The 55,882-nt window shown below is 55.7% G+C and carries 51 protein-coding genes, 4 tRNA genes and 7 pseudogenes (1 of these 62 cut by a window edge); 28 read left to right on the top strand and 34 right to left on the bottom strand.

Annotated elements, in window-relative coordinates:
• Positions 1-538: 538 nt before the first annotated feature.
• The 4 genes from copD to FIV38_RS24205 form a co-directional block, all read right to left on the bottom strand.
• Positions 539-1,483, bottom strand: coding sequence for a copper homeostasis membrane protein CopD (copD, locus tag FIV38_RS24190; RefSeq protein ID WP_092239353.1), 945 nt, complete (start codon positions 1,481-1,483; stop codon positions 539-541).
• Positions 1,484-1,486: 3 nt separating this feature from the next.
• Positions 1,487-1,870, bottom strand: coding sequence for a copper homeostasis periplasmic binding protein CopC (gene copC / locus FIV38_RS24195; RefSeq protein WP_048388142.1), 384 nt, complete (start codon positions 1,868-1,870; stop codon positions 1,487-1,489).
• A gap of 360 nt (positions 1,871-2,230) precedes the next feature.
• On the bottom strand, positions 2,231-3,619 hold the full coding sequence (locus tag FIV38_RS24200; RefSeq protein ID WP_092239351.1) for a heavy metal sensor histidine kinase: 1,389 nt from the start codon (positions 3,617-3,619) through the stop codon (positions 2,231-2,233).
• Positions 3,616-4,305, bottom strand: a complete 690-nt coding sequence (locus tag FIV38_RS24205) for a heavy metal response regulator transcription factor (protein ID WP_092239349.1) — start codon at positions 4,303-4,305, stop codon at positions 3,616-3,618. The genes FIV38_RS24200 and FIV38_RS24205 overlap by 4 nt, the downstream gene beginning before the upstream one ends.
• Positions 4,306-4,514: 209 nt before the next feature.
• Between FIV38_RS24205 and FIV38_RS24210 the strand changes: the two genes are divergently transcribed.
• From FIV38_RS24210 to FIV38_RS24235, 6 genes are all read left to right on the top strand, one after another.
• A complete protein-coding gene (locus tag FIV38_RS24210; protein ID WP_092239348.1) occupies positions 4,515-4,868 on the top strand; it encodes a co-regulatory protein PtrA N-terminal domain-containing protein in 354 nt (117 codons plus the stop codon).
• A gap of 169 nt (positions 4,869-5,037) precedes the next feature.
• Entirely contained in the window at positions 5,038-5,574 is a 537-nt protein-coding gene (locus FIV38_RS24215) for a cupredoxin domain-containing protein (RefSeq protein ID WP_092239346.1), read from the top strand.
• 97 nt (positions 5,575-5,671) lie between these two features.
• Positions 5,672-5,926 (top strand): DUF2933 domain-containing protein, encoded by a 255-nt coding sequence (locus tag FIV38_RS24220; protein ID WP_092239429.1) that lies wholly within the window; start codon positions 5,672-5,674, stop codon positions 5,924-5,926.
• A gap of 2 nt (positions 5,927-5,928) precedes the next feature.
• On the top strand, positions 5,929-8,265 hold the full coding sequence (locus FIV38_RS24225) for a heavy metal translocating P-type ATPase (protein WP_092239344.1): 2,337 nt from the start codon (positions 5,929-5,931) through the stop codon (positions 8,263-8,265).
• 156 nt (positions 8,266-8,421) lie between these two features.
• Positions 8,422-9,465 (top strand): YVTN family beta-propeller repeat protein, encoded by a 1,044-nt coding sequence (locus FIV38_RS24230; protein ID WP_092239342.1) that lies wholly within the window; start codon positions 8,422-8,424, stop codon positions 9,463-9,465.
• A 144-nt stretch (positions 9,466-9,609) separates the two neighbouring features.
• Positions 9,610-10,092 (top strand): ATP-binding protein, encoded by a 483-nt coding sequence (locus FIV38_RS24235; RefSeq protein WP_159439636.1) that lies wholly within the window; start codon positions 9,610-9,612, stop codon positions 10,090-10,092.
• Positions 10,093-10,238: 146 nt separating this feature from the next.
• Here FIV38_RS24235 and FIV38_RS24245 read toward each other — a convergent pair.
• The 10 genes and pseudogenes from FIV38_RS24245 to FIV38_RS24295 all read right to left on the bottom strand — a co-directional run.
• A pseudogene (locus FIV38_RS24245) lies at positions 10,239-10,460 on the bottom strand (transposase domain-containing protein); the annotation flags it as partial.
• A gap of 104 nt (positions 10,461-10,564) precedes the next feature.
• Positions 10,565-12,226: a group II intron reverse transcriptase/maturase gene (gene ltrA / locus FIV38_RS24250; protein WP_024073359.1), complete on the bottom strand. Its 1,662-nt coding sequence runs from the start codon at positions 12,224-12,226 to the stop codon at positions 10,565-10,567.
• 578 nt (positions 12,227-12,804) lie between these two features.
• Positions 12,805-14,154 (bottom strand): annotated as a pseudogene (gene tnpC / locus FIV38_RS24255) (IS66 family transposase); the annotation flags it as partial.
• Positions 14,155-14,216: 62 nt separating this feature from the next.
• Complete coding sequence (gene tnpB, locus FIV38_RS30530; protein WP_034139925.1) at positions 14,217-14,552, bottom strand: IS66 family insertion sequence element accessory protein TnpB; 336 nt, start codon at positions 14,550-14,552, stop codon at positions 14,217-14,219.
• Positions 14,549-14,872, bottom strand: a complete 324-nt coding sequence (tnpA, locus tag FIV38_RS24265) for an IS66-like element accessory protein TnpA (protein WP_186352298.1) — start codon at positions 14,870-14,872, stop codon at positions 14,549-14,551. Before tnpA ends, tnpB begins: the two co-directional genes overlap by 4 nt.
• Positions 14,873-15,473: 601 nt before the next feature.
• Positions 15,474-15,656 carry a DUF1289 domain-containing protein gene (locus tag FIV38_RS24275; RefSeq protein ID WP_092239337.1) on the bottom strand — a complete coding sequence of 61 codons (183 nt, stop codon included), beginning with the start codon at positions 15,654-15,656 and terminating at the stop codon, positions 15,474-15,476.
• A gap of 2 nt (positions 15,657-15,658) precedes the next feature.
• Positions 15,659-16,033, bottom strand: a complete 375-nt coding sequence (locus FIV38_RS24280) for a hypothetical protein (protein ID WP_092239335.1) — start codon at positions 16,031-16,033, stop codon at positions 15,659-15,661.
• Between the two features lie 113 nt (positions 16,034-16,146).
• A complete protein-coding gene (gene dmeF, locus FIV38_RS24285) occupies positions 16,147-17,055 on the bottom strand; it encodes a CDF family Co(II)/Ni(II) efflux transporter DmeF (protein WP_092239333.1) in 909 nt (302 codons plus the stop codon).
• 19 nt (positions 17,056-17,074) lie between these two features.
• Complete coding sequence (locus FIV38_RS24290; RefSeq protein ID WP_092239330.1) at positions 17,075-17,350, bottom strand: metal/formaldehyde-sensitive transcriptional repressor; 276 nt, start codon at positions 17,348-17,350, stop codon at positions 17,075-17,077.
• Between the two features lie 410 nt (positions 17,351-17,760).
• Positions 17,761-18,000, bottom strand: coding sequence for a hypothetical protein (locus FIV38_RS24295; protein ID WP_092237208.1), 240 nt, complete (start codon positions 17,998-18,000; stop codon positions 17,761-17,763).
• 627 nt (positions 18,001-18,627) lie between these two features.
• Here FIV38_RS24295 and FIV38_RS24300 point away from each other — a divergent pair.
• On the top strand, positions 18,628-18,828 hold the full coding sequence (locus FIV38_RS24300; protein WP_034114911.1) for a heavy-metal-associated domain-containing protein: 201 nt from the start codon (positions 18,628-18,630) through the stop codon (positions 18,826-18,828).
• 269 nt (positions 18,829-19,097) lie between these two features.
• Here FIV38_RS24300 and flgB read toward each other — a convergent pair whose 3' ends face one another.
• Positions 19,098-19,511: a flagellar basal body rod protein FlgB gene (gene flgB / locus FIV38_RS24305; protein WP_092237211.1), complete on the bottom strand. Its 414-nt coding sequence runs from the start codon at positions 19,509-19,511 to the stop codon at positions 19,098-19,100.
• Positions 19,512-19,910: 399 nt separating this feature from the next.
• On the opposite strand from flgB, the gene FIV38_RS24310 reads away from it, so the two are divergent.
• The 6 genes from FIV38_RS24310 (at position 19,911) to FIV38_RS24335 (ending at position 24,828) form a co-directional block, all read left to right on the top strand.
• The gene (locus FIV38_RS24310) at positions 19,911-20,120 is read left to right on the top strand and encodes a co-regulatory protein PtrA N-terminal domain-containing protein (RefSeq protein WP_092237493.1); all 210 of its coding nucleotides are present in this window, start codon (positions 19,911-19,913) and stop codon (positions 20,118-20,120) included.
• Between the two features lie 218 nt (positions 20,121-20,338).
• Positions 20,339-22,210 carry a copper resistance system multicopper oxidase gene (locus tag FIV38_RS24315; RefSeq protein WP_092239328.1) on the top strand — a complete coding sequence of 624 codons (1,872 nt, stop codon included), beginning with the start codon at positions 20,339-20,341 and terminating at the stop codon, positions 22,208-22,210.
• 12 nt (positions 22,211-22,222) lie between these two features.
• Positions 22,223-22,495, top strand: a complete 273-nt coding sequence (locus FIV38_RS24320) for a hypothetical protein (RefSeq protein ID WP_139273583.1) — start codon at positions 22,223-22,225, stop codon at positions 22,493-22,495.
• On the top strand, positions 22,467-23,567 hold the full coding sequence (locus FIV38_RS24325; protein WP_169850847.1) for a copper resistance protein B: 1,101 nt from the start codon (positions 22,467-22,469) through the stop codon (positions 23,565-23,567). The genes FIV38_RS24320 and FIV38_RS24325 overlap by 29 nt, the downstream gene beginning before the upstream one ends.
• 9 nt (positions 23,568-23,576) lie before the next feature.
• A complete protein-coding gene (locus FIV38_RS24330) occupies positions 23,577-24,371 on the top strand; it encodes a c-type cytochrome (RefSeq protein WP_092239326.1) in 795 nt (264 codons plus the stop codon).
• Complete coding sequence (locus tag FIV38_RS24335; RefSeq protein ID WP_069553036.1) at positions 24,361-24,828, top strand: DUF411 domain-containing protein; 468 nt, start codon at positions 24,361-24,363, stop codon at positions 24,826-24,828. The genes FIV38_RS24330 and FIV38_RS24335 overlap by 11 nt, the downstream gene beginning before the upstream one ends.
• Positions 24,829-24,857: 29 nt before the next feature.
• Here the strand turns inward: FIV38_RS24335 and FIV38_RS24340 are convergent.
• A pseudogene (locus tag FIV38_RS24340) lies at positions 24,858-25,994 on the bottom strand (MFS transporter).
• 350 nt (positions 25,995-26,344) lie between these two features.
• Here FIV38_RS24340 and FIV38_RS30535 point away from each other — a divergent pair.
• From FIV38_RS30535 to FIV38_RS24365, 5 genes and pseudogenes are all read left to right on the top strand, one after another.
• Positions 26,345-26,686 (top strand): hypothetical protein, encoded by a 342-nt coding sequence (locus FIV38_RS30535; RefSeq protein ID WP_080758782.1) that lies wholly within the window; start codon positions 26,345-26,347, stop codon positions 26,684-26,686.
• 100 nt (positions 26,687-26,786) lie between these two features.
• Positions 26,787-28,043, top strand: a complete 1,257-nt coding sequence (locus tag FIV38_RS24350; RefSeq protein WP_034114905.1) for a TolC family protein — start codon at positions 26,787-26,789, stop codon at positions 28,041-28,043.
• A complete protein-coding gene (locus tag FIV38_RS24355) occupies positions 28,040-29,515 on the top strand; it encodes an efflux RND transporter periplasmic adaptor subunit (RefSeq protein WP_034114904.1) in 1,476 nt (491 codons plus the stop codon). Before FIV38_RS24350 ends, FIV38_RS24355 begins: the two co-directional genes overlap by 4 nt.
• Positions 29,512-32,670: an efflux RND transporter permease subunit gene (locus FIV38_RS24360; RefSeq protein ID WP_069553010.1), complete on the top strand. Its 3,159-nt coding sequence runs from the start codon at positions 29,512-29,514 to the stop codon at positions 32,668-32,670. The genes FIV38_RS24355 and FIV38_RS24360 overlap by 4 nt, the downstream gene beginning before the upstream one ends.
• Before the next feature lie 212 nt (positions 32,671-32,882).
• Positions 32,883-33,236 (top strand): annotated as a pseudogene (locus FIV38_RS24365) (ATP-binding protein); the annotation flags it as partial.
• Between the two features lie 595 nt (positions 33,237-33,831).
• Here FIV38_RS24365 and FIV38_RS24370 read toward each other — a convergent pair.
• Both FIV38_RS24370 and FIV38_RS24375 read right to left on the bottom strand, forming a co-directional pair.
• Entirely contained in the window at positions 33,832-35,160 is a 1,329-nt protein-coding gene (locus FIV38_RS24370; protein WP_034114902.1) for an OprD family porin, read from the bottom strand.
• A gap of 215 nt (positions 35,161-35,375) precedes the next feature.
• On the bottom strand, positions 35,376-35,714 hold the full coding sequence (locus FIV38_RS24375) for a DUF2790 domain-containing protein (RefSeq protein WP_034114901.1): 339 nt from the start codon (positions 35,712-35,714) through the stop codon (positions 35,376-35,378).
• Positions 35,715-36,191: 477 nt separating this feature from the next.
• Between FIV38_RS24375 and FIV38_RS31115 the strand changes: the two genes are divergently transcribed.
• The 4 genes from FIV38_RS31115 (at position 36,192) to FIV38_RS24400 (ending at position 40,228) form a co-directional block, all read left to right on the top strand.
• On the top strand, positions 36,192-36,557 hold the full coding sequence (locus FIV38_RS31115; RefSeq protein WP_477749778.1) for a four-helix bundle copper-binding protein: 366 nt from the start codon (positions 36,192-36,194) through the stop codon (positions 36,555-36,557).
• 92 nt (positions 36,558-36,649) lie between these two features.
• Positions 36,650-37,039, top strand: a complete 390-nt coding sequence (locus FIV38_RS24385; RefSeq protein WP_226926058.1) for a DUF305 domain-containing protein — start codon at positions 36,650-36,652, stop codon at positions 37,037-37,039.
• Positions 37,040-37,878: 839 nt separating this feature from the next.
• Positions 37,879-38,802, top strand: a complete 924-nt coding sequence (locus tag FIV38_RS24390) for an NAD(P)/FAD-dependent oxidoreductase (protein WP_092230476.1) — start codon at positions 37,879-37,881, stop codon at positions 38,800-38,802.
• A 445-nt stretch (positions 38,803-39,247) separates the two neighbouring features.
• Complete coding sequence (locus FIV38_RS24400) at positions 39,248-40,228, top strand: hypothetical protein (protein ID WP_139273513.1); 981 nt, start codon at positions 39,248-39,250, stop codon at positions 40,226-40,228.
• Here FIV38_RS24400 and FIV38_RS24405 read toward each other — a convergent pair.
• Positions 40,227-40,358, bottom strand: a pseudogene (locus FIV38_RS24405) (OprD family outer membrane porin); the annotation flags it as partial. The gene FIV38_RS24400 and the pseudogene FIV38_RS24405 sit on opposite strands and share 2 nt — an antisense overlap.
• A 264-nt stretch (positions 40,359-40,622) precedes the next feature.
• Complete coding sequence (locus FIV38_RS24410; RefSeq protein WP_092230483.1) at positions 40,623-40,955, bottom strand: DUF2790 domain-containing protein; 333 nt, start codon at positions 40,953-40,955, stop codon at positions 40,623-40,625.
• Positions 40,956-41,134: 179 nt separating this feature from the next.
• Here FIV38_RS24410 and FIV38_RS24415 point away from each other — a divergent pair.
• The 3 genes and pseudogenes from FIV38_RS24415 to FIV38_RS24425 form a co-directional block, all read left to right on the top strand.
• Positions 41,135-41,759, top strand: a pseudogene (locus FIV38_RS24415) (IS5 family transposase); the annotation flags it as partial.
• A 472-nt stretch (positions 41,760-42,231) separates the two neighbouring features.
• A pseudogene (locus tag FIV38_RS24420) lies at positions 42,232-42,483 on the top strand (conjugal transfer nickase/helicase domain-containing protein); the annotation flags it as partial.
• Positions 42,480-43,799, top strand: coding sequence for a site-specific integrase (locus FIV38_RS24425; protein ID WP_092230485.1), 1,320 nt, complete (start codon positions 42,480-42,482; stop codon positions 43,797-43,799). The pseudogene FIV38_RS24420 and the gene FIV38_RS24425, both read left to right, overlap by 4 nt.
• Positions 43,800-43,967: 168 nt before the next feature.
• On the opposite strand, the gene FIV38_RS24430 is transcribed toward FIV38_RS24425, so the two are convergent.
• The 7 genes from FIV38_RS24430 to rluD all read right to left on the bottom strand — a co-directional run bounded on the left by FIV38_RS24430 (position 43,968) and on the right by rluD (position 49,182).
• A tRNA-Pro gene (locus FIV38_RS24430) sits at positions 43,968-44,044 on the bottom strand.
• A 188-nt stretch (positions 44,045-44,232) separates the two neighbouring features.
• A tRNA-Lys gene (locus tag FIV38_RS24435) sits at positions 44,233-44,308 on the bottom strand.
• 5 nt (positions 44,309-44,313) lie between these two features.
• Positions 44,314-44,390, bottom strand: a tRNA-Pro gene (locus FIV38_RS24440).
• Between the two features lie 9 nt (positions 44,391-44,399).
• Positions 44,400-44,475: transfer RNA gene (locus FIV38_RS24445), tRNA-Asn, on the bottom strand.
• Positions 44,476-44,778: 303 nt separating this feature from the next.
• On the bottom strand, positions 44,779-47,343 hold the full coding sequence (gene clpB, locus FIV38_RS24450; RefSeq protein ID WP_092230488.1) for an ATP-dependent chaperone ClpB: 2,565 nt from the start codon (positions 47,341-47,343) through the stop codon (positions 44,779-44,781).
• Positions 47,344-47,497: 154 nt separating this feature from the next.
• Positions 47,498-48,223: a peptidoglycan editing factor PgeF gene (gene pgeF / locus FIV38_RS24455; protein ID WP_029292012.1), complete on the bottom strand. Its 726-nt coding sequence runs from the start codon at positions 48,221-48,223 to the stop codon at positions 47,498-47,500.
• Positions 48,220-49,182: a 23S rRNA pseudouridine(1911/1915/1917) synthase RluD gene (gene rluD, locus FIV38_RS24460; protein WP_029292014.1), complete on the bottom strand. Its 963-nt coding sequence runs from the start codon at positions 49,180-49,182 to the stop codon at positions 48,220-48,222. The genes pgeF and rluD overlap by 4 nt, the downstream gene beginning before the upstream one ends.
• Before the next feature lie 149 nt (positions 49,183-49,331).
• On the opposite strand from rluD, the gene FIV38_RS24465 reads away from it, so the two are divergent.
• Together FIV38_RS24465 and FIV38_RS24470 are read left to right on the top strand one after the other, a co-directional pair.
• Positions 49,332-50,357 carry an outer membrane protein assembly factor BamD gene (locus FIV38_RS24465; RefSeq protein ID WP_029292017.1) on the top strand — a complete coding sequence of 342 codons (1,026 nt, stop codon included), beginning with the start codon at positions 49,332-49,334 and terminating at the stop codon, positions 50,355-50,357.
• A gap of 127 nt (positions 50,358-50,484) precedes the next feature.
• The gene (locus FIV38_RS24470) at positions 50,485-50,718 is read left to right on the top strand and encodes a PP0621 family protein (protein ID WP_029292019.1); all 234 of its coding nucleotides are present in this window, start codon (positions 50,485-50,487) and stop codon (positions 50,716-50,718) included.
• Between the two features lie 50 nt (positions 50,719-50,768).
• On the opposite strand, the gene thiO is transcribed toward FIV38_RS24470, so the two are convergent.
• Genes thiO through pilV form a run of 5 tightly spaced genes read right to left on the bottom strand, consistent with a single transcriptional unit; the run spans position 50,769 to position 54,055 of the window.
• Complete coding sequence (gene thiO / locus FIV38_RS24475; protein WP_070994137.1) at positions 50,769-51,869, bottom strand: glycine oxidase ThiO; 1,101 nt, start codon at positions 51,867-51,869, stop codon at positions 50,769-50,771.
• A 59-nt stretch (positions 51,870-51,928) separates the two neighbouring features.
• Entirely contained in the window at positions 51,929-52,327 is a 399-nt protein-coding gene (locus tag FIV38_RS24480) for a type IV pilin protein (protein WP_070994138.1), read from the bottom strand.
• A gap of 12 nt (positions 52,328-52,339) precedes the next feature.
• Positions 52,340-52,831, bottom strand: coding sequence for a pilus assembly PilX family protein (locus tag FIV38_RS24485; protein ID WP_092230491.1), 492 nt, complete (start codon positions 52,829-52,831; stop codon positions 52,340-52,342).
• Between the two features lie 34 nt (positions 52,832-52,865).
• Positions 52,866-53,573, bottom strand: a complete 708-nt coding sequence (locus FIV38_RS24490) for a PilW family protein (protein WP_092230494.1) — start codon at positions 53,571-53,573, stop codon at positions 52,866-52,868.
• Complete coding sequence (pilV, locus tag FIV38_RS24495; protein ID WP_371923835.1) at positions 53,570-54,055, bottom strand: type IV pilus modification protein PilV; 486 nt, start codon at positions 54,053-54,055, stop codon at positions 53,570-53,572. The genes FIV38_RS24490 and pilV overlap by 4 nt, the downstream gene beginning before the upstream one ends.
• A 203-nt stretch (positions 54,056-54,258) precedes the next feature.
• Here pilV and FIV38_RS24500 point away from each other — a divergent pair, with 203 nt between their 5' ends.
• A complete protein-coding gene (locus FIV38_RS24500; RefSeq protein WP_029292030.1) occupies positions 54,259-54,840 on the top strand; it encodes a GspH/FimT family pseudopilin in 582 nt (193 codons plus the stop codon).
• Here FIV38_RS24500 and ispH read toward each other — a convergent pair.
• Together ispH and fkpB are read right to left on the bottom strand one after the other, a co-directional pair.
• Positions 54,794-55,741, bottom strand: a complete 948-nt coding sequence (ispH, locus tag FIV38_RS24505) for a 4-hydroxy-3-methylbut-2-enyl diphosphate reductase (RefSeq protein WP_029292032.1) — start codon at positions 55,739-55,741, stop codon at positions 54,794-54,796. The genes FIV38_RS24500 and ispH overlap by 47 nt on opposite strands.
• Positions 55,742-55,880: 139 nt before the next feature.
• A protein-coding gene (gene fkpB, locus FIV38_RS24510; protein ID WP_169851210.1) for an FKBP-type peptidyl-prolyl cis-trans isomerase crosses the window boundary here: on the bottom strand, positions 55,881-55,882 show a 2-nt sliver of it. Its footprint extends 436 nt past the window's final position; just 2 of its 438 coding nucleotides fall inside the window; its start codon lies off the right edge, out of view; the stop codon is cut by the window's right edge — 2 of its three bases fall inside, at positions 55,881-55,882.

Raw genomic sequence — 55,882 nt, forward strand, 5'->3', positions numbered from 1 at the left:
GTAGGAGCGGCGTTGTGGCTGCATGAAAAGACCCGCTTAAAAGGCTAGAAAGGGTGTCCACTTAAATTAGGTGGACACCATCGCCTTTGGCGCCGGGGACAGGAAGGGGGGTTGGCCGGACGCATACGACCGGCTAGATGCCTGTCTTGCTGAAATTGGTGGGATCGGCTGCATTAGGGACGACTTTTTACATCTACATGCCATGGCCATGACGATATTGGAAGGCTCCCCTCTCGCCGTAGCTACCGCTGATGTTGACAGTATTTGGGAGAAGGCGATCGCCCTTCAAGGGGATATTTCTGCTTATGTTCTTGATTGCAAACAGGCTCTAAACACTTGGCTCCTTTGGTAGCACTTGCTCCTGACTATTAGCGGCAAGGGTGCGGATTTTACCCCCCCGGAGTCAACATGCTGGTGACAAACGAGTTGTGGCTTGAGAACCGTAGCGTTACGACAACATGGACGTTTGGCTCAACGCTCGCAAAATTTGCGTTTGGAGCGTAGGTGCTCCAGGTAGCTGTGGACATTATGCGGATTATTAATGCTGCACCGTGCTCATATCCATCCCCGGGCTCAGGGTTCCTAGCCAAGCGACAAGGCATACTATGACTACTGCAACGGAGAATTCAAGGATCATACTACGTCGTAAAGCATTGACGGCGACGGCATGGTCCCCTTCCTTGATTGAGCGTACTAACAGTGGACTCAAATGGAATCGATTTAGCGTCGCTAATATCATCATCCCTGCGAAGAGCATGACTTTCAAAAATAGCAGAGTGCCATAAGTAGTCATCATCACTTCGTCCAGGGTTGGCCCCACGATAAAGAGATAATTCACTACGCCAGTAATGCTTAAAGTCACAACAATTAGCGCGCCAGCTGATTCAAACCCAGTCAGGACTCGAGAGAGAACCCGTATTTCTTGTCCGCCGTTTAGTCTTTTCGCACGCAGCAGTAAAGCGAATGCGGCCAGAGCTCCCATCCAACCGCCGGCTGCCAGAAGGTGAAGAATATCGCTAATGAAATGTATATAACGACGATTGCCTTCGTCCATTGCGCCATGCCCTGTCCACGCTAGGGTAGCGAGAGCAATAGCACCGAAGACGGTAACCGCCCAAAGACTGAGGGTTGGGAGGCGCTTGTTAAGTGTGATGGCGATACCTGCGAGCACCAGGGCTGCTATTCGGACCATCCAGGTGAGCCCGACGTCGGTACCAGTTAGAACCATTTCGAAGATGTGATGGTGAAGCTCCATAAATTCTGAAACGCCGCTCATTGCTTTCGCAAGTAACAACATAGCGGCAAGAGACAGAAGTACACCAACAACTGCGGTGCCGAAAAGGAGCGACTCAAAGTTTAAGACAGCGCCGGACACTCGCTCTTTCCCCCGTAGGCTATACAAACCAAAAATGGCCAATCCAAACAGCAGCATGAGGTCCATATAAAGAGCGAAACGAACGGCGATGTTGATTGAGTCGCTCATGGATCATTTCACTTTAAAAGAAAAATTGCCGGTAATGGGATGAGTGTCGGAAGAGACTGCCCGCCATTCGACCTTATAAGTACCTGTGGTTAGCGGAGCGGCGGGCGTGATAACCATCATTTTCGGATCGTCGCCGCCGGCGACACCAGCCTTAACACCCATAGGTGAATTCGGCATACCCGGCATGTCAGTCATGATCAGTTTCGCTCCCGAGAACTGAGTCGTGAGGTTCTCCGAGAAGTGCAGCTCGATCTTGGAAGGTGCCGCAGACGTCGAGCCTTCCACTGGGGTAGAAGACACCAGTTTTGGATGCGCCTGGGCGATAGCGCTCACGAGCAAACCGACGGTAAGTGCAACAGCTACGGTAGTAGTTTTAAAGAATGACATGCAAGACTCCTCACAGCATAAGCTGTTGGTTCGAGGTTGGGTTGGGGAGATCTAGTTTTTACTTCTCAATTCCGATTAAAACCACAGGCAAATACCAAGCGTATGCCGCGTACTTAACCCAGGTTCTGGATCAGAATGATCCGCGTTATAGAGCTAGGACACGATGCCACATGACTGCCGACCATTCGATTACATTTCAGTAAGCTTTACGCATGCCCTCTGGTCCATAATTGAGGGTTGTCGTCGTGGCTTTTTATTTTCCCGATGTGCACTACATTGGCTTTCTCTCTGAAGCCTGTCGGTCAATCCGTCTTGGAGCAAAGGCCGCGCCCCTTGCTCCAAGACGGCGCCTCAGCGAGGCTAGGCCCGTTTCGATCCGGCATTAGGAAATTCCATATGGAAGGCTGTTTTTCGATTGGATGAGGTACACCAGATCTTGCCTTCATGGGCTTCTACGATCGACCGCGTAATTGAGAGCCCCAGTCCAGCATTGCTGGGGCTCCCTTCACGCCGTGCCGGATCCGCGCGATAAAATCGATCGAAGAGCTTTTCAAGGTGCTCGGGTGCAATGGTTTCTCCTGGATTTTCCACGACCACAAATGTCGAGGTATTTCTCTGTTGGATATCGACATTGATGGTCCTCCCCTCCGGGGTGTACCGCAGCGCATTAGAAAGCAGATTCGAGACAGCTCTGTGCAGCATTAGTACGTCGCCCCGAACACTCCCTCCCCCTGAAACCGTCAGGTTGATGCCGCGCTCATCTGCCAGCAGGCGGTAGTATTCGAGCAGTTTCTCCACGACCTCCAATAGGTCTATCGGTTTGTTCTCATGGGGGATCAGGCCGTTGTCAGATTTAGCCAGAAAGAGCATGTCGTCGATCATCCGAGACATACGCTTCAAGTCATCCAGATTCGAATACAGATTGTCTTCGTAGTCCTCAATATCCCTTTTTCTAGAGAGCACCACTTCGGTATGGATCATCAGATTACTGACCGGTGTGCGCAGTTCGTGAGCAATGTCCGCAGAGAAATTTGATAACCGGACAAAAGCATCATCCAGACGTGACAACATCGCGTTGAACGACGACACCATCTGTTGAAGCTCTTTTGGAACAGACGCTAATGGAATGCGCTCTTTAAGTGATTTGGCCGACATCGACGCAGCGACCATGGTCACCTGCCGAATCGGACGCATGCCACTGCGGGCAACCAACCAACCCAGCCCCACACTGACGAGCGCGCTGATCACCAGCCCTATCCAGAACCATCGCTGGAGCGTCTCGAAGAAAAACATGTGCTTAGTAACATCAAAAACCAAGATCACGGTCAGCGGCTTGTCCCGACCGGTCACCATCGCTTGAGCAGTCAAACCACGGAACATCTGCTCTTGGTTCTGCCATTCCCAAAAATTATTGTTGGTGGTCGTGAGGAACTCCTCCGGAACATTGACTGGCCCTGGGTCAGCGAAAAGTAGCCTCCCGTCATCGCCTAGGATGACGGCTGTCAAATTACGGTGAGCCCCGAGCAGAGCCTGTAACTCGGGCTTTAACTCGCCGAATTGATCGGTGCTCTTCAGCTCCCCCAGGATTCTCTGGGTCGAGTGGAGTTTTTCGTTTAGAGCCTCTTGATCCAACATTTTGAAATGATGCTGGCTGAGGTGGTTAAAGCTGACTCCGGCGACGGTGAGCACAGCTGTTACCGCAAGCATGAACATCAGACTCATGCGTGTAGTCAGGGACAGACGGTTCATTTTGACTCCGAATCCGGTGCATCAAGCATGTAGCCCATACCACGTGCGGTGTGGATCAGCTTGACCTCAAAGCTGTCATCAATCTTCGCCCTGAGCCTGCGCACCGCAACCTCGATTACGTTGGTATCGCTGTCGAAATTCATGTCCCAAACTTGCGAGGCGATGAGCGACTTCGGCAGCACTTCGCCCCGGCGACGGAGCAGCAACTCCAGCAGCGCAAACTCTTTGGCCGTCAGGCCTATGCGTTCCCCCCCCCGAATGGCCCTGCGTTTGAGCAGGTCAACCTCTAGGTCGGCCAGTTTCAAATTGGTTGGCGAGGGTGCGCCATTACCGCGACGCAGCAGTGTTCTGACGCGGGCCAGCAATTCAGAAAATGCGAAGGGCTTGATCAGGTAATCATCCGCTCCGAGCTCAAGCCCCTTAACGCGATCTTCAACACGGTCTCGCGCAGTCAGAAATAACACCGGTACATCTTTCCCTGCCAAACGCACCTTCTGAAGCACTTCCCACCCATCCAGACCGGGCATCATGACGTCCAGAATCAGCAGGTCATACGCTTCGCTCAAGGCGTGTTGCAGGGCCTCAGTACCATTGGTGAAACGATCAACGTTGAACCCAGCCTCAGTAAGGCCCTGTTGCAAGTAGATACCTATTTTCGGTTCGTCTTCCGCAACCAACAGTCTCATGGGAGTGGCTCTCAAAGTGATGATGGGGCTGAGTTTGCAACGAATTAGCTCAGCCAACCAGAAACTGACAGAAATGTAATTCTGGCTTCAGGTTGATGTCAGCAAGCGTTGTCTAGGGTTTGCCCATGAACACCGTCAAGTGCTCATCCGACTCTCCAGAGAGAAAAACCCTCAGGAGTCGGACACCATTCCTATCAAGGAGCTGCCCCATGAGCTATCTCAAAACCGTGTTTCTGGCTGGCTCGATCCTGCTCTCGGCCTCGGCATGGGCTGAGGGCGGCGGAGACCGAGTGATGGAGCGCATGGAAAGTATGCGTAATAAAGCGGAAACCGTTCTGATTCAAGCCGAAAAAGCCCCTGCAGGCCAACGCCATGTGCACATGGCAGAGCACATGAAAATGCTTGGCGAGATCATGAGCCAACTCCATCAAGACCATCCCGATGCATCAATGTCGCCCCAACAGCATCTCGCCTGGATGGAGAAGCACGACAAAATCGTCGATGACGTTTTGAACCAAATGCAACGCGAACACAAACTAATGCTTTCAGAAAACCATCAGTAAATATCCTGCTTTCAAGGCTTTTCGCAATTAATTGCGATTACAAACGACGTCGCTTAGACGCCGTTGTTTATTTTAAAAACTGACAGAAATGTAGTGCTCAGGTCAGTTAACTGGTAGCTCAGTCACTTTAATATAGCGAGTGTTTTTCTCGCTCATCCTTGAGGTCACTATGAACGCTAAATTTTTTACCCCTGTTATCGCGACAATGGCTCTATTTTTCGGTGCTACAGCCATGGCTAGTGTGGGGCATGGCAAAGATGACATTGGTCAACCTGGAACCGCTGCCGAGGTTACCCGCACCGTTGAGGTGAAAATGGGCGACATTTTCTTCGCGTCCAAAAACATCAATGTCAAACCCGGAGAGACGGTTCGATTCGTCCTGCGCAACGAAGGTTCGCTGCTGCATGAATTCAATATTGGTAACGCAGCTGCACATGCTGCTCACCAAAAAGAGATGGCAGCCATGTTCCAGAACGGCACGCTCACGCCTATTGGGTCCGGGCAAGCCATGAGCAATATGGGGCATAGCATGGGGGAAATGAAGATGGTCGGGATGGAGCACAACGATCCGAACAGCGTCTTGATCGAACCTGGCGCAACCAAAGAGCTCATCTGGACGTTCGCCAAGAGCACGGGGCTGGAGTTTGCCTGCAACGTACCTGGTCATTACCAATCAGGAATGGTTGGTCAGTTTGAAGTGAAGTAAACGTGGCTTGATCGATATCACCGCCTCAAAGCGAGCGTTGACTACTCTCAGTCGCAGACGTCACCGCAACTTTTGCGAGGACAGTGGGGACTACATCATGACTAACCATCATCATTCGGTTGAAAACGCTCCTTCGTCTTTCTGGAGGAGCAAAACGGGCGTTGTACTGATCATGCTGGTTGCGATTGGTGTCTTTTACCTGGTTCGGGAGCACTTCAGCCATGTTTCGCCTTATTTACCCTATCTGATCCTGTTGATCTGTCCTTTGATGCATTTTTTTGGACATGGCCATGGAGGGCATGGTCGAAATGCTGATCAGGCAGAAACCAACAAGAATGAGGACGGAAAATAATCATGGCCACCAACACGAGCCACCACGACCATAGTCACTCCCATCCATTAAACCCCCAAGGTGAAGGTCTACGTGATCTGGTGTGCGGCATGACCGTCACGGAGCAGTCTGTTCACAAGTTAACGCACGAGGGCCGGCCTTATTACTTCTGCAGCGCCAAGTGTCAGGGCAAGTTTGCGGCAAATCCGCTGCAATACCTCACGCCGGCACCACCGGCGGAGACCGCGCCAGCGGCCGTCGGCACCATCTACACCTGCCCGATGCACCCCGAGATACGTCAGGACCATCCGGGCAACTGCCCCAAATGCGGCATGTCGCTGGAGCCCTTGCTGCCGGAACTCGACGACGATGAGAACCCCGAATTGCGCGATTTTCAGCGCCGCTTCTGGTGGACCTTGCCGCTGACAGGCATGGTCTTTGTTCTCGCCATGTTCGGCCACCGTTTCCAGTGGATGGACATGACCGTGCAGAGCTGGGTCGAACTGGTGCTGTCGATCCCCATCGTCCTATGGGCCGGATGGCCGTTCTTTACGCGCGGGTGGCAGTCCGTGGAGAACCTCAGTCCGAACATGTGGACCTTGATTAGTCTGGGCACCGGTGCGGCTTTCGTCTATAGCGTGGTCGCCACGGTCACGCCGCAGGTGTTCCCGGCCTCGTTCATCTCCATGGGCCGCGTCGCTGTGTACTTTGAAGCGGCCGCCGTGATCATCTCGCTCACGTTGCTGGGCCAGGTGCTCGAACTCAAGGCCCGGTCGCAGACCTCGGCGGCCATCAAGTCGCTGCTGGGCCTGGCGCCCAAGACCGCCCGCCGCATCCGGGAGGACGGCACCGAAGAGGATATCCCGCTGAACCATGTACATGTGGGCGACTTACTGCGCGTTCGCCCTGGGGAGAAGGTGCCAGTGGACGGCGTGGTGACTGAAGGCGGCAGCTCGGTCGATGAATCCATGCTCACGGGCGAGCCGATACCGGTCACCAAGCGCGTGGGCGACAAAGTGATCGGCGCCACGCTCAACACCAGCGGCGCACTGGTGATGCGCTCTGAACATGTAGGCGCGACCACAATGCTGGCCCAGATCGTGCAAATGGTGGCGCAGGCCCAGCGTTCCCGTGCGCCGATGCAGCGCATGGCCGACGCCGTGGCGGGCTACTTTGTCGTCACCGTGATGGGGATCGCCCTGCTGGCCTTCCTCGGCTGGGGCCTGTTCGGTCCCGAGCCGCGCTGGGTGTTCGGCCTGATCAACGCGGTGTCGGTGCTGATCATTGCCTGCCCCTGCGCGCTGGGCCTGGCCACGCCGATGTCCATCATGGTCGCCACCGGTCGCGGTGCAACGCACGGCGTGCTGTTCCGTGATGCTGCAGCGATCGAAAACATGCGCAAAATCGACACCCTCATCATCGACAAGACCGGCACCCTGACCGAGGGGCGTCCGACGTTCGAGCGCGCCGTGCCTGCGCCCGGCTTTGATGCCGACGAGGTGCTGCGCCTGGCCGCCAGCCTGGACCAGGGCAGCGAGCACCCGCTGGCCGAAACCATCGTGCGCGCCGCCCGCGAGCGCGGCATGCTGTTCGACAAGCCCGAGAATTTCGAGTCCGGCTCGGGCATCGGCGTGCGTGGGCAGGTGGCAGGGCGTCAACTGGCGCTGGGCAACACCACGCTGATGGAGCAGATCGGCGTCTCGGTCGCTGCCCTGGTGCCGCAGGCCGAGGCCTTGCGTGCAGAAGGCGCCAGTGTGATGCACCTGGCAGTCGATGGCCAACTTATGGGCCTGCTGGCCGTGTCCGACCCGATCAAAGCCAGCACGCCGGAAGCCTTGGCGACGCTCAAGGCTTCGGGGCTGCGCATCGTGATGGCGACCGGCGACGGCCTGACCACGGCCAAGGCTGTTGCAGCCCGCCTGGGCATCGACGAGGTGCATGGCGAGGTCAAGCCGGCCGACAAGCTGCTGCTGGTGGAAAGGTTGCAAAAGGAAGGCCGCGTGGTGGCCATGGCGGGCGATGGCATCAACGACGCGCCGGCGCTGGCCAAGGCCGATGTCGGCGTGGCCATGGGCACCGGAACCGACGTGGCGATGAACAGCGCCCAGATCACGCTGGTCAAGGGCGATCTACGCGGGATTGCGATTGCGCGCGCATTGTCGGAAGCCACGGTGGGCAACATGAAGCAAAACCTGATGTTTGCCTTTTTGTACAACGCGCTGGGCATCCCGATTGCGGCCGGCGTGCTGTATCCGCTGACCGGCTGGCTGCTGTCGCCGCTGATTGCCGCGCTGGCCATGAGCTTGAGTTCGGTGTCGGTGATCGGCAACGCTTTGCGGCTGCGAAACAGACGCGTATGACTCCGCTGTTTTGGTGGTATCGACGGCGGCGGCTGTCACGGTTAAGGAGGTGAATCACAAGATTCGAGGCGACGTGGCCGGTAATGGCATCCAAGACGGGCCGCCGCAGGCTGAGGCCTGACGATAGAAGTTTTATTTTCTCAATAAGGATTAATCATGATGACAAGTAAAGGTAAGTGGTTTTTAACGGCAATACAGGTCGGGCTGCTGGCCTGGTCCGGCACTACATGGGCCGCTGACAAGGTGTATGTGGCCAATGAGGGCGCTGACACGGTCAGCGTGCTCGATGCCGCGTCGTTCAAGACACTGGCAAGCGTGCGCGTCGGCAAGACACCGCACAACGTGCAGGTATCGCCTGACGGAAAGGTCGTATGGGTGACCAATAACGGCGAGCCTGATCAGGCGGCTGGCTCTGCGCATAAGGAAATGGCCAAAGGTGAACACAGCACGATGGCGACGGTAGGAGCCGTTTGGGCCATTGATACCAGTAGTGACGCGGTAATCGCCAAGGTGCCGGTCGGCATGCACCCGGCCCATGTGGTGGTGTCGCCAGATGGCCGCCTTGCCTACGTCACCAACGGCGGCGACGACATGGTGAGTGTGATTGACACATCGGAGCAGCGTGTTGTCGCCACGATTCCTGTCGGTAAGTTCCCCCACGGTCTTCGCATCAGTCCGGACGGCAAGCAGGCCTACGTCGCCAACCTCAAGGGCGGCACGGTGTCGGTCATTGATACCGCCAGCCAAAAGGAGATCGCGCAGGTGCAGGTAGGCAAGGGTCCGGCTCAAGTCGGCTTCACGCCGGACGGTCGTCTTGTCTTGGTGTCGCTGTCGGAAGAAAACGCCGTCGCCGTGATAGACCCGGCCACGCGCCAGGTGATTCGCAAGGTTGCCGTCGGAACGGTGCCTATCCAGCTGTACGTCACGCCGGATTCGCGCACGCTGCTGGTGGCCAACCAGGGCACGCCGAAGAAGCCTGGCAAAACCGTCAGCCTGATCGACCTGGAGAGTTTCAAGGTCGCCAAGACAGTCGTGACTGGCGCCGGTGCTCATGGCGTGGTCGTCGACCGTGACGGACGGTACGCATACGTTACCAACACCTACGCCAACTCGGTCTCCGTGCTCGACGTGAAGGACCGCAAGGTCACGAAGACCGTACCGGTCGGCAAGGCCCCCAACGGCATCAGCGTGACGCCTTGACGGTTTGACCGTCGCGTGCAGCCCAGGGAGCGAGACCCAAGCCCTGGAAAAAATCCGCGAAGCCTGCAACGACGCCTGCGAGCAGGCGTTTAGCCTGCTGTTTCAGAACCTCGTCATGTTCGACACATAGCGATCGCTCACGAAGTGAATCGGGTAACTGACTATTTATCTCTGATCGCTGAAGGCAAGGGCATCGTTTGGGAAGTGACCGGAGATGCAAAAATCTTGGGAGGTCGTTTGCTGGTGCAGCGTGCAATCACCAATCTGGTGTCTAACGCTGTCCGTCATGCCGCTTTCAATTCAACGGTCACCTTAGCCATCGCTGCAGAAGGCCCAAACGTTACCTTGGCGGTGACCAACTTGGGTGAGTCGCCCCGGCCCATCTGGAGCGGGTCCTTGATCGCTTTTACCGCGTTGATTCCGGCCGTGCGCGCTCCGGTGGGCGGTACCGAGCTCGGCGTGGCCATTGTGTGTTTCATCATGTTGTCCCATGGCGGACAAGTCCGGATGTGCAGCCAAAAGGATGGCGAAACGCCTTTCACATTGGTATTTCCGGCTTTAAAGCAGTCCGGCAAGCCTCGACCAGGAAAAGTTAGAGCAGCTGGGAAATCTCCATTAACGGTTTGATACTGGGGCCGAATCGCCCAATCGTTTCCCTATGCTCTTTAAGTTGGTTGTAGGGAAGATATCGGATGCCCAGCTCGGATACTCGCGAGAAAACGGGTCTCTTGAGTTGCTGTGCAGTATGCGTCCGGGCAACACGTCTTGCGTGATTAAACCGGCTGCCACTTATGCGGAAGCAGCTGCTCGATTTCACTCGCCCGCTGCGTCGGTAGACGCGTGAGAACATCCTTTAGATAGGCGTACGGATCATGGCCATTCAGCCGCGCAGACTGGATCAAGCTCATGATCGCCGCCGCCCTTTTTCCGCTGCGTAACGACCCGGCGAAGAGCCAGTTCTTGCGTCCAAGGGCCCATGGTCGGATCTGGTTGTCGGGTAGTCAGACGCGGTTGCCCGCGTCCAACCCCCTAAGAACCGTGCATGCGAGTTTCCCAGCACACGGCTCAAGTCTCTGCTAAGGCGCCATTGGGCACCCGGTTATACATCGTCGACATTGGCAAATTGCACATCTCGTGGGCAACGCAGGTGGTAAATCTCAAGATTAGCCGCAGCGTCCGTCCCGCCATGACCTAGCTTCACAATATGGCGACTGTGCCACGGTGTGTCTTTGGTCACCGGCTTGAAGCAGGCGCAGCACCTGCCGCCCTGTTGCACCCATACCCGATACAGCTTGGCTCGACCTTTAACGGAAGTGAGCATCTTCTTGCCCCAGCGGGACTCGAAGTACTCATCCCATGCAGGGTCGTGAGGGTTGGCAGCAGCCTTAATCTTGATATGTCGCACAATCGGTGTGTCTGAGGCGTCTACTAGCGTGTACTGACGCTTCCGACCATCGGCGGATTTTTCAGTACACGAGAACACCCAACGGCGCGCCCCTTGTACTTTGAAATACCGATCCTTCACCCATCGGCGTGTCTTGCGAGGGTGGCGACGTACCGCCCATCGCCAGAGCATTTCCCACACTGCGCTGTCCACCTGGTTGAAGACCTTCTTGGCGACGACATGACTGTGATAGTTCGCCCAGCCCCGTAGAACCGGGTTGAGCAAACCTATCAAGTTAGCCTGTCGTATCGTTTTGTTGGTCTTGATCAACTCTCGCAGCTTGGCAAGTAGAGCCCCGATGTTCGCCTTGGACGGCTTGATCAGGAGCTTGCCGTTGTACTTGCGCAGGTTCCATCCGAGGAAGTCGAACCCGTCCCCTATGTGCGTTATCTTGGTTTTTTCCGGAGAGAGGACAAGTCCACGCTCTGCCAGAAATTCAACCACGGCGGGCCTGACTTCATTCTCCAGCCATTCTTTCGAACAACCAGTGATGATGAAATCATCTGCATAACGCACCACGCGCATTTTTCGGGCTGTCCACTTCGCGTTGGGAAATCTCTTCGCCAGCATCGCTTCCAACCCATCCAGCGTCATGTTCGCCAACCCCGGGGATATGATGCCTCCCTGCGGGGTTCCGGCGTGGCTGGGGAATAGCTGCTTTTGGTAGACATAACCAGCCCGGAGCCATTTCTGCAAAATCGCCTTGTCCATGGGAATGTTGGCGATCAACCAGTCATGGCTGATATTGTCGAAACAGCCTTGAATGTCGCCCTCTAACACCCATTCCGCGTTTGCTTTTCGTGACAGCACACCAAAGCACTGTGCGACGGCATCCGCAGTTGAGCGTTCCGGCCTGAACCCATAAGAGTTCGGGTCGCCGGTAGTTTCCGCTATCGGTTCCAGAGCCAGCAGATGAAGCGCCTGCATGGCCCGGCATTTCATCGCGGGAATTCCAAGAGGTCTCGTTTTGCCGTTTTTCTTCGGAATAAGCACTCTCCGAAGCGGGAGCGGCGAGTAACCTCGCCGCGTCAACGACTCTATCGCGCCGAGCTTGGCCCTAGGCGTATTCCAAGTAACCTTGTCCACGCCGGGGGTATTTTTGCCTTTGTTTTCAGACACCCGTTTCACAGCAAATGCCTTGCCACTGAACGAGTGAGTCAGCAGCCATTGCAGGGCTTTCACCTTGTTATGTCTGCCATCTTGTACAGCCTTCACAATACGCGCTTGCAGCCCTCTGACACGACGTTGTACGGCGATCCAATCGATGCTGTCCCACGACGTGCCGGAAGGTGCACACGCCAATGCTGCTGCGTTCATTTGCTCTCCTTCCGTTGAAAGGGTTCTACCTACTCTCGTGTGAAGAGAGACCATGAGGACGTCTGCCCGCTTTCGCGTGAAGTGATGTTTCAACCTCTATCCAACCCATTACAGGACGGCGTTCGCTTTTTCCTCGTTCCTTCGCCCGCACCGCCATGGGCAATTTTTACAAACGGCTTTCCCTGACGGGAGCGATACGGGATTTCCACGTTCCGCTTACTGAAGTGCGTCGGGTTAGGTGCCTGCTATCGACCGGGAGGCATGTGGGTCACGAATGCGTAGTAGAAAGACGCAGTTCCCACCTCCATTACCATTTTGGTTCGAGCGTGTAAGCCATTTCCGCTCGCTTAATTTAACGATCGTTGCGCAGATTCACGTGTGTTCACCATACCAACTATCTAGCACTTGTCCGGCCATGGCTGCCAGAAGGGTACGCCTCTCACGATTGGTACCCCGCACCTTGCGGCGCCTCGTAACATTGTCGAAGGCGCTCTTGATTCAGCCTTCTAGATTCACCCGGTGACACGGGTGGTTCCCACCAAGGGGGAACAACTTCATTAAGCGACTTCGTGTCGCACTTCCGCCCAATTATTATCAATAGGTACGGCCCCGTCATTGAGGTAGCGCGACAGCGCTGCCCAGCGTTTGAGGCTGTAATCAAATGCTCTGCTGATGGCTGAACCTTCGGGCACAAGATCACGCTGGGCGATCATCCAGGCATGCAGCCTATCCATCACTGGCGCGGCTTTTTCTTGCCGTATTCGGCGCCGTAATTCCGACTCCAGGTCACGCACTTCGCTCTCGATTTCGTACAACAACTGGATGTAACGCAGGGCCTGCTCGGCGAGCTGGCTCTTGTTGGTGGCATGCAATTCGAAAAACTTGCGCCGGGCGTGGGCCATGCAGCCGATCTCGGTCACGCCGAGTTCGAAGCTGGCCTTGTAACCGCCAAAATCATCGCAGACCAACTTGCCTTTCCAGCCTTGCAGGAAGTTGCGAGCATGCTCACCGGCGCGGCTGGGGCTGAAGTCGTAGACGACAGCGGCTGTTTCGCAGAACTGGCTGGTGGCGTAAGCCCAAACATAAGAGCGGTGGGTTTTCTTCGTGCCCGGAGCGAGCATCTGTACGGGTGTTTCATCCGCGTGCACGACCTGCTGCCCGATCACTACGTCACGCAGGGCATCGACCAGTGGCTGCAACTGCACGCCCGTAACGCCGACCCATTGAGCCAAAGTGGAGCGTGGAATCGACAAGCCAGCTCGACCAAAAATCGATTCCTGACGGTAAAGCGGAAGATGATCAGCGAACTTCGCGATCATGACGTGGGCAAGTAATCCGGCAGTCGGGATGCCCTTGTCGATAACTTGCGCAGGTACCGGCGCCTGGATCAGCGTTTCACAGTCATCACAAATCCACTTGCCACGAACATGGCGCTCAACGGTAAACACGCCCGGCGTGTAGTCCAGCTTTTCGCTGACATCTTCACCGATGCGTTTAAGCGCACAGCCGCATGGGCAGTGAGTGTTGTCCGGTTCGTGATGGATCAAGGTGCGTGGGAATTCTGCCGGCAACGCAGTGCGCTTGGGCTTTTGCTTTTTCTCAGTTGTCGCTGGCGCGATTTGCAAGGCCTGAAGCTCGGCCTCAATCGCCGCGATATCGGTATCGATCAGGTCATCCAGCAGGCTGGCCTGCTGAGGATTCATCTGCTCGCTACGCTTGGCAAACTTCAAACGCTTGAGCTGTGCGATCTCGTGGGTCAGCTTTTCGATCACCGTTTGATCGCGGTTGATCTTCTTGCCCATGGTTTCGACCGTTCTGCCCATGGTCTCTACCGTCTTGCCCATGGTCTCCACTTGCGACAGCAACTGCGCAGCGAATGCACGCAGTTGGTCGGGAGTCATTTGATCGAGATTGGGCGAGGAAGTCATGCCGTGGATTTTACCAAAGCAGACCGCCTGCGACAGCAAACCAAGACGCTAATTAAAGTTTTTTAAAGCAGTGTAATTACACCGCCGACGCCAACACGTTGCCAAGGTAGGCCGAGCACCAAGGCCTGAAGTTGCTCAGTATCCAACTGCATTTCGCTGCCTTGTCGAAGGCCTGGCCAGTGAAACTTGCCTTGGTTCAAGCGACGTGCAGCCAGCCAAACGCCGATCCCATCATGTACCAACACTTTCATCCGAGTCGCGCGGCGATTGGCAAACAGATAAGCACAGTGCGGCTTCGCCGCACCGAAGACCTCGATCACCCTGGCCAGCGCAGTCTCGGTACCGGCGCGCATGTCCATGGGCTCGGTGGCGAGCCAAATGGCGTCGATACGGATCATCGCAACACGTCTCGAAGGAAAGCGGCGCAGGCAGCAGCACTATCGGTCGGCCAGTTCACTTTGACGGTGCCGCGTGGGTGCAGAATCTCAATGCTGATATTCGATGAAGGTGGGTGTGCCGTTATCTGCATGGGCAATGGGATAAATGCTGGTTGAAGCGCTGAGCTTTTGTGCGCGTGCACTCGAATCCATTTGTGGACGAGGTTGGCGTTGAGGCTATGGCTGAGGGCGACGCCGGCAATCGAAGCGCCGGGTTGGGCACACTCTTGAATGACCTGGGCCTTGAAGGATTTGGAATAGGAACGGCGTGTTGGCTGCATGACATACCCGCTTAAAAGGCTAGAACTGGTGCCCACTTAAATTAAGTGCACACCATGTCCAAGCGTTGCGGGGTTGGGTAGATGACTTGGCCGGACGCATACGCTGTGCAACCTCATCACGGCGATTGTCGGGGGCGACCAGAAACAAGGTGCTGGCGGCTCCTACCTGCGTACCCAGTGCAAGGTCTAGCATGCGTACGATCCCCGACCCTGACGGGTGACGCCTGATTGAGGTGTGCTCGGGGTCATGCCGAGATAAGGGAAAATTAGGACATTAGACCTGTAACTGAATGATTCACTTAGCTTTTTTCAGAAGGATTCGAATCTTGCGTTTTGTTTGTGTGAAATGACGATCCTGTCGGCTTTCCGGCCTCAGTCAGCCCTTGGGTTGCGCGCTCCAGGTAGACGGTGTTCCACAGCGCTACCGGGCCAGCGGCCTCAGCCTGGTAACCGCCGCGATTGTGCTGTGGAACACCGAAGACGGCATCACTCACTGATTTTAATTGTTATGCCATAACATCCTGTTCGGCCTGTATGTTGACGGCAATCCGTGAATTCTGCTTTTAGCGAGCCTTTCATCGAATGTCGGGAACAATCCCAGCTATCCCTGTGTTTTCTTCAATCCTTTCAGACGCATGTTCGCCCTTTGGACAGCAGCCATCTTTTCGGGCCGCTTCATTCGTTTCCATTTCCTAATGTCTTCCTTGCTTCGCCCGCAGCTCACACAAAGATCGCCACTTAGCTGGCAAACTGAAATGCATGGACTTTCGATTTCTTTAGCCATCGTCAATAACCCTTTGTCACGCGTGATTGCGCCAACCGCTTCTGCCAATCGCCACCATGACTTCGTTGGCACTCCTCCTCAGAGTCGAACCGTACATTGTGGTCTGATGGGCGCAGATCAATGTTTGCGCCGTTCAGCGCCATGGCAGTCAGCTCAAAGATGCGCACCTTCTGCGCGCTAGACTGGGCAAGCTTTTTGTCTGCTAACGTTTCGAAAACCCAGATCACTTTTAGAGTTTCAGGAAGCGCGTTTAAGTCAGCTTCGTGGGTGAGCCAGGAAAAGCCTTTGATTTCAGATTTTGCCGTTTCGCAAGCTTCGGTGAGAGTTGCAATTAAACCGCGTTCGATCCGCGCAAGTTCACGTTTGCCTAAGGGCATTGCGGGCTCCTTTGGAGGCAATAGATGGGGGGCGCCCTGCAACGGGCGGGTTCAACAAAGCGAGTTAGCGAAGGGGCTCAATTAGAGCCCCTTACCAGAGGAATCAGACTGAATCAGACAGGTCGAAATTCGACAGTCAGATGGCTGACCTCGTGAACAGGCTTGAGACGTTCACGAATGATTTCGGCGTTCGCAGTGGCTTCGCCAAGGACGCTTACGATAGCCGCATGCGCTTCTGGTCCAACCCGCCAGACATGCAAGTCTGTAATGGTTGCATCGCCTGGCTTCTCAACCAGCTCACGGATTTCCTCTGCAACGTGCTCATCAGTTTGATCTAGCAGTACAGCAGAGGTCACACCCATCAAGCTCCACGCCCAACGCGCGATAACGATGGCACCAACAATACCCATTACCGGATCCAGCCATACCCACCCGAGATACCGGCCAGCGAGCAATGCAGCAATTGCCAGCACGGAGGTCAGTGCGTCCGCTATTACATGGACGTACGCTGATTTCAGGTTGTTATCCCCGTGATGTCCATGATCATGATCATGACTGTGGCCGTGGCCAAGCAGAAGCGCGCTCACAATGTTTACGATCAAGCCAACAATCGCAATGAGCGTAGCGGTCCCGAATTGAACCTCCGTTGGCTGGAGGAGGCGCATTACTGACTCTACGCCGATTACCAGGGACACCATGCCGAGTATGAGCGCCGATGCAAACCCACCCAGATCTCCAACCTTACCGGTACCGAAGCTGTAACGATTACTGGACGCGTGGCGTTTTGCGTATCCGTAAGCAGCCGCTGCGATGCCCAAAGCGCCCGCATGGGTCGCCATGTGAAAACCATCGGCAAGTAAAGCCATCGAGCCAGTGATATAACCGGCGGTGATTTCGCCAACCATCATCACCACCGTAAGCGCCACGACCCAAAGGGTACGTTTGGCATTTTCTTCGTGCGCTGACCCAAGGAATACGTGGTCGTGTATGTGATTAATTTCGATATTGGTGCTGCTACTCATGAACTTGTACCTGGTTTCTTCACTTTGAATAGCGGCGAATGGCTTCAATAAGTTCTTCGACACCCTTGTTGCGCTCTTCATCGCTGAGCGCTGGGTTCGCTACATGCTCCCTGGCGTGGTCCTCAATAATTTCGTCCATTAATCCATTGATGGCCCCGCGTGTGGCGGCGACAAGATGCAATGTTTTTGCGCAATCGAGATCCGATTCCAAAGCACGTTCAACTGCCTGGATTTGTCCTGCGATGCGTTTAACTCGTTTGAGAAGAGCGTCTTTGTTTGAAGCTGTGTGACCCATGGTATACCCCTCCTACCTATGCAAGTCGCATGATAGGCATACCTAGTACCCCTATGCAAGCGTCGTATGACGGAGAGGCCGCCCGCAGTGCCTTGCTGGAAAGCGATGCTTCAAGTGTGGAGGGTCAGGCCGAAGGGGGTAATCGCAGAAAACGGAGATGTTTGTACGCTAAGCCATGCTGCTCTGCTGCAAGCATTGTTCGGCACTGTTGCGTCCGGTTGAAGTACGCCTCAACCCGGCGTCAGGCCGACCAACAGGGATCTCAAAACGCATGCCTCCTCATTTCTTAACTACAATGATGGGAGCTGAAGGATCAGCTCCCATCAACAAAAATCCCGTCAGTCATGACGGTTTTTTTGTTTTCAGTCCGCATCGCTGAACAGATGACCAGTAAATTGCGTTCGTACAGATCATGGTGAGCTGATGCGGGTAGGTGTTGTTATGGTGGTTTGATCGCACTCCATGTTCAGTCTTTCGCATTCCGCATCTGCTTCTATCCGTGTCGAGTAGGTGAACTGCAATCGCTGCTTACCTTGATTGTCATAAATATCAAAACCAGCCGGAACTGTAGTGGAGTGAAAGCGAGCTCCATTGCGAACCGATCCTGTTTCGGTGGGGATCGCAGGAACAACAACGAATCTCTGGATCATCTTCGCGTCCTTGTGTTGAGTGAACCTTAACTAATAGCGACAGCCCGCCACTTCTTCAAGTTTTGAGAAGTCCTATGACAACCAAACAACCCGAGGCGGTGGCCTGTCAGGTTGAGCTCATAGAGGTTTGTAGGGAAACGTCAGGAAAAGCCGAAATAGACCCTACCTTGACGTACCTCCGTCGTCCGGCCTGACGCCGGGTTGAGGCGTACTCCATTCGGACACAGACTGCACAACGCAAGGGCTTACAGACTGTCAGCAGGGGCTTATCGTACGATTTTTTCCGTTTTCTCTATGCACCCCAGACAACGCGATAGGCGTGCGCGGATTGTCCGAAGTCGCCAGCCATTCAGGAGGACTTGAGGTGGATTGCACGCAAGCCTTTATAGAACAACCGCATGCGAAGCAAATGTCCTAATTTTCCCTTATCTCGGCATGACCCCTGCTCCAACCGGACATAGGCCGTGTCACAAAGGCTGAAGCCGGTCGGTTGTCGCTTAGTGTGCGGAACTCCTTTTTTTGCGATCTCCCCAAACCAGGGTGCAGGCAAGACTTGACCTTGCCATCATGTCAACGTTTATGCTGTGTTTGCGGCTAAAGAAGCCGCTCAATACGAGAGGAATAACTATGTTCGTCTTAGATGTGTCCGGCATTGGTTGCGGCAGCTGCATTAGCAAAATCACCAAAGCTATTCACGCGTTGGATAGCGAGGCAAGGGTTTTGGTGGATCGTGCTGCCGGCAAGGTCAACGTTGAAAGTAGCGAAAACCCTGAGCGAGTCCGCGCAGCTGTGGAAACATTGGGTTTTCCTTCCAAAATCAGCGCCTGATGGTGCTGATCCGCTCCAGCTTTAACGCTCCCATATACAGGCTCTCCCTGGGCTCATTTCAGATATGAGCCCAGGGCCGAGATAAGCTGATCAAAGTCTTCTTAGCGCTTTCCTGGAGTAATAGCTTCAGCACCTATCCAGCCCGCCTCAATGGTTCAATGAGCACAATGTGGTAGGCAATGGGTCGAAGTCTGCTGACATTGACTTTAGGGCAACCAGGGCAGAGATAACCGGCCTGTTCTATAGTGCAAGTACTTGTTTTTTGGCAATTACTCCCCACGAAGAGCCTTAATCAGGCCTTTAAATGAACCATTGAGTCGGGTGAACGCTGCCTCGAAATGAATTTCATTTTCCGTATACTTCGCAAGCTCGACTTGCTGATCCACGGTATTTTGGTCCAGGGACGGTTGATTTGGAATTCTGTAAAGTAAAGCTCTCTCATCAATTTCGGCTGCTGATCCGTTCCCAGCAATGTGCTTTAGGTTTGTTGTTTGTAAAGAAAACTGAGCATCCGTCATTCGCTTTGACTGGCTTGCAAGCAAGGCAGGAAAGTCCAAGTCGCGGGCCTTGAAATTTGGCGTATCGGCGTTAGCTATATTATTGCTCAGCACCTCCGCTCTTTGGCTGCGATAAATTAACGCTCTTTCCGCAGAACCAACGGCTTTTTCAAAATTAATACTCACGTCTAATCACCTTTGTGGAATTACCAGTCCCGACGCAATACGCATATCGAACACTCAAGGTTAAATACAATGCATCAGCGTCGGCGAATTTCAGATCCTGTTCAGCTGTTCAAAAACCGTCGAATCTCTTTAAAAATGACAGGAAGCTTACAAAATTGTCATATATAAATTTTAATCGGTTAAATACGATGCAGTGTTACTTGGATGAGTGAGAGCTTACGAATTAATCCGCCTGCTATTCAATAGAAAAGTGGCAGCCTGACACAACTGTAATATTCACCTAAGGTTTCTGACAGGGGATGAGTCCTAAAGTTATATCGAGCCTTGAGCTCAGCCCCCAAGAATCATTTTTCAATGTGGATTCAACGGGATGACCAAAACTTATTCGAGGATACCCCCATGAAATCCATTAAAACCCTGTTTGTCATAGCCGCTTTGACCGTCTCTTCTCTGGCGATGGCCGAAGGTGGCGGTGACCGGACGTTCGCGCGCCGCATGGAGGCTGCAATGAAGAGGTCAATGGACGCGTACCAAATTGCCCAAAAGCAAGGCACTCAACCCCCAGTAGCCGAGAGCAAAGCCAACGCTGTCGACCAAGCCAAATATTGAACGGCTCGATGCACTCCCAAGCTGACAGAAATGTAATCACCTCGGTGGTTAAAATGTGGCAATTTCTGAGCTCGCCTGCCCTATGAGTTTAGTCCTTTGCGGCGGCGGGCAAGGTTCATAGAGATTCGAGACGAGCTCCTGAGAGCCCGCTAACCTATAAGCATAATCCACAGCGTGTTTCACACGGTTTCCCTTTCGACTGACTGGATATAAACGGCATGCATTCCAAAACCTCTAGGCGGACATTCGTTAAAGGCTTGGCCGCTGGTGGCATTCTCGGCGGCTTTGGCCTTTGGCGCACTCCTGTATGGGCAGTGACCAGTCCTGGTCTGCCGAGCGTACTCACCGGCAACGAATTTGATCTGTTTATTGGTGAAACCCCGGTAAACATCACCGGCTCGCCACGCACGGCCATGACCATCAATGGCTCCTTGCCGGGACCATTGCTGCGCTGGCGCGAAGGGGAAACGGTCACGCTGCGGGTAAAAAACCGCCTGGATCAGGACACTTCAATCCATTGGCACGGGATCATCTTGCCGGCCAACATGGATGGAGTGCCGGGCTTGAGTTTCCACGGCATCGCCCCCGATGGCATGTACGAGTATAAATTCAAGGTGCATCAGAACGGTACGTACTGGTACCACAGCCACTCGGGCTTTCAGGAACAAGCTGGCGTATATGGCCCCATCGTGATCGATTCAAAAGAGCCGGAGCCTTTTCAGTACGACCGCGATTACGTGGTGATGCTGACCGACTGGACCGATGAAGATCCTGCTCGCGTCATGGCCAAGCTCAAGAAACAATCGGACTACTACAACCACCACAAGCGTACCGTGGGCGACTTCATCGACGATGTCAGCGAGAAAGGCTGGTCCGCGACAGTGGCGGATCGGAAGATGTGGGCCGAAATGAAAATGAACCCCACCGATCTCGCGGACGTCAGTGGGGATACTTACACCTACCTCATGAACGGCCAGGCCCCCAACGGTAACTGGACAGGTATTTTTAAGCCGGGAGAGAAGCTGCGCCTACGCTTCATTAACGGCTCGGGTATGAGCTATTTCGACGTCCGTATCCCAGGCTTGAAAATGACCGTTGTGGCCGCCGACGGCCAGCACGTCAACCCGGTCAGCGTCGACGAATTCCGCATCGCCGTGGCAGAGACCTATGACGTGATCGTCGAGCCTGCCAGTCAAGAGGCGTATACCATTTTTGCCCAGTCCATGGATCGAACCGGTTATGCGCGCGGAACCTTGGCCGTGCGCGAAGGATTGAAGGCGCCGATACCGGCGATTGATCCTCGCCCTCTTGTGACCATGGATGACATGGGGATGGGCGGTATGGCCGGTATGGACCATGGCAGCATGGCGGGCATGGATGGCGGCGCTACGAAGCAAGGTGGCATGTCCGGTATGGCCGGCATGGATCACAGCAAAATGACCGGCATGGGCCAGGATGACATGTCCAATATGACCGGTATGGACCAAAGCAATATGGCAGGTATGGACCAGGGTGACATGTCCGGTATGGCAGGTATGGGCGGCATGGGCGGCATGGGCGGAGAGATGCAGACTCACCCCGCCTCCGAAACCAATAACCCCCTGGTTGACATGCAAGCCATGACCCCTACGCCGAAGCTCAACGATCCGGGTATTGGCTTGCGCAACAATGGCCGTCGCGTGCTTACCTACTCTGACCTTAAGAGCACTTTCCAGGATCCGGATGGCCGCGAGCCCAATCGCACCATTGAGCTGCACCTGACCGGTCATATGGAAAAGTTCGCCTGGTCATTCAACGGCATCAAATTCTCTGACGCCGAACCATTGCGCCTCAAGTATGGCGAGCGTCTGCGCATTACGCTGGTGAACGACACCATGATGACTCACCCCATCCACCTCCACGGTATGTGGAGTGACCTTGAGGATGAGAACGGGAAATTCATGGTGCGCAAACACACGATCGACATGCCACCAGGAACCAAACGCAGCTATCGAGTCACCGCTGATGCGTTGGGTCGCTGGGCCTATCACTGCCACCTGCTATTCCATATGGAAATGGGCATGTTCCGTGAAGTACGGGTTGATGAGTAAAGGAGACGGGTTATGAACACATATCTGAATCGTAAGTCGCTGATCGGTTGCGCCCTCGTCATTGGCCTATTAGGGGGAGTGCCCGTTGCACTGGCAGGAGAAAGCGGTGGCGATCATTCCCATCCAACTCCTGCATCATCAACGGACAAGCCAGAGTCAACCCAAAAACCCAAGACCAATGAATCCAAAACCGATCACAGTTCCATGGACCATGGCTCGATGGATCACAGCAAAATGAGCGATGAGTCGATGGATCATGACCAAAAAACTAAAAAAGCGGATTGAGATCATGACCAGTAATTTTTTACGCCCAACCCTGCTGGCACTGACCGTCTCCATCAGCCCCGCTTTTTTTGGCTTGGCGAACGCCGCTGAGGCAATGGATCCGTCGATGACCATGCCCTCGAGTTCGGACTCGAAACCCTCGGGGGTTCAAAAGTCGATCCCCGCCAAAGACAGCCAGATGGACCATTCCAAGATGGATCATGGTTCGATGGAGCCTATGGACCACAGTAAAATGAACATGGGCCAAGGCCAAGAAAAGCCGATGGACCATAGCAAAATGAATCATGGGCAAATGGATCAAGGCCAGATGGAAGGCATGGACCACAGCAAAATGAGTATGGATGCAAGGGCGACTACCACGAGCCGAACCCCTATTCCGGTACTGACCGACGCTGATCGTGAAGCCGCCTTTCCTCCGGTGGCTGGTCATGGCCTCTCTGACAAAAGCCTCAACACGTTCTTTCTCCTCGATCAGTTCGAGTATCAGGACGCTGACAACGGCAGTGCCCTGAGCTGGGACGCTACGGGATGGATCGGTGGGGACGTTGATCGTCTGTGGCTGCGTTCGGAAGGTGAACGTACCAACGGTGTAACCGAGAGCGCCGAACTCACAGCACTGTGGGGGCACTCGATCAGTCCGTGGTGGGACGTTGTTACCGGGGTGCGTCAAGATTTTAAACCAGGCTCGCCACAGACTTGGGGCGCTTTGGGTATCCAAGGGATGGCTCTCTACAACTTTGAAGCGGAAGCCACCGCATTCATTGGTGAGAACGGGCAGACCGCGGCTCGGTTAGAGGGCGATTACGACATTCTGCTTACCAATCGCTTGATCTTGCAGCCCACAGCCGAAATGAATTTTTACGGGAAAAACGACCCGCAACGCGGCATTGGTTCTGGTTTGGCCAATACCGAAGTAGGTTTGCGGTTGCGCTACGAGCTTGTCCGCGAGTTTGCCCCCTACATCGGCGTTACCTGGAGTCGCTCCTATGGCAAGACCGCAGACCTCGCTAGCGATGAAGGAGAGGATACGAACGAGGCGCGATTTGTCGTAGGTATTCGGATGTGGTTTTGAGAACCTTATATGAAAAGAACAATAAAAACGTTGGCTGCTGCCGGTGTGGTTGCAGTCATCATGGGGGCCGGCGTCGTGCATTTTGGTGTGTTCAACGTTGGGGCCGATGAACCCCACTCCGATCCCGTTTACGCACTTCTGTCCACTGCTCGGGATCGCTCGATTGCAGTGCGTTCACGCGACATTAAAGTCCCCGACCTAAGCGATGAAGCTCTCATTCGTGCAGGTGCAGGCAATTACAACTCAATGTGCATTGGCTGCCACCTCGCTCCGAGTGTCGCTGGAACCGAGTTGAGTAAAAGCCTTTACCCGGCACCTCCAAATCTTTCAAAACTGGGCGTTGATGGAAATCCAGCTGCCGCCTTCTGGATCATCAAGCACGGTATCAAGTCCACAGGCATGCCAGCCTGGGGCAAAAGCATGGCCGACCCCTACATCTGGGGGATGGTTGCTTTTCTTCAGCAGCTTCCCGCCTTGGATGCAGAGCAATATAAGGCCCTGACAGCAAGCAGCGATGGCCACCAACACGGTGGCGGCGAGACCAAAATGCATAACCATGAAGGACAGCATGACGGTCAAAAAGAGGCTGCCGCTGGACATCATGATGCAGGCGGAGCTGAAGAAGTAGCTGAGTCCGACGATCATCATGACGACAAAAATAGTGCGCATCTTCATGATGAAGACGCAGCACCCTCTCAGGATGAAAGTACTGAGCATGCTCATACTGAGGGTGCAGATGCTCCTGCGGATCAGCCAAAAACTCATACCCATGCTGATGGGAAGGAGCATACCCATGCGAAATAACTTTCTTCGTCCTGGCCGGGCACTTCGCCTCGCTGCATTCGCGGCTCTGTTTATCAGTTCCGCTGGTCATGCAGCAGAATCGATGACGATCGACGTCCATCGTGACGCTAACTGTGGATGCTGCAAGAAGTGGATGCAGCACCTTGAAGCTAACGGCTTCACCGTCGTTGATCATGTAGAAACCAACATGAGCGCGGTCAAGCAGGGCCTGGGTGTTGCTCCGCGTCTCTCGTCATGCCACACCGCGGTGATCAACGGCAAGTTTGTTGAAGGCCACGTGCCTGCCGAGCAAATAGTTGCTTTGAGCAAACGCGACGACCTTATCGGGATAGCTGTGCCGGGCATGCCGGCAGGCTCGCCTGGCATGGAGGTCGGTGGGAAGCAGGATGTTTATCAGGTCATCGGCCTGAGCAAAGCAGGTACTGACCAAGTGATTGCCGAGTACATGGCAAACTAAGTTTCAAACTTTCCTTGATTCTTGCATGATCACTGCCCGTGATCATGCAAGCGATGTGTGCTCTTGCTACGTTGTGCTATCAGCAGTATGAGCGCTATCGCAGAAAAAACCGCGCCGGCATAAAATGTCATTGCTGAGCCATACGTTTGCCAAAATAACCCCGCAATCCCGCTTGCCAGCAACATGGATACACCACTCACCAGGTTGAAAATCCCGAAAGCGGTTCCTTTCAATTCTGCCGGTGTCGTGTCAGCGACAAGCGCAGCCAGTAGCCCCTGACTAAATCCCATATGAAGTCCCCATAGGGCGACGCCGAGTATCAACATTGAGACGGACTCGGCACTGGCTAGAACCAGATCGGACAAGATCAGCAATATCAACCCGACCCTGAGGAGACTTGTGCGACTTACACGGTCAGAGAGCTTCCCCACAGGGTAGGCCGAGAGCGTGTAGAACAAGGCCATCACCACCATTACTATCGGCACCCAGGTTGCAGACAACCCTGCTTGCTGAGCGCGCAAGCCCAGGAAGGCCTCACTAAAACGTGCCAGGGTGAACGAAAGCGCTGAGCTGAATGCTCGTGTTCGGACTCATCGACGCCAATAAAAATCAGACTGACCGCTACCAACGCCGGTATCACCGCGATCCATAACACCAGTGGAATGTTTTCACTGAAGGCATACATCAGGCGGATGGCTACTGCTGGCCCGAGGAAGGCCCCTATCGTATCCATGGATTGACGTAAGCCGAAGCAAGCGACGGATATGCGGTGGCGATACATCAGCGACCAGGGCATCACGTGGAGCGCCGCGAATACCTTTGCCGATCCGATCCAGAAAGCGTGCGGTGAACACCATTTCTGCAGAGTGAGCCAATGGAAAGAGCGGCTTGGTGAGTGCCGCAAGACCCTAGCCAACCAGCAGCAAGCCCTTGAGACGACCGACGTAGTCGCTGATCGCCCCTGAAAACACTTTCACTATCAGGGCCGTCGCCTCCGCAATGCCCTCGATCAGACCCAGAGTGATTATGCTGATGCCTAGAGTGCCCACCAGAAAGATAGGCAGCAAGCTATGAACCATTTCTGAAGAAAAGTCCATGAACAGGCTGACGAAACCTAGCGCCCAGACCGTACGGGGAATGCTATGTGTAGCTATTGTCTCGGACATATTCCAGTTTCCTTGGCTGTCGTCCGCAAGTGTATCTACAGCGTCCAGTGATTCTGTTGCGGCGAGCTCATATTGAGCTATCTGCTCAACAAACTTATAGGCGGTAGGATAGTAGGTGTTTGGCGGGTATCTATCTGTTGTTGAGCGCTGTTCTCGGCACGGTCCACTGGTTCTACCCATTTCGGTGATCCTTATCGTGGCATTACCGACTCACGAGACAATCATTTACGAAGCCTGACCTATCAGCATGCGTATAGACAGGCCGCTAAATTAAGGAGCGCCGTTGCTGCTGGTTCTACCTGACAGATTCGTAATGGTATCGCCCGTCGCCAGCGACTAAACTTCCTCGCATGAAACGCTATCTGCGGTTGTTCCTCATTTTTCTGATCAGCTTGGCGCTTCCCCTGAGCGGGATGGCGGGCATTCAGTCACCGACAGAACCTTGCCCGACGAACACGACGGGTATGACCATGATGGATGATATGAACCAGGACTGTTGCGGTGATATGAGCAGCTCCGCCGATCATGGCAAACCCTGCAAACCTGGTCAGGAATGCAGGAGCGCCAGTCTGCTACAAGTGTTGTTGGGGAAACCTGCCACCCGTTTGTCCAGTCCGCAAATACTAACAATCTTCAGCGACTCCCTGTCTACTCAGGCTCCCTCCGGGGTGTGGCGACCGCCTCGCGCTTGATTCCTGTACCCCACTGAGCCTCATCCCGCCCTGGCGCGGGATGGCATATCTGCGCGCGAGCCCAAGACACGCGCAGTGGATCATCACAGGAATCGTGAACATGAATCCCAAGTGCTACTGCACCGGTTGGCCCCTCGTGGCTGCCCTGGCGGCAAGCGTGCTGGCATTGCCAAGCCTTGCTGCACCCCTGACACTCGACGAAGCCTTACGGTTGGCTGAAAACAATGCACCATCGCTGACCGCCCAAGCGGCCAAACTGCAAGCGGCCAGCAGCGCCGCCATTCCAGCTGGAGAACTACCCGACCCGAAGCTCCTGCTGGGCATACAAGACTATCCCATCGGTGGCCCTGACCGCTGGCGCCTCGAGCAGGACGGTATGACCATGCAGATGGTCGGCGTCATGCAGGAGGTGCCCAATCGTGACAAGCGTAGGGCGCGTATCGAAGTTGCCGAGGCGGCCGTAGATCGAGCCGCGGCCGAAGGCCGTGTCGAGCGGCTGAACGTTCGTCAGGCCACGGCATTGGCCTGGATCAGCAGCTACTCCGTCGAGCGTAAAGAGGTGCTGTTTCAGGATTTTTACCGGGAGAACCGTCTGTTGGCCGATACCGTCCGGGCGCAGATCGCCGGTGGTCGTGCCCAACCTGCCGATGCAGTAACGCCGAAACAGGAGGCGGCTCAGTTGGCGGAACAACAGGACGAGTTAATTCGCCTGCGTGCGCAAGCCCGAGCGGCCCTCAAACGCTGGATTGGCCCAGCGGCCAATGACCAGCCCGTCGGCAGCTTGCCCGAGTGGCCCATCGATACCTCAGGTTATTCCCATAAGCTGCAATATCACCCCGCATTGGCGGCATACGCGCCAATGACTCGCGAAGCGCAGGCCAAGGTCCGTGAAGCAGAGTCCGAAAAGCAGTCCGACTGGAGTTGGGAGCTTGATTACCAGCGCCGCAACCGTCAGTTCGGCGACATGGTCAGCGTGCAGTTCACGTTCGACTTGCCACTGTTCCCCGAGTCCCGACAGAACCCGAAGATCGCCGCCAAACACGCTGAACTGAATCAGTTGGAGGCCGAGCGCGAAGCTCTCGTACGTGAACACACCCAGCAACTGGAGGACGATCTGGCCGAATACGAGCGTCTGAACCGTGCCGTGTACCGCAGCCAGGACAGTCTGTTACCCCTGGCCAAGGAAAAAGTCGGGATGACCATGGCCAGCTACCGGGCCGGTAAAAGCGACCTGGCACCTGTCATCACTGCCCGACGTGAACTCATCGAGGCCCGCCTCAAACAGATCGACTTCGAAGAACAGCGAGCCCTCACCAGTGCTCGCCTGTATTTCGCCTATGGGGACACCAATCAATGAGTACTCGAATCTGGAAAGGGGCTTTGCTGGCAGGTCTCTCGATTACCTTGGGCGCTGCCGGCGGTTACTGGTTCGCTCAACAGCGCATGCCTGATAGCGCAGCCGAACAGGCCCCTAAAGCCCAAGACGAACGCAAAGTACTGTATTGGTACGACCCGATGTCCCCGCAGCAGAAGTTCGATAAACCAGGCAAGTCTCCCTTTATGGATATGGAGTTGAAGCCCCGCTACGCGGATGCTGCAGCGGACAGTGCGGCCATCAGTATCGACCCCAGCCTGACCCAGAATCTCGGTTTGCGAGTGGCCACAGTCACTCGCGGCGTGCTTACTTCCAACTTGGACGTGGTCGGTGTGTTGGCATTCAACGAGCGGGATGTTGCAGTGATTCAATCGCGTACTGCTGGCTTTGTGGAGCGAGTGTACGCCCGTGCTCCAGGCGATGTGCTCAAAGCCCATGCGGCTTTGGCCGATATCCTGGTACCGGAATGGGCCGCTGCTCAGGAAGAGTTTCTCGCACTCAAACGCAGTGGCGATGCCGACTTGCTGGCGGCAGCACGCCAGCGCTTGCGCTTGACCGGGATGCCAGCACCGCTGATTGCTCAAGTGGAGCGAAGCGGCAAGACCCAGCCGGTCCTGACGCTCACCAGCCCCATTAGCGGTGTACTGCAAGAGTTGGATGTACGCTCGGGTATGACCGTGGCGGCCGGCGAGACTCTGGCTCGAGTCAATGGATTGAGCAGCGTCTGGCTGGCAGTGGCCGTACCAGAGTCGGAGACTGGATCGATCATCATGGGGCAAGCGGTAGAAGCACGTTTGCCAGCCTTTCCGGGAACAGTGCTCAAGGGCACAGTCAGTGCGATTCTGCCCGAAACCAACCCCGACAGCCGAACTGTGCGTGTCCGGGTCGAACTGCCCAACCCTGATGGGCGACTCAGGCCGGGCATGACGGCCCAGGTGCACCTAAAACGCTCTACCGAACAAAGCGTGCTGTGGGTGCCGAGCGAGGCAATCATTCGCACCGGCCGACGCGTCCTGGTGATGCTCGCCGAAGACGCGGGTCGCTACCGCCCCCTAGAAGTGCAACTCGGGCAGGAAAACGAAGGCAAAACGGTGGTATTGAAGGGGTTGGAAGAAGGTCAGCAGGTAGTCAGCTCTGGACAGTTCCTGCTCGACTCTGAGGCCAGTCTCAAGGGCATTGTTGCGAGCACGCTGGAAATGTCACCACCCAGCGCAGCAGCCTCCAGCTTTCATGAGGCGGATGGGCAGATCGTCGAGATCAATAACCAAGACGTAACAATCGCCCTTGGTCCGTTCAAGACGCTGGGCATGCCTGGTATGACCATGACCTTCCCATTGACTGACCCTGCTCTCGTTCAAGGTCTCAAGACGGGAGACAAGGTTAGGGTATCGGTTAGCCAAACCGATGATGGTTTACGCATTGAACGCCTGGAAAAACTAAGGGGTCAGCCATGATCGCCGCCCTGATTCGCTGGTCAGTGGCCAACCGATTTCTAGTGCTGCTGGCGACGATCTTCGTCACGGTCTGGGGCGTCTGGTCGGTTCAGAGCACGCCGATCGATGCACTTCCGGATCTCTCCGATGCTCAGGTAATCATCCGCACCCCTTATGCGGGACAAGCGCCGCAGATCGTTGAGAACCAGGTGACCTACCCGTTGGCCACCACCATGCTCTCGGTGCCAGGGGCCAAGACCGTACGCGGCTATTCCTTTTTCGGCGACAGCTTCGTTTACGTGCTGTTCGAAGACGGTACCGATTTGTATTGGGCCCGCTCCCGGGTGCTGGAATACTTGAGTCAGGTCCAAAGCCGACTGCCGACTTCCGCCAAACCGTCCTTGGGGCCAGACGCCACAGGCGTGGGCTGGATCTATCAGTACGCACTAGTGGACCGCAGTGGCGGACACGACCTGGCGCAACTGCGCGCCTTGCAGGACTGGTTCCTCAAGTTCGAACTCAAGACCCTGCCCAACGTTGCGGAGGTGGCCACCGTGGGTGGCATGGTCAAGCAGTATCAGGTCCAACTCGATCCACTCAAGCTGGCCAGCCTCGGTATCACTCAGGCTGAGGTAACCGACGCTATTGGCAAGGCCAATCAGGAAACCGGTGGTGCGTTGCTGGAGATGGCGGAGACCGAGTTCATGGTGCGCGCCTCCGGATACCTGAAGACGCTGAATGACTTTCGTGCCATTCCGCTCAAGCTCGGTGCTGGCGGGGTGCCAGTGTCCCTAGGCGACGTGGCGACGATCCAGCTGGGGCCGGAGATGCGCCGCGGCATCACTGAACTCGACGGCGAAGGCGAAACCGTCGGCGGCGTGGTGATTCTGCGCAGCGGCAAGAACGCTCGCGAAACCATTGCGGCGGTCAAGGCCAAACTGGACGACCTGAAAAGCAGTCTGCCGGCCGGGGTGGAAATCGTCACCACCTACGACCGCAGCAAACTGATCGACCGCGCAGTGGAAAACCTCAGCTACAAACTGCTTGAGGAGTTCATCGTCGTCGCGTTGGTCTGTGGGATATTTCTCTGGCACCTACGTTCATCCCTAGTGGCCATTATCTCTTTGCCGGTGGGGGTGCTCATTGCCTTCATCGTCATGCGGCATCAAGGAATCAACGCCAACATCATGTCCCTTGGCGGGATTGCTATTGCCATCGGCGCCATGGTCGACGCCGCCGTGGTAATGATCGAGAACGCTCACAAGAAGATCGAGGCTTGGCATGTGGCCCATCCTGGGGAGGAGTTGAAGGGCGAACGTCACTGGCATGTGATAACCGAAGCGGCGGCGGAGGTGGGGCCGGCGCTGTTTTTCTGCCTGCTGATCATCACCCTATCGTTCATCCCGGTGTTCACCCTGGAGGCTCAAGAGGGTCGTCTGTTTGGTCCATTGGCCTTCACCAAGACCTATGCCATGGCGGCGGCGGCCGGACTCTCGGTAACCCTGGTGCCGGTACTGATGGGTTACTGGATTCGTGGTCGGATCCCCAAAGAGGACCAGAACCCGCTAAACCGCTGGTTGATCAGGATCTATCAGCCGGCCCTTGATGCGGTGTTACATCGACCCAAAGTCACCCTATTAATCGCGTTAATGGTTTTCCTCAGCGCGTTGTGGCCGATCTCTCGTTTGGGTGGCGAGTTCCTTCCTGCAATGGACGAGGGCGATTTGCTCTATATGCCTTCGGCTCTGCCGGGGTTGTCGGCACAGAAAGCGGCGCAGCTGCTGCAACAGACCGACCGCTTGATCAAGACGGTACCCGAAGTCGAACACGTTTTTGGTAAGGCTGGTCGTGCCGAAACCGCTACCGACCCGGCGCCGCTGGAGATGTTCGAGACCACTATCCAGTTCAAACCACGCGAACAGTGGCGTCCTGGTATGACCCAGGAAAAATTGGTGGAAGAGTTGGATCGAGTGGTGCGCGTCCCTGGGCTGACTAATATTTGGATACCACCGATCCGCAACCGCATGGACATGCTCGCCACTGGGATCAAGAGTCCGATTGGAGTGAAAATTGCCGGCACAAACTTGACGGAAATCGACGCGGCGACTCAGGCGGTCGAGCGCGTAGCCAAAAACGTGCCCGGGGTCAGTTCGGCTCTGGCTGAACGATTGACGGGCGGCCGCTACATCGATGTGGATATCGACCGCAAAGCCGCTGCCCGCTACGGGTTGAATATCGCTGATGTGCAGTCGATCGTCGCCGGTGCTATTGGTGGTGAGAATGTTGGCGAGACCATTGAAGGGCTCGCCCGTTTTCCGATCAATGTGCGCTATCCCCGAGAGTGGCGTGATTCGCTTGGCGCCCTAGAGCAACTGCCGATCTACACTCCGCTAGGGAGCCAGATCACCCTTGGCACGGTGGCGAAGGTCAAGGTCAGTGAAGGCCCGCCGATGCTCAAGAGCGAGAACGCCCGACCTTCCGGGTGGGTGTATATCGACGTACGTGGCCGGGACATTGCCTCAGTGGTTGCCGATCTGCGTCGTGTTGTCAATGAGCAGGTCAAGCTGCAGCCAGGCATGAGCCTGAGTTACTCGGGGCAGTTCGAGTTTCTTGAACGAGCCAACGCACGGCTCAAGCTGGTAGTGCCGGCCACGCTGATGATCATTTTCGTGCTGCTGTACCTGACGTTTTCCCGATTCGACGAGGCTTTGCTGATCATGGCCACCTTGCCGTTCGCCCTTACTGGTGGGGCATGGTTCCTCTACCTACTCGGCTTTAGCCTGTCGGTGGCTACCGGCGTCGGATTCATTGCTCTGGCGGGTGTGTCTGCCGAATTCGGCGTGATCATGCTGCTCTACTTGAAAAACGCCTGGGCCGAACGTGTAGAGGCCGGCGACAGTACCGAGCGAGGGCTAATAGCAGCAATTAGCGAAGGAGCCGTGCAGCGGGTTCGACCCAAGGCCATGACGGTGGCGGTCATCATTGCTGGCCTATTACCGATCCTATTGGGCAGCGGTTCCGGTAGCGAAATAATGAGCCGCATCGCTGCGCCCATGGTCGGTGGTATGGTTACCGCGCCCTTACTGTCCCTATTTGTCATCCCGGCAGCTTACCGATTGATGCGCCGACGACGCCTCGCGGTTGAATCCATACCCTCGGAAGGAAGCAGGCCATGAAGTGATTGTGTCCGCCACTGCACGCCCCATGATTGTTTGTGCAACGTCATCCAGCAGTCTGATTTTTTGGTCTGGCAGGGGGCGACCTTTATAATCAATCGGTGATCGAACTCTATCGGAACTGCGTCAAAACACGGCTGATAGAGATCGACGCTGGTGGCAGTGCGTTGGGCTGAACCTGATCATGGCGACTCCAAGGGCGTGGGTACAACGGCTACAGAGTGCGCTACCTGCGCCTGCCACACCTGCTGGAAGACCTCTTCGCGAAACTGATGGACAGCTACGCCAAGACCGATCTGCTGATCCTCGACTGGGGGCTTGTGCCGCTTACCGCCGAGCAACGGCGCGACATGCTGGAGTTGCTGGATGACCGCTCTATGCCGGTGGACAAATGGCATGAGCTTATCGTCGATCCGACCTTGGCCGATGCCATTTTGGATCGGCTGGTGCACAACGCTTCCTGCCTACTGACAAACAGCGTCAGCGAGTTTGGTTCCGTTGATGTGTCGCCTGCGGTATCTAAGCGCCCAGACCGGCCCTCGGAGCTTCCGGCTCCTACCTCCTGATGGTCTCGACCCCCGCTACGCGGAGTTTCTGCTTTACGCTCTGCAGAGATCACACCCGACTATCCACTCATGGCAGGTTCAGCCCTTCATTGCTCCGGTTTCGAGCAGCTACTACGGCCTCTGTTGACTTCTGTCGCCCATCCCGTCATCTCGCGATGCCGGTAGCACATGGCAGGCTAAACAGATCTCCCAGGGTAATTCGCGCGACCTTCCTGCTTATGCCTGTCGGATTTACGTCACAGCGCTCCGTGCAAGTATTGGGCTTGGGCAATTATGGCTACCTTACCCCGCTGTGCCGCCTAATCCGCTTCCTGTTCGTCAGGCCAGCATTTTGCCTCGGGCTTCCTTCAGATTCGCGGTCACCCGCGACACCCTTGCCTCTGGCTAACACTTCCCCTTGCCGGGTGTGTAGAGGACTTTCACCTCCAAGTCACCAGTGTGGCCACCACAGCCAAACTGGTTGCGCTTGCGCGCAACGCGCCATGCCTGGCGCACCATAAAAAAAGGCGCCACAAGGGCGCCTAAGCCGCCTCCCAACCAAAGGAGTAACAAAGAGACGGGTTGTACCTGGTGAGCTAGGTAGCTAATGCTCGATTTAGAGAATTTGCAGCGGGTACTCCACAATCAGACGAATCTCATCCAAATCTGATTCGAAGGCGGTAGCCCGAGTCGTCGCTTGGCGCACACGGAAGGACATGTCTTTCAGGGAGCCGGCTTGAATGATGTACTTAGCCTCGATGTCTCGCTCCCAACGCTTCTGGTCCTGCAGTGGAGCGCCATCAGCTCCTCGGCGCATATAGACGCTGTTCGCATTCGAGTAGTCAGCATCCCAGCCCTTCGCGTAACGAGTCATGAAGCTCAGGCCAGGAATGCCAAAGGACTGCATATTCAAGTCATAGCGTAGCTGCAAGGATTGCTCTTTCGGGGAGTTGAAGTCGCTGTATTGGATAGAGTTATCCAGGAAAATAGAATCAGATTGGCGCAGGTAATCAAAATCGTCATCCCCATTGCTGCGCTGGTAGCCAACGGTCAGCGTGTGGGCACCAAACTGGATACCGGTCTTACCGCTCCAGATGTTGTTATCGAAGCTGCCCAGCAGTTTTTTTCCCTCGTCGACTGCTCGGTAGTAGTTCAGGCCACCAATCAGCGCGACAGTCTCGGAAAGTGGGTAGCTTAACGTGGTGCCAGCGTAATACTGGTTCCACACATCTTTGAAGCGGCTGGTATAGAGACTCACACCGATATGTTCGTTAACGGTGTAATCGCCACCCAAGTAGGCGATCCAAGGCGCGTCTACAGATCCTGCATAGAACGTAGCGAAACCATCGCGCATGCTGCTTGAATTCGGTTGGCTCATCGCATGCAGGCGACCACCCTGCAAGGTCAGGCCTTCAATGCTGGTGTTGGCAAACGTGGCGCCACGAAAGCTCTCAGGCAGCAGTCGTGAGTCCCCATACGCCACAACAGGCGTGGAAGGAAATACGTCCCCAACCTTGACGACCGTATCTAGCAAGCGAAGCTTGGCTGCTCCACCGACTTTTGAATAGGTATCCTCAGGCTGACCCTTGCTGTTGTAGGGCATGATGTCTACTGTGCCACCGGCTCCAGAACGGCCATCACCCGAGTCAAGCTTGATCCCCTGCATTGCGAATGCATCAATGCCGAAGCCCACAGTGCCCTGTGTGAAGCCTGACTCAAAACGTCCGATAATTCCGTGAGCCCACTCTTCGGAGTAACCGTTCCCCGTTCGACTGGACTGACCGTTGCGAAAGTCGCGATTGAAGTAGAGATTTCGGTTGAGAATGTTAAAACTGCTCCCCTCAATGAACCCCTCTGGCTTTTGCTCAACGGCCACTGCAACCTGCCCCAGACTCATGCCAAGGGCAATGAGGGAAAGACCATAAAAGTTATTATTATTATTCATGTAATACCCCAGGCTTTTGCTTGGCAGAGTTTTAATGTGAAATATTTATGATTATAAGCATGCAGGTGAACACCCTGCGTGCAGCAGCATAGTTTCACATCTAAAATAACGCTAGCATGACCTAAAAATTACTTTTTTGTCAGCGGAATGTAATTATCCACTTGGTGCTCCATAAATAAACCTTAGTTTCTCTAATGCACTTGGACCGTAAGCGATCAGCCACCATGAGGGCAATTACTGACCAGCACTTGGTACTCGAGGGTATTCAACTTGCCACTCGAGTCTTCGTAGGTCATACGCGAAGGGGCCAACCCACAGTATCTAGATCCTGTGGTTGGGGTCATACTGATAACTTTTGCGATATCAAGGTTCAAACCATACTGGTAATGAACAACCTCAGGTATGGCCTTACCATTTTTGATGGCATATTGCTCCATCGCCTGCTGATTTTCTTGCATCATCCGACCAAAGACGCGATCCCCTCCACCCTCAGCTATGGCAAAGGACGAAACTGCCAATACCGCAATAGCGATGACTGCCTTCAATGATTTCATGACCCTCTCCTAACTCTAATTCACTGATGGTTAGAGAGTAGCTAATGATACCTGTCAGAAAGCTGCCGTTAACATTACATATCTGTCAGGCAAGGTCTTTACTCAATTAATGGCATGCTTAACAGCGCGCCTATAATTTGTGTTTCGACCGTTATTAGGTGACGTTCGGTACTAAACTCAATTCGCAACGAAGTGTTAACCAACCAAGAGCTGACAGAAATGTAATTTTAATTTCAGTCGACTGTCCGCCGAGCGTGGTCTAGGGTGAAATATGAGCCCTTGGCCCTTGGGTATGCACTTACTTGAATGCTATTTAACAGCATCTTGCTCGCGTTACGCTTGGTGCTTGTCTGCAGTATCACTCATCCGCGATCAGTCTGAAATGATCAGTTGTTTTTAATAGAAATTATCGAATGCCGCTGGTCTCAGCACCACTGCTAGTGTTGTCTTTCCTTGGATGCAATGGAGAACATAGCTATGAGCGACACCCCGGTTACCTCTCACAGAAACACTCACCAATACCTGCGGCCTTGCGTTGAGGCGTGTAGCGACTGCCACAAAACCTGTCTGAATACAGCGATGACCCATTGCCTTGAGGCGGGGGGTAAACACCTTGAGGCCGAACATTTTCGCCTAATGATCAACTGCGCCGAGATCTGTCAGACGTCGGCCAATTTCTTGTTGAATGGTTCCACCTTTCACCACCACGTTTGTGGGGTTTGCGCCGAGATCTGTGATGCTTGCGTGAAGAGCTGCGAACAGGTCGGTGGTATGGAAGATTGCGTCAGGGCCTGCCGTGAATGCGCAGAGATCTGCCGAAAAATGGCTGGCGAACAGAGTTAGTCAAGCCCCATGCAGTACAGAAATAGCAATTTCCGTGTTCGGGGGCCATGGCATGCATGTGCCAACCCTTCGGCGCTAATAGGAGATTCACAATGTCACAGCATATCAAGCACAACAGCTCTAGCCGGTTCACTTTGTCGATGAGGGTGGTAGCGATGGCTGTCGCGGTAATGGCAGCAGCGCCGACGTGGACTAATGCCGCAGAACCCACGAAAAGCGAAGCGATGCAGATGCCTTCCGAGCAGAAGGATCATTCGAAGATGATGAAACAAATGGGCGGCATGTCCATGACTGGTGACGTGGATTATGACTTCGCGGCCAACATGCGCATGCACCACCAAATGGCAGTCGAGATGGCGCAAGCCGAACTCCAGAACGGAAAAAATCCAGAGATGCTCCGTATGGCCAAGGACATAATTGCCGCACAGAAGAAGGAAATCGCCGTATTCGATCAGTGGATTAAAGCGAATAAAAAGCCATGACTATGGTGATGCCGAAGTCGATCTGTGCGCCGTATCTTTGAAGGAAATAACCGCGCCGGTTTGGACGGTAATTCGCTGCCGGCGCATATCACGGTGAACTGGTACTGGACGAAAACTATGCTGCGCTTGGTCCATGGATTTCCAAAACCATTCGAGATAGGCCAAAGACCTGCAAGCAAAGGCACTATTTGAGTCCGAGATGATCTTCTTCCTCTGTCACTGCGCGTTGAGAAGCAAAATCGTTTGAGAGCAGTAGAGACATTGCGAGACCAGAACATGGGCCAAAGCGTTCTGTTCGAGCTAATTTCGATAACTGCATGATGGCCGGTATTGTCCTGCTCGTGGCGCGGATGAGCCGCGTGGTCGGCGGAGCGATTATACCCCGTGCAATGTGTTGGATATGACCGCTCCGCGCTTTGGTACCGCCAGATACGGTCTGATCGGGGCGCCGCGCAAGTACGCTGGCTGGGCGTCTCGAAAATGGCCAACTTTAGAGGGACCGAGGCTGCGCTTACGCCAAAGTGATCGTACGCGGTCAAAAATGACTAATCGGTTGCCGGAAACGACGGTTTTACAGTCGTCCGGCGACCCGTTCGTGGTCGTGGCGCGAGACGGCGAGATGCTTGCGTCTGCCGAGGCCAACACCGTTAATTATCAGTTTCGGACAACGCTACGCAGTGACTTAGACAGCGTTTCAGCTCGGTAAATGAATGATAGATACCAAGTTGGCCGGTGGTCTGACCGCCTGAAACAGTAGTTTTTGGAGTTAGAACTGGGCGCCTCAATTCACTGCCAAATGACTCTGGCTCCGGCAGCGTCGGCAATAGAAGGAAAGCCGGATGACAAGCAAGCAGGCTCAATATCATGTGGTGGATTGCCTTATCGTCGGTGCAGGCCCTGCCGGGCTGACGGCGGCTATCTATTTGGCGCGCTATCGCCGACAGGTTCTCCTGGTTGATGCCGGCCAGAGCCGTGCGGAGCTGATCCCGATCACGCACAACTATCCCGGTTTTCCTCAAGGTGTTTCGGGCGCCGAGTTGTTGGCTCGGCTGCGCAATCAGGCAGAGCGCTACAATGTTTATGTCCGACGAGCCACCGTGAAAGCACTATCAAAGCGAGGAGACGACTTCATCGCCGACATCGACGATGACCGCGTTGTTGCGTCAACTGTGATTCTTGCCACCGGCGTTATTGATAAGCCTCCTGAGATACCCAATCTACGTGAGGCCACTCTCGGTGGCTATGTGCGTTGGTGCCCGATTTGCGACGGATACGATGTCATCGACCAGGACATTGCTCTTCTCGCCTCCGCCGAGGAAGGTTTCAAGCATGCGCTATTTCTCCGTACCTACACCCGCCAGCTCACACTTATTGTGCAACCGGGCGGCAGAGAACTAGACAACGACGAACGTCTCAAAATTGCACAGGCAGGCGTCCGTCTCATCGAGGAACCGATCGAGCAAATCCGCAAGATCAAAGGGCATCGTGTGGCGCTACGCTTGGCTAACGGCGACGAACTCAGTTTCGACACCCTATACCCGATGCTTGGCTCCAACGCACGGACCGAATTGGCCAAAAGCCTCGGCGTAACTTTTGAGAGCGATGGCGAGTTGGTGGTGGACACCGACCAGCGCACGTCAGTCCTAGGGTTGTACGCGGCGGGCGATGTAGTCAACGCGCTCAATCAGATGAGTGTTGGAGTCGCCCATGCGGCGACTGCGGCGACCGCGATACACAACGCCCTCAAGGACAACTATCGCTGATAAGTTAATCTCGAAGAACGGTCTGCTTCGGCCATACACTGATAGCAGCCCACGACATTACGTGCTGGTGAGAGGCAGCTCGGACTGAGCAGCGACCTTTATTTCTGCTCATTAGCAGTAGGGATTTAGTCGGTAATGCTGCGCTGCATGGGGATAGCGTTAATACCACCCAGGCGACACGAGCCTGAGAGGCAAGGCTACGGGAGATGAGCACAGCCACAGCCTTCGCCGCGGGTCGGCTACGAGCGCTTACCGTGCCGGAGCAGACTTTCTCGAGATCAAGCGTCAGGTGGCTGGCGGCGCGATGGCACCGTATACGGCTATATCGAGGGGCCGAGGTACCGGCGCTGCTCGATGAAGCAGAACCGAAGACCCCAATCTGCCGCGCTATACGGAGATCGTGGTTATTGTGCATACATCGGTAGGGAATACTCGGAGTCAGACGATGCCGTTGATCAAAGCAAGAACGCTCTTATCCGCCTTTTTTGTATTCACGACGACGGGCTGCCAACCCCCCAGCGTTCAGCCATTATCAATCACTGGGGATGCCGTAGCGCGACCTCAATCGGCGTGTCAAAAGGAGGACTTCATCTGGAAAAACAAGATTGTGCCTTCCCTCTACGGCTCTGAACTCCCAGCGCTGACTGCGCCAGGCATCGGCGATACCTTAACCTTGGCAATGCCGAGTTTTACGGTTAAGTCGCTGACTGCGCAAGGCGATGAGCTGGAGCAAGGGCGGCGCAAATTGGTGCATGCATTTGGTGCAGAGGCGCGCTTCCGGTTTGTGGCAAACCGTGGAGTGGCGAGTCGCTATACCGGCATCTTCCAAAGTGGCGCCGACTGCGTGATCGGCCGTCTTTCGGTGGCGACTAAGCCGACGGATACGCACTCTGTGCCGGCCTTAGCTTTGAAGTTTTTCATTGACGATAATCACCCGTCGGTCAATCTACAGGTTATGAACTCCATCGACGGCCAAGAGGGATACAACTTCTTCGAAAAGACTTTCAGCAACATCATTCCACCCGCAACCTCTTTTGCGACGCGCTTACTAGCCGGTTTCTTTGAATGGGCAGCCATACGTTTTGGGGCTAGAGATTCAGATCCTGGTCACTTGACCGTTGAGCACCTGGCCGGCATTAACATCGATGGCTCTAAAGTGGCTGCGCCAAGGGCGCCTTATCAACTTATTTTTAAGCCACGGCCGGCAGCTGTTGCTCGCTTCAACGGGGTGACAATGCAGGATGACTTTCGGATAAAGCTGACTGACTTCCCTGTCGGAGAGGTGCTGTACGACGTTTACGCCTTGGATAAAGGCGAGACGGTCGAGCAGGCTAAACTTTTAGGCCAGCTGGTTCTAAATTCCAAGATCGTGGCATCTCGGTATGGCGACGAAAAGCTCTACTTTCAACACAATATGCAAAGATAGTTCGACTGGACTGACCGTTGCGAAAGTCGCGATTGAAGTAGAGATTGCGGTTGAGAATGTTAAAGTTGCTCCCTTCAATGAACCCCTCTGGTTTTTGCTCAACGGCCACTGCAAACTGCCCCATACTCATGCCAAGGGCAATGAGGGGAAGACCATAAAAGTTTTTATTATTCATGTAACACTCCAGGCTATAGCTTGGCAGAGTTTCTTTATGAAATATTTTATCGTTATAAAAACCCTCCGGCACGTGAGAGTTTCTTCTACGCGCCGGCAGACATGACTCCATACAAAAGATAACTCAAGTGCGGCCTGAAAATTACTTTTATGTCAGCTAGCCGTAAGCGCGATTAAACAATCAAACCAAATAATATGACGCAGACATGGCTCCTTTGGACTAGCCTCCGTGCTGGCATTTGGTACCCATAACTATGTACTCCAAGGTATTGAGTTTGCCAGCAGAGTCCTCATAGGTCATGCGCGAAGGCGCAACGTCACAGGATTTGTTGGCTTGGGTGACACTAACTACCTTCTGAACATCCAGGTTCATACCATATTCATAATGAACAATCTCAGGTATGGCTTTACTATTTTTGAGAGCGTATTGCTCCATCGCCTGTTGATTTTCTTGCATCATCCGACCATAAACACGATCTCCTCCGCCTTCAGCCATGGCAAAGGATGAAACTACCAATATCGAAATAGCGATGACTGCATTCAATGTTTTCATGATTCTACGAGCTCTAATTCACTGGTGACTAGATAGTAGCTAATGATACCTGTCAGAAAGCTGCCGTTAACATTACATGTCTGTCAGGCAAGGTCTTTGCTCCGTTAATGGCATACTTAAGAGAACTCTGAAAAAGACTTCCAGCTCTGGTGAAATAACGAACATGACGGTTTTACCCCATGAAACAGATGTCCTTCGCTGATGCCTAGTACGCCGGCAAACGTAAGCAGACCCGCCGCGAGCGCTGATGATTGAAATGGATCAGGTCGTGACCTAGAAGGGCTTGATTGCCTTGATCGAACCGCATTATCCGAAGGGCGAAGTCGGTCATCCAGCGTATCCGTTGATGGCGATGCTGCGGGTTCATCTGATGCCGAACTGGTTCGGCTCCAGCGATCCGGCGATGGAAGAGGCACTGTATGAGACCACGATCCTGCGCCAGTTTTCCGGCCTACATCTGGATCGAATTCCCGATGAAACCACGATCCTGAACTTCCGCCGCCTGCTAGAAAAACATGAACTGGCGGGCAGGATTTTGCAGATCATCAACGGTTATCTGGACGATCGTGGCTTGATACGGCGCCAAGGCACCGTGGTCGATGCGACGATCAGTCATGCCCGAGCCCGAGCCCGAGCTCGACCAAGAACAAGGACGGCAAGCGCGATCCGGAAAGGCATCAGATGAAGAAGGAGAATATGTATTTCTTCGGGATGAAAGCGCACATTGGCGTCGATACCGAGTCCGGTTTAATGCATAGCCGACGAGGGCTGTTGACAAATAGCGATCTTGAAAGAGTTCAACGGCGGGCTTCCTGAGGAGCTCATCACCAATTATTTTTGACCGTAAAAAATAAGAAATTAATAAATAACAGTAGGTTATTGACGAATCGAATGACCCCCCTTATCTAGGCATATCTCTCACTTGGCCTTTGACTCCGAAAGTTGACTGGAGAGCACCGCGTTATCTTGCAGGAGGAGCTGCTTGTCTGTGGTCAACTCGGTCAGTTGGGTTTTAGCTCGGGTTAAATGTTCCGTCAGCAGGGCACGCTCCCGTTCGCTTACGGCCAGGTTCGTCTGCGTCTCTGCCAAAGACTGCGCGCCATGCCCATGGCGCTGTTCCAGAGCAAGATGGTGTTGGCGCCGATGCCGAATTGATCCACGCGCCGACTAAAGACTGACCCAAGTCCAATCTAACGAAATGCAGCACTGGCATTGGTTCGCAAGAATTCAGAGGGGCTCAGTAAAATCTCGGCACGTGGGTCAATTCGGCATCGGCGCAAACAAACAGCAAGCCAAAGTACAGCAAGTCAGCGCCTGGCAGCTGGTTCAACGTAGTTTCGAGAAACAGAAACTTCATCGAAAAACGCATAAGAGTCTGAATATTTGGACCTGTGACGTCGTTGGACCTCGAAAATCCAAGCAGCTCAAGGGGTACTTACTACTAGACCCGCGAACAATCTTCTCTGAGGTTCCCTTCGACAATATCAGCCTGTCCTTGAAGTCAGAAGCAACGGAGCCGCCACAATGACGACGCCCTCGAATCTGACGGAGGAATACATCTTTGCCCATGATCTGCGGCCTGCCAGTGCAAAGATCTATCGTGCATCGACCAAAGCACTACTTAAGCATTTCCGAACGGCCTCAGTTGAGGAGATCGATCATCGTGCGGTTCTGACATGGCGAAAAAAAGTCCTTGAGAACGGATTATCCAAACGCAGCTGGAACACCTATTCAAATCACCTTCGAACTGTTTGGGGCTACGCCATAGAACACGGCCTGATGACCCATACCAAGATCAACCCATTCAAGAAAACCAGCGTTATCCCACCAAAGCGGGCCAGCAAGACAATCAATGGAGACGCCATCCAACGAGCACGCAACTGGCTCATATCCCTTGTAGGCCAAGAACGTTGTACGCATGAACGTAGCCAGATCACACCTGCCTGGTTCTGGCTCAGCGTCTTCGAGATGTTTTATTACACAGGCATACGTCTGAATGCCCTGCTGTGCCTGCGCTACAAAGATATCGACTGGGACAGCCAGATGATCTTGGTCCGCGGTGAAACAGAGAAGACCCATCGGGAGTTTTTCCTCCCCATTATGGAAGGACTCGCTCCACACTTATCCAGGATCCTGGGGGAGGCCGAGAAAATAGGTTTTTCACCAGACGATCAACTGTTCAACGTCAACAGATTCTCTCGTCACTTCCATGGCAAGGAAATGAACATCGACCAGGTGGAGTCAATGTACGGCAAGCTCACCGATAAGATCGGCGTGCGCATGACCCCTCACCGCTTCAGGCACACATTAGCAACAGACTTGATGAAGCAGCCTGAGCGAAACATTCATCTCACGAAAAGCCTGCTGAATCATTCGAATCTAGCGACCACGATGAATTACATAGAGGCGGACTACGACCATATGCGTGCTGTTCTGCATGAGCGGAGTCTGGCTCAGGGCGCTCTAAGCCGAGTGAGACGGGTTGATCCAAGTGGCACACCCTCTGCCCCCTTACCCGCCAAGATAGGTGTGCATTCACAGGAAACCGCTCAACCAGAGCCCAAGAAGCTGCCAGCTCCACAACAATCTAGCAGCACAGAGGTCAGTATTGATCGGCCGACCAAGTCGACTGGCCGAGGCGCGCTACAGAGGGCTCTCGAGCTCGCATCTGCGCAACTGCATCGCGAGTCAACGACATGCTCTATGGACCCACCAGTAGATCAAGTAGAGCAGAGTCTACTATTGACGCTAATGGCGAGCGGGCTTGGTGTCGGCACATTCAGGAAACGCACCTCAACTGAGCATTCAATGCGAAGCTCATCATTTTCCCGAGCATCGCCTTAGTACGATCATAGTCAAAGCGCACTGGCTATAGGGTATTCTGGTTGGCCAGAGGCTTTCGCATGCCCGGAATAAAGCACCAGGTCGAAATCCGTATTTTTTCAGACGAACGGTACCACTTTGCTCAAGGCAAAAAAAAGGCGCCATAAAGACGCCTTTTTTCATTAAATATGGTCGGGGTAGGGGGATTCGAACTCCCGACATCCTGCTCCCAAAGCAGGCGCGCTACCGGACTGCGCTATACCCCGGAATGCGCATCGCAAATCCGATGCACATTGACATCATGACGAACCAAAACTACTGTTCGCCTCAGACGGCTGCATGTCTACGGCGATATCTAAGTGCTGTAACACTTTCCAAAACCGTAAAACCGCCTCTATCAGAGCTAGAACCTCTGATTCTAAGATTTGATTCCAGCGCTAACTGGTCTCAAAAATGGTGGGTCGTGTGGGATTCGAACCTACGACCAATTGGTTAAAAGCCAACTGCTCTACCAACTGAGCTAACGACCCAAAAATGGTCGGGGTAAGGGGATTCGAACTCCTGACATCCTGCTCCCAAAGCAGGCGCGCTACCGGACTGCGCTATACCCCGGTTTGAAATTGGCTCCGTGACCAGGACTCGAACCTGGGACCCAATGATTAACAGTCATTTGCTCTACCGACTGAGCTATCACGGAACTACATATTTCAAAGTACAACTTTTACTGCGGTGTATCCTTCTCTTCGACGCTGTCCGTATCGCTACGTTAGCGTGTCTGAGGCGCGCTATTCTACAATCTTAAAAACCCCTGTCAACCCTTTAAATTGCTTTTAAGACAATGATTTGCGCTTCTTTCTGATTTCTCCTTGGGGAGAAGAAACCCGTGGGCTGACGTTGCTGCGGGGCGCACTTTACAAGCCTTTGCCTTACAGTTCAACGCCCTATCGAAAAAAAAGGCCCCGCAATGCGGGGCCTTTGCTTATAACCACCCAATCGGCACTTAGTGGAAGACGATTTCGTCGTTTTCCACGGTGGCCTTGACGCTGGTCCCCGGCATAAAGCTGCCCGACAGGATCAGTTGGGCCAACGGGTTCTCGATCCAGCGCTGGATCGCACGTTTTAATGGCCGTGCGCCATACACCGGGTCGTAACCCACGGCGATCAACTTGTCCAAGGCCTCGCTGCTCAGTTCCAGCATCAGCTCGCGCTCCGCCAGACGGCTGCGCAGGCGGCCCAACTGGATCTCGGTAATGCCCGCGATCTGATCCCGCGCCAGAGGCTCGAAGATCACCACTTCATCGACCCGGTTGATAAATTCCGGGCGGAAGTGGCTGGTCAGCGCATCCATTACCGCAGCACGCTGACCTTCACGATCCCCGACCATTTCCTGGATCTGTACCGAGCCCAGGTTGGAGGTCATCACGATCACCGTATTACGGAAATCCACGGTACGCCCGTGGCTGTCCGTCAGCCGGCCATCTTCCAGCACTTGCAGCAACACGTTGAACACGTCCGGGTGAGCCTTCTCGACCTCATCCAGCAGGATCACCGAGTAAGGCTTACGCCGTACCGCTTCGGTCAGGTAGCCACCTTCCTCGTAGCCCACATAGCCTGGTGGCGCCCCGATCAAGCGAGCCACGGAATGTTTCTCCATGAACTCGGACATATCGATACGCACCATCGCCTCTTCTGTATCAAAGAGGAACTCGGCCAGGGCCTTGCACAACTCGGTCTTACCCACGCCGGTCGGGCCGAGGAACATGAACGAGCCACTCGGGCGGTTCGGGTCGGACAACCCGGCGCGCGAACGCCGTACCGCGTTGGACACAGCCACCACCGCCTCTTCCTGGCCGATGACGCGCTGGTGCAACAGGCTTTCCATACGCAACAGCTTGTCACGCTCGCCTTCCAGCATCTTCGACACCGGAATGCCGGTCCACTTGGACACAACCTCGGCAATTTCTTCCTCGGTCACCTTGCTGCGCAGCAACTGGTTTTCGCTGTGACCATGCTGGTCGACCATCTGCAGGCTGCGCTCCAGATCCGGGATCACCCCGTACTGCAGCTCGGCCATGCGGTTCAGGTCGCCTTTACGGCGGGCAGCTTCCAGCTCCTGGCGCGACTGCTCGATCTTTTGCTGGATCTGTGCGGAACCCTGCACTTCGGCTTTTTCCGAGGTCCAGATTTCTTCCAGGTCCGAATACTCACGTTCCAGGCGGACGATTTCTTCCTGGAGTTTTTCCAGGCGTTTCTTCGCCGCGTCATCGTCCTCTTTCTTCAGCGCCTGGGATTCGACTTTCAGTTGAATCAGGCGGCGCTCAAGGCGGTCCAGCACTTCAGGCTTGGAGTCGATTTCCATGCGAATACGGCTGGCCGCTTCGTCGATCAGGTCGATGGCCTTGTCCGGCAACTGACGGTCAGTGATGTAGCGATGGCTCAACTTGGCCGCCGCAATGATCGCGCCATCAGTGATTGCTACCCGGTGGTGGACCTCATAACGCTCTTTCAGGCCACGCAGGATCGCGATGGTGTCTTCTTCACTCGGCTCTTCCACCAGGACTTTCTGGAAACGACGTTCAAGGGCCGCGTCCTTTTCAATGTACTGGCGGTACTCGTTGAGCGTGGTCGCGCCAACGCAATGCAACTCGCCCCGAGCCAGTGCTGGCTTGAGCATGTTGCCCGCATCCATCGAGCCTTCGCCTTTACCGGCGCCGACCATGGTGTGCAGTTCGTCGATAAACAGAATGATCTGCCCTTCCTGCTTCGACAGTTCGTTAAGCAGGGATTTGAGGCGCTCTTCGAACTCACCACGGAACTTGGCACCGGCGATCAACGCGCCCATGTCCAGGGACAGCAAGCGCTTGCCCTTGAGGCCGTCCGGCACCTCACCATTAATGATGCGCTGGGCCAGGCCTTCGGCGATGGCGGTTTTACCCACGCCAGGCTCGCCGATCAGCACCGGGTTGTTCTTGGTGCGTCGCTGCAGGACCTGGATGGTGCGACGAATTTCATCGTCACGCCCGATCACCGGGTCCAGCTTGCCGTCTTCGGCGCGCTTGGTCAGGTCGACGGTGTATTTGTCCAGGGCCTGGCGCGACTCCTCGTGATTGGGGTCATTCACCGCCTCGCCGCCGCGCAGGTTGTTGATGGCATTTTCCAGGGCCTTTTTGCTCACGCCCTGGCCCAGCAACAACTTGCCGAGCTTGCTGTTGTCGTCCATGGCAGCGAGCAGCACCAGTTCGCTGGAGATGAACTGGTCGCCCTTCTGCTGAGCCAGGCGGTCCGCCTGATTGAGCAGGCGCGCCAAATCCTGGGACATATTCACGTCGCCCGTCGGATTCTGGATTTTCGGCAGCTGGTCGAGCTCTTTGCTCAATTCCTTGCGCAGGCTGTTGACGTCAAAGCCCACCTGCATCAGTAGGGGTTTGATCGAACCACCCTGCTGTTCGAGGAGCGCCTGCATCAAGTGCGCGGGCTCAATGGCCGGATGGTCGAGGCCAACCGCCAGGGATTGGGAATCCGATAACGCCAATTGTAATTTGCTGGTTAAACGATCAATACGCATTAGTCACCTTCCTTTTGAGCAGGCCGGAGCTATGTGCGAGCGAGCTTGCTCGCGATTAACGCATCCTGAATGAAGAAACCTGCCAGATACCCTTATAGATGGGGTGGATTCTGGAGGATTCAAGCCGGCAATGCATGATATGGATCAGCAGAGTCTAGCGTTCGAGCCAGATCAGGGAGGCAAATCGACCGGTGCGCGGGCTGCGCCGGTAAGAAAAGAAGCGTGGGTCGGTCACCGTACACAAACCGCCACCATAAACGGCGGTGATACCGCGCGCAGCCAGGCGCAGACGCGCCAACTGATAGATGTCGGCCAGGAACTTGCCAGGATTATGGCTGGGAACGAAAGCCTGCGCGGTTTGCGGATGTTGCTGCACGAAGGCTTCACGCACTTCTGGGCCCACTTCAAAGGCCTTCGGGCCAATCGCCGGGCCTAACCAGACCAGTACGTCGGCAGGCGCAGTGTCCAGGCTTTCGGCGGCAGCTTCCAGCACTCCCGCGGCCAGTCCACGCCAACCGGCATGGGCAGCGGCAACCCGGGTCCCGGCTTTGTTGCAAAACAAGGCCGGCAGGCAATCGGCGGTCATCGCCGTGCAGGCGATGCCGGGCGTATCGGTCCAGCTGCCATCTGCCTCGGCAATCTGCCCCGGATCGGCCTTGACCACGACGACACCATGGACCTGGCGCAGCCAGGCCGGCTGGATATCGAACGCGGCAGTGAGACGACGGCGATTCTCAAGTACAGCCCCAAGGCTGTCCTCGACATGATCGCCCAGATTCAGACTGTCGAACGGCGCCAGACTGACGCCGCCCGCACGGGTAGTGACACAGGCTTTCACCCCGGCCGGCGCAGGCCAGTCAGGAATCAGCCAGTCACTCATCCGACAAAGGCCTCGCGGTCTTGCTTGAGTAGCGACAGCAACCAGACAAAATCGTCGGGCAGTGGCGATTCCCAGCTCATCCGCTCACCGCTCGTCGGATGATCCAGCTCCAGGAAGCGTGCATGCAACGCCTGGCGCGGGAACGACTTCAACGATTCGACCATGGTCACACTGGCGGCCGGCGGAATACGGAAGCGACCACCGTAGGCCGGATCGCCGACCAACGGGAAGTTGATATGCGCCATATGCACCCGGATCTGGTGGGTACGGCCGGTTTCCAGCTTGACCCGCACATGGGTGTGGGAACGGAAACGCTCCAGCACGCGGTAGTGGCTGACGGCCTGCTTGCCACCCTCCATCACCGCCATGCGCTGGCGCTGCTGGCCATGACGACCGATAGGCGCGTTGATCTTGCCACCCGCCACGACCACACCAATCACGATGCACTCATAGATGCGGCTGACGCTGCGGCTCTGCAATTGTGTGACCAACTGCGTCTGTGCCTGGATGGTCTTGGCCACCACCATCAGACCGGTGGTGTCCTTGTCCAGGCGGTGGACAATGCCGCAGCGCGGGACATTGATGATGTCCGGCACATGGTGCAACAAGGCATTGAGCAAGGTGCCATCAGCGTGCCCGGCCGCCGGGTGAACCACCAGGCCTGCGGGTTTGTTGATCACCAGGATGTCGTCGTCTTCATAGACGATATCCAGCTCGATGTCCTGGGCGATCCATTCTCCCTGGGCTTCCTGCTCGGCAGTCAGCTCAAGAACCGAACCGCCATGAACTATGTCTCGCGGGCGGATAACCGCTCCATCCACAGTCAGGCGGCCGTCTTTGATCCAGGCGGAAAGGCGCGAGCGCGAGTGCTCAGCGAATAGTTGTGCGGCGACTTGATCGAGGCGTTGGCCGCCCAATTCGGACGGCACCTCTGCGCGAAGTTCAATTTTATCGGACATGCTCAGACTAGGCGTGGCACAGCCTTTGGTTTCGGCTGCGCGCTTGTGGTTAAATACGGCGTCTTTTGCCCCGAGGCTTTCATCGGGGCGCTCATCATAACAGGACGGCCCCGCCCAAGACAGCGGCCGTCATAGGGACGCAAGCCGCCATGCAAGTGAAACACCTGCTGCTGATCGCCATCCTCGCCATGACTGCTGCTTGCTCGTCAACAAAGGACGTCGTCGACGAAAACCTCAGTGAAGTCGAGCTGTACCAGCAGGCTCAGGCCGACCTGGACAATAATAGCTACACAAGCGCCACGGCCAAGCTCAAGGCCTTGGAGTCGCGTTATCCGTTTGGCCGCTATGCCGACCAGGCCCAGCTCGAACTGATCTACGCGAACTACAAGAACGCCGAGCCGGAAGCTGCCAAGTCCGCTGCCGAGCGTTTTATCCGCCTGCACCCGCAACACCCGAACGTGGACTACGCCTACTACCTCAAGGGCCTGACCTCGTTTGACCAGGACGTTGGCCTGCTGGCGCGCTTCCTGCCGCTGGACATGACCAAGCGTGACCCTGGTGCTGCGCGCGACTCCTATAACGAGTTCGCCCAACTGACCAGCCGCTTCCCCAACAGCCGCTACGCGCCGGACGCCAAGCAGCGCATGATCTACCTGCGCAACCTGCTGGCTTCCTACGAAATCCACGTAGCCCACTACTACCTGACGCGCCAGGCTTATGTCGCTGCCGCCAACCGTGGCCGCTATGTAGTGGAAAACTTCCAGGAAACCCCTTCGGTGGGTGATGGCCTGGCAGTAATGACCGAAGCCTACATGCGCCTGCATCTGGATACCCTGGCGGACACCAGCCTGCAGACCTTGAAACTCAACTACCCAGACCACCCAAGCCTGAAAGACGGCCAGTTTGTGCCGCAGGTTGCCGAAGCGGACAACCGCTCGTGGCTGAGCAAGTACACCCTGGGCCTGATCGAGTCCCGTCCGCCGTTGCCGCCAGGTGAAACCCGCGCCAACCAGGACATCCTCAAGCAGTATCAGGACGCCAAGGACTCCATCCCGTCCGAGCTCAAGCCCCATGACGAGAACGGCGACGTGATCGAGGAAGAAGCACCAGAGGCCCTGGGCAACAACCAGGATCGCTCGTGGTTCAGCTACATGACGTTCGGTGTCTTTGACTGAAAACCAGTCTGGCAGCGCAAGAAGGAGCCTCTCGGGGCTCCTTTTTTCATGACGCGACTTTATTACCCTGTGCGCCGTTAACATCCTTGGCTAAACTGCCGCATTCCCTGTCGAGAAGCTGCCTGCCATGGTTCGTTTACTGTTCTGGATTGCCCTGATTGCTGCTGCGGTATGGTTCTGGCGCAAGTTCAAGCGCTCCGCTTCTACGCAGCAACAGCCCCGCGAACAAGGCGCCGCGCCCATGGTTCGCTGTGCCCACTGTGGCGTACATCTGCCTCAGGACCGGGCATTGAGCCAGCAGCAGGAGTGGTACTGCACCCAGGCGCACCTCGAGCAGGGACCAAAGTCTATCGAACGCTGAAAGCCTGGAACCGTAGGAGCTGGCTTGCCGGCTCCTACAAGGGCCCACGCTTATATCCGACCAACGGGCGCATAGGGAGCGGGGTCAATAACCGGCTCATGCCCCAACAGCAAGTCAGCAAACAACTGGCAAGACGCAGGTGCCAATACCAGGCCGTTGCGGTAATGCCCGCAGTTGAGCCACAGCCCTTCAAACCCTGGCACCTTGCCAATATAAGGGATGCCCTCGGGCGAACCTGGCCGCAACCCGGCCCAATGCCCCACCACGGCGGCATCCGCCAGTGCCGGAATCAACTCCACCGCCGAGGCTTTCAGGCTTTCCAGGGCCGGTTCGGTCGGCGTCTTGTCGAAGCCTTCATGTTCCAGCGTACTGCCAACCAGGATGTGCCCATCCCGGCGTGGAATCGCATAGCGCCCTTTCGCCAGGACCATGCTCGACAGAAAGTCCGAGGCGCACTTGTACAGAATCATCTGCCCCTTGACCGGCTCCACGGGCAACGTCAGCCCCAGGCTGTCCAGCAATTCACCACTCCAGGCCCCGGCCGCGAGCACGACCTGATCGCCACGCACCTCACCCTGAGCCGTATTGACCCCGACGATGCTGCCGCCCTCCTGGATAAAGCCCTGTACCGCGCAATGCTCATGCAAGGTCACCCCGGGCAACGCCAACAACGCAGCCTTCAGGGATTTGACCAGGCGCGGATTACGCACGTTGGCCACGTCTGCCATATAAATGGCCTGTGAAAACCCTGCCCCCAGCACAGGAACCGCATCACGGGCGGCCGACACATCCACCTTGCTCAATGGCCGACCTTCCCGTGCAGCCCAGGCCAGGGCATCGGCCTCGTCGTCGAGGTCCAGCCAATAAAGGCCGGTGGTATGAACCTCGGGATCCACACCGGTGGCGGCAAACAGGCGCTGGGCCAATTGCGGATAGAAATCCTGGGACCAATGGGCCAGCGCCGTGACGGCCGGGCTGTAGCGCCACGGGTATAACGGCGAAACAATCCCGCCACCGGCCCAGGAAGACTCTTGCCCGACCGATGAACGGTCCAGCACGACCACTGCCTGCCCCTGCGTTGCCAGGTTGAACGCCGTCAACAGCCCGATAACACCACCACCCACCACTACGACTTGCTGTTGCTTAGTCATTGTTCGATCCAGCCCATGAAAAGAAAGGAGTACCCCTGGCACCCCGTCGCCCACCAGCCTCATCGCCCCCAGCACTCCTGACGAGTGGTGCCGGGCACCGCGCCGGGATTAGCCCGCGCGCCAGTGCTGGTCAAGCTGAACTCACCACAAGTATCACCCAGCATCGCGCCGGCAAGAGGCGTCGCGGTCAGGGTGAAGTCCTGCGGGTTCAGTATCACCGTGATTCTATAGCGATCATTACCGGTACTGACGCCGCTGGCATCAATAAAAGTGCCATTTCTCACGTAATAGCGTTCCAGCTGCTGGGCTTGCTCCGTGAGCAGCCCGACGATTTCTGTGCGGTAGGCCTTTTTCACATGGGCGCTGTACCCCGGATAAACCACCGCAGCCAATGTGGCAATGATCGCTAGTGCAATCAGTAACTCTATCAAGGTGAATCCTTTGCAGTTGCCGCTCATCGTGATGCTCACCTATTGAAGTTGTCGCCATAGAACTCGTCGAAATCCCCCACCGGCATCCGGGTCGACGCGCGCAAAGACGCTCTCCAGAACGGTGCGCGACTGACCGCTGAACCCCACAGCCGTGACCCGATATAAAGTTGCGGGGGTATTGGGCGGCAAATGTGCCATTCCGATACCGGGCCCCAGGTTTTGAATACCGTATACGCCCCCCTTCAGGCCGACCCAGGCGATGACCGAGACCGGATCGACACCCGGCTGGCTGATGGCATACGCCTCTTTTGGCGGTGCGCAGGTGACTTGCGACTGACAGGCCGGCAAACCGAACCCATGCGCCTGCACAGCCGACTCACCGCGCCTGAGCCCGTCTTCGGCCGCTTGAAACGATAAGTTGCGGTGCCTGATGCTGCCGGCGAGTTGCTCCTGCGACGTTGCGCCCTGCATCGATGACAGCCCGAGAACCGTCAACAGCAGCAGCAATACCAGGCTGATCAAGAGCACCATGCCGCGCTGCCTGGAGGCCGATATCCGGAGCCCACTATTCAAGGCGATTACGCACAGCTGCGACGGCGCTGTAGATCTGGTCGCGCGCGCGACGTGCCGGATCGCGGAGCGTCAACGCCACACGCACAGTGCGGATCAGCGATTCGTCGCTGGGGTGGCTGTCATACCGGGTCACGACACTGGACCCGGGCCGGCTGGCCATCCCGAAACTCATTTCGAACGCCCCCACGTTATCCACCAGCACCGCCTTGGCCGGGGTTGTTGGAGTGCTGATCTTCAGTTGCCCTGACTCAAAGGTGTAGGTCAGCTTGCGCACGGGAAAAGCGATCTGCCCGGTCCCTGGCTTGGGGGGGACCCCCGAATAGGCCTGAGCACTGTCAATACAATTGCTGAGCACCGTCCAGTCAGGACGACTGCCCTGGTCGCCGACATCGCCCGTGACCAGCGTCAGGCTGGTTGAGGCACCATTGACCAGCACACTGACGGGCCTGGAAAAGTCAGCAGGCGCCTGAGCAATCAAAGGCAGGGACAGGCAACCGAACATCCCCGCCAAGCGAATCTCCTGGAGCATCTTGCCCAGGACAAACCGCCCATCATCCTGCAATAGCGCCGAGGCGTGCTGGCTGGCCGCAGTGCTTCGGGCAGCCAGTGTTACCTGGACGGCCGCCAGGACTACAAGTAACCCCAGGAGCGTCGCCAGCAGTGCCTCGACCAGGCCAAAGCCCGCACTGGAGCGCCTCATAGCACAGGCCTCGGATCAACCGCGACACGACTGGTCAGGGTGAATGTTTCACGGGTGTTGTCAGCATTGGCTGCACGCGAATCATCCCAACTGATGTTGATAGTCACCTCGCGCTGGCTGATCGCAATCGAACCTTTGGCGGAATCGCCAGCCAAGTGGCGGATATTGGCCTCGAAGTCGTGCAAGTCCAGGTCGCGGACACTCGCGGCCAAGGTGTTGGCTGCCCAGCTATCGCCACTTTCCCAGGAGTAGTCAGCACCCGCGTTGGCGCGGATCCGGTCGAGCATGTCATAGGCGATGAAACTCGCCTGGCTGATCATTCTGGAGCTGTCGGTGTACTTGAGTGCATTCAGCTGGATCAACCCGGCCCCCAGCAGGCCGACGCCGAGAATCAGCAGCGAGACCAGTACTTCGATCAGGCTCATGCCAACCTCCCGAGCGGCGGGGACGGGAGTACAACACGTTATCGGGCAGGCTCGCATAGCCATCGTCATCCTTGTCGAGGGTCATAAAAACGGCCGAGATGGCCGTGGGTTGTCCAAGACTAGCGCCGCCCTGGCAGCCGCGCTGCCCCTCGGAATATAGGGAAATACTTTGGACAGGAAGGCCATCACTGCGCAGTCGTGGACCGCCGCTATAACTATTCCTGTCACAAGCAAATGAACTGTCCACGGAGGGACGATGTATGAAACAACGCGGTTTCACATTGATCGAATTGCTGCTCGGTTTGATCGTCAGCGGCATCCTGGCGCAATTGGCAGTGCCCGGATTCAAGAGCCTGATGGACTCACAAACGCGACTGAGCGCGGCACAGGCACTGGCCTCCGGCCTGCGCTACGCCCGCACCCAAGCCATTGCTCGCAATCGGACGGTCGTCATCCATGCACTGGATGACGACTGGAGCAAAGGCTGGAGGGTGGTGGTGGACATGAATGGGCGCGGCCATCTGGACGACGACAACCCGGTACTGCTGGAGCGCCAGGACAATGGGCGGACTCCCATCGTAGGCAATACACCGGTGCGCACACAGATTCGTTTCAGCGGGCTGGGCGAACCCCTGCTGTCTGCGGGAGGGTTTCGTGCCGGCACCGTGCATGTGTGCTCAGCGGAGCAGCCGCTGAGCCTGCATCAGGTAGTGCTGGCACCCAGCGGCCGGATCAGCTTGCGCAGCGACAAGGCCGAGCAGGCATTGTGCCGCGGGTACACCAGCGAGACAGGGCTCAGAGCAGCGAACGAACCCGCAGCTCCTTGGGCATGGAAAAAGTAATGTTTTCTTCACGCCCTGCCAGTTCATCGGCGCCTGTCGCGCCCCACGCCTGCAACTGCTGGATGACGCCACGCACCAAGACTTCCGGCGCCGAGGCGCCCGCCGTGATACCGATACGCTCGACACCGTCGAACCAACTGCGTTGCAGGTCTTCGGCGCCATCGATCAGGTATGCCGGAGTAGCCATGCGTTCGGCCAGCTCACGCAGACGATTGGAGTTGGAGCTGTTGGGACTACCCACCACCAGTACTACGTCGCACTCGTCGGCCAGTTGTTTGACGGCATCCTGGCGGTTTTGTGTGGCGTAGCAGATATCGTCCTTGCGTGGCCCACCAATGGCGGGAAAACGAGTACGCAGGGCATCAATGACGCGGCTGGTGTCATCCATCGACAAGGTGGTCTGGGTCACGAATGCCAACTTTTCAGGGTTATGCACCTGCAGTTCGGCGACGTCTTTTTCGTCTTCCACGAGGTAGATCGCGCCGCCATTGCTGGCGTCGTACTGCCCCATGGTGCCTTCGACCTCCGGGTGGCCGGCGTGGCCGATCAGGATGCACTCACGGCCGTCACGGCTGTAGCGTGCCACTTCGATATGCACCTTGGTAACCAGCGGGCACGTCGCGTCGAAGACTTTCAGGCCGCGGCCTGCCGCTTCGGTGCGCACGGCCTGGGACACGCCGTGGGCGCTGAAAATGACGATAACGTCATCCGGCACCTGTTCCAGTTCCTCGACAAAAATCGCGCCGCGAGCCCGCAGGTCTTCGACCACGAACTTGTTGTGGACAACTTCATGGCGCACGTAGATCGGTGGCCCGAAGACTTCCAGGGCGCGATTGACGATTTCGATCGCCCGGTCCACGCCGGCGCAGAAGCCACGGGGGTTGGCGAGTTTGATTTGCATGCTGTGCCTCGTGTCTTGCCATGTAGGAGCGAGCTTGCTCGCGAAAATTTCACAGGCACCGCGATCATTCAGGATGCCAGGATTTTCGTTGAAGACCTTCGCGATCTAGCTCGCTCCTACAATAGGCCGGAATCGTCAGTT

It is taken from the genome of Pseudomonas proteolytica (assembly GCF_007858275.1).
Taxonomy (GTDB): domain Bacteria; phylum Pseudomonadota; class Gammaproteobacteria; order Pseudomonadales; family Pseudomonadaceae; genus Aquipseudomonas; species Aquipseudomonas proteolytica.

What these genes read in the sequence shown, in the direction of transcription:
- copD (WP_092239353.1), bottom strand. Translation starts at nt 1,483, where the DNA reads ATGAGCGACTCAATCAACATCGCCGTTCGTTTCGCTCTTTATATGGAC.
- copC (WP_048388142.1), bottom strand. Translation starts at nt 1,870, where the DNA reads ATGTCATTCTTTAAAACTACTACCGTAGCTGTTGCACTTACCGTCGGT.
- FIV38_RS24200 (WP_092239351.1), bottom strand. Translation starts at nt 3,619, where the DNA reads ATGAACCGTCTGTCCCTGACTACACGCATGAGTCTGATGTTCATGCTT.
- FIV38_RS24205 (WP_092239349.1), bottom strand. Translation starts at nt 4,305, where the DNA reads ATGAGACTGTTGGTTGCGGAAGACGAACCGAAAATAGGTATCTACTTG.
- FIV38_RS24210 (WP_092239348.1), top strand. Translation starts at nt 4,515, where the DNA reads ATGAGCTATCTCAAAACCGTGTTTCTGGCTGGCTCGATCCTGCTCTCG.
- FIV38_RS24215 (WP_092239346.1), top strand. Translation starts at nt 5,038, where the DNA reads ATGAACGCTAAATTTTTTACCCCTGTTATCGCGACAATGGCTCTATTT.
- FIV38_RS24220 (WP_092239429.1), top strand. Translation starts at nt 5,672, where the DNA reads ATGACTAACCATCATCATTCGGTTGAAAACGCTCCTTCGTCTTTCTGG.
- FIV38_RS24225 (WP_092239344.1), top strand. Translation starts at nt 5,929, where the DNA reads ATGGCCACCAACACGAGCCACCACGACCATAGTCACTCCCATCCATTA.
- FIV38_RS24230 (WP_092239342.1), top strand. Translation starts at nt 8,422, where the DNA reads ATGATGACAAGTAAAGGTAAGTGGTTTTTAACGGCAATACAGGTCGGG.
- ltrA (WP_024073359.1), bottom strand. Translation starts at nt 12,226, where the DNA reads ATGAACGCAGCAGCATTGGCGTGTGCACCTTCCGGCACGTCGTGGGAC.
- tnpB (WP_034139925.1), bottom strand. Translation starts at nt 14,552, where the DNA reads ATGATCCGTATCGACGCCATTTGGCTCGCCACCGAGCCCATGGACATG.
- tnpA (WP_186352298.1), bottom strand. Translation starts at nt 14,872, where the DNA reads ATGCAGCCAACACGCCGTTCCTATTCCAAATCCTTCAAGGCCCAGGTC.
- FIV38_RS24275 (WP_092239337.1), bottom strand. Translation starts at nt 15,656, where the DNA reads ATGGCTAAAGAAATCGAAAGTCCATGCATTTCAGTTTGCCAGCTAAGT.
- FIV38_RS24280 (WP_092239335.1), bottom strand. Translation starts at nt 16,033, where the DNA reads ATGCCCTTAGGCAAACGTGAACTTGCGCGGATCGAACGCGGTTTAATT.
- dmeF (WP_092239333.1), bottom strand. Translation starts at nt 17,055, where the DNA reads ATGAGTAGCAGCACCAATATCGAAATTAATCACATACACGACCACGTA.
- FIV38_RS24290 (WP_092239330.1), bottom strand. Translation starts at nt 17,350, where the DNA reads ATGGGTCACACAGCTTCAAACAAAGACGCTCTTCTCAAACGAGTTAAA.
- FIV38_RS24295 (WP_092237208.1), bottom strand. Translation starts at nt 18,000, where the DNA reads ATGATCCAGAGATTCGTTGTTGTTCCTGCGATCCCCACCGAAACAGGA.
- FIV38_RS24300 (WP_034114911.1), top strand. Translation starts at nt 18,628, where the DNA reads ATGTTCGTCTTAGATGTGTCCGGCATTGGTTGCGGCAGCTGCATTAGC.
- FIV38_RS24310 (WP_092237493.1), top strand. Translation starts at nt 19,911, where the DNA reads ATGAAATCCATTAAAACCCTGTTTGTCATAGCCGCTTTGACCGTCTCT.
- FIV38_RS24315 (WP_092239328.1), top strand. Translation starts at nt 20,339, where the DNA reads ATGCATTCCAAAACCTCTAGGCGGACATTCGTTAAAGGCTTGGCCGCT.
- FIV38_RS24320 (WP_139273583.1), top strand. Translation starts at nt 22,223, where the DNA reads ATGAACACATATCTGAATCGTAAGTCGCTGATCGGTTGCGCCCTCGTC.
- FIV38_RS24325 (WP_169850847.1), top strand. Translation starts at nt 22,467, where the DNA reads ATGACCAAAAAACTAAAAAAGCGGATTGAGATCATGACCAGTAATTTT.
- FIV38_RS24330 (WP_092239326.1), top strand. Translation starts at nt 23,577, where the DNA reads ATGAAAAGAACAATAAAAACGTTGGCTGCTGCCGGTGTGGTTGCAGTC.
- FIV38_RS24335 (WP_069553036.1), top strand. Translation starts at nt 24,361, where the DNA reads ATGCGAAATAACTTTCTTCGTCCTGGCCGGGCACTTCGCCTCGCTGCA.
- FIV38_RS30535 (WP_080758782.1), top strand. Translation starts at nt 26,345, where the DNA reads ATGAAACGCTATCTGCGGTTGTTCCTCATTTTTCTGATCAGCTTGGCG.
- FIV38_RS24350 (WP_034114905.1), top strand. Translation starts at nt 26,787, where the DNA reads ATGAATCCCAAGTGCTACTGCACCGGTTGGCCCCTCGTGGCTGCCCTG.
- FIV38_RS24355 (WP_034114904.1), top strand. Translation starts at nt 28,040, where the DNA reads ATGAGTACTCGAATCTGGAAAGGGGCTTTGCTGGCAGGTCTCTCGATT.
- FIV38_RS24360 (WP_069553010.1), top strand. Translation starts at nt 29,512, where the DNA reads ATGATCGCCGCCCTGATTCGCTGGTCAGTGGCCAACCGATTTCTAGTG.
- FIV38_RS24370 (WP_034114902.1), bottom strand. Translation starts at nt 35,160, where the DNA reads ATGAATAATAATAATAACTTTTATGGTCTTTCCCTCATTGCCCTTGGC.
- FIV38_RS24375 (WP_034114901.1), bottom strand. Translation starts at nt 35,714, where the DNA reads ATGAAATCATTGAAGGCAGTCATCGCTATTGCGGTATTGGCAGTTTCG.
- FIV38_RS31115 (WP_477749778.1), top strand. Translation starts at nt 36,192, where the DNA reads ATGAGCGACACCCCGGTTACCTCTCACAGAAACACTCACCAATACCTG.
- FIV38_RS24385 (WP_226926058.1), top strand. Translation starts at nt 36,650, where the DNA reads ATGTCACAGCATATCAAGCACAACAGCTCTAGCCGGTTCACTTTGTCG.
- FIV38_RS24390 (WP_092230476.1), top strand. Translation starts at nt 37,879, where the DNA reads ATGACAAGCAAGCAGGCTCAATATCATGTGGTGGATTGCCTTATCGTC.
- FIV38_RS24400 (WP_139273513.1), top strand. Translation starts at nt 39,248, where the DNA reads ATGCCGTTGATCAAAGCAAGAACGCTCTTATCCGCCTTTTTTGTATTC.
- FIV38_RS24410 (WP_092230483.1), bottom strand. Translation starts at nt 40,955, where the DNA reads ATGAAAACATTGAATGCAGTCATCGCTATTTCGATATTGGTAGTTTCA.
- FIV38_RS24425 (WP_092230485.1), top strand. Translation starts at nt 42,480, where the DNA reads ATGACGACGCCCTCGAATCTGACGGAGGAATACATCTTTGCCCATGAT.
- clpB (WP_092230488.1), bottom strand. Translation starts at nt 47,343, where the DNA reads ATGCGTATTGATCGTTTAACCAGCAAATTACAATTGGCGTTATCGGAT.
- pgeF (WP_029292012.1), bottom strand. Translation starts at nt 48,223, where the DNA reads ATGAGTGACTGGCTGATTCCTGACTGGCCTGCGCCGGCCGGGGTGAAA.
- rluD (WP_029292014.1), bottom strand. Translation starts at nt 49,182, where the DNA reads ATGTCCGATAAAATTGAACTTCGCGCAGAGGTGCCGTCCGAATTGGGC.
- FIV38_RS24465 (WP_029292017.1), top strand. Translation starts at nt 49,332, where the DNA reads ATGCAAGTGAAACACCTGCTGCTGATCGCCATCCTCGCCATGACTGCT.
- FIV38_RS24470 (WP_029292019.1), top strand. Translation starts at nt 50,485, where the DNA reads ATGGTTCGTTTACTGTTCTGGATTGCCCTGATTGCTGCTGCGGTATGG.
- thiO (WP_070994137.1), bottom strand. Translation starts at nt 51,869, where the DNA reads ATGACTAAGCAACAGCAAGTCGTAGTGGTGGGTGGTGGTGTTATCGGG.
- FIV38_RS24480 (WP_070994138.1), bottom strand. Translation starts at nt 52,327, where the DNA reads ATGAGCGGCAACTGCAAAGGATTCACCTTGATAGAGTTACTGATTGCA.
- FIV38_RS24485 (WP_092230491.1), bottom strand. Translation starts at nt 52,831, where the DNA reads ATGGTGCTCTTGATCAGCCTGGTATTGCTGCTGCTGTTGACGGTTCTC.
- FIV38_RS24490 (WP_092230494.1), bottom strand. Translation starts at nt 53,573, where the DNA reads ATGAGGCGCTCCAGTGCGGGCTTTGGCCTGGTCGAGGCACTGCTGGCG.
- pilV (WP_371923835.1), bottom strand. Translation starts at nt 54,055, where the DNA reads ATGCGAGCCTGCCCGATAACGTGTTGTACTCCCGTCCCCGCCGCTCGG.
- FIV38_RS24500 (WP_029292030.1), top strand. Translation starts at nt 54,259, where the DNA reads ATGAAACAACGCGGTTTCACATTGATCGAATTGCTGCTCGGTTTGATC.
- ispH (WP_029292032.1), bottom strand. Translation starts at nt 55,741, where the DNA reads ATGCAAATCAAACTCGCCAACCCCCGTGGCTTCTGCGCCGGCGTGGAC.